We start from the raw sequence: 57671 nt of genomic DNA, 5'->3' as shown, positions 1-57671 counted from the left end.
GCTCCCCCGGCTGCATGTCTGTCTTCTAGCTCCTCCCTGGCTCGCACAAGCTAAGCAGGCAATCTGGCCGAATCATGCCGTCCAGTCGGGAGAGCAATGTGAGAGCTGCCGGAAGATCGGCTCTACGGGCCCTCGAATCTTCGTCGTCCAGGGCGGCGTCATCCGCGAGAGAAGCAGAGAGCCTTTCATGTACCTGAAGGAATGGTCTCGCCGGACCGCACCTTGATCGCAAGGCAGAACGATCTGCAAGGCGGATCTGATCGACTCCGCCTTGCAGATCGTTGGCCCGGCCCGAATTAGCAATCGCAGTCTTGCCAGATGCTGTTGTTCCAGTAGCAATAAGACGGCGCCCCGGATACCGGAGGTCTGCATTTGTCCCAGATGTTCAGGTACAATGCCTGATTGCTCCAGCCTTCGCAAGCTTGACCGCAGGTGTACGTAGCGGTGCAACCGCCTTCATTGATCCATCCGCTCGGACATGCCATTCGTCTCACCTCCTTAAATTTGATTATTTGTAGTATATAAGCCGCCGGGTAGCCTTGAAATAAACGACCGATTAACGTTCGATTAACTTCGCCTTATTCTTTCGGAGAGGAGATTGCCGATGCTACGACGCTTGATACCCGCCATTACGGCGCTGATACTCGCCGCGTCGCTCGCCTCGGGCTGCACGGAGAGCAAGAAGGAGCTCTTCGACAAGTCTGAGCACGCCACGCTGAAGGTGCTCGGCGACGGAGACGAACGAAGCTTCTACAGCACGTACGGAGACGATTTCAACCAAGAATATCCGAACGTCGAGTTCGAATTCGTCAGCTTCCAGGACATGGCTTCCGGTCAGACGACCGAGGAATTCATCAAGGCCGAGAGTCCGGATATCGTTATCGCCCAACGATACAACTACCCGGAGCTCTCCCGCAGCGGATTGCTCGCCGATCTGAGTCCCTTCGTCAAGCGCGACGAATACGATTTGTCGACCTTCTCGGCTCCCGTCCTCGACCTGCTTCGCGCGACGGACGGGGAGACACTCTACGGACTCGCGCCTTATTTCAACAGTCTTGCATTGTTCTACAACGCCGCCCTCTTCAGTCAGTTCGGTATCGATCCTCCCCGGGACGGAATCTCATGGGAGCAGCTCTTCCAGCTCGCCCAGCGGTTCCCCTCGGATGCCGGGGTCTCCGGTCTCAGCTTCGACGGCACGTCTCGGCCCTTGACATCTCTAGGCACGCTGTTCCTTCAAGTGGGCAAAACGAAAGGGCTTCGGGCGACGGCGCCCGAAAGCACCCAGCCGCTCATCAATTCCGAACCGTGGCAGGCGGCGGCAAACCTCGTCATCGACGCTTACCGGTCAGGGACATTGGCTATCGACGACAGTCGGGCGATGCTCGCTCCGGACGATGCCGTCAAGAAGAACGAATTCGCCTCCGGCCGAAGCGCGATGACGATCGGAGGCTTCGCGACGTTGCAGTTAATCGATCGCTCCTTGTTCCCGCTTGAAGGCGTCAACCCGGTCGATTACGGAATCGTGGCCATGCCGGTCGACCCGGCCCGGCCTGACGTCGGATCGACAGCCGAACTTGGGGGCGTCCTATGTCTCTATGCGGATTCGGGCAAGAAGGAAGCGGCGTGGGCGTTCATCGGCTACCTGGGCGGCGACGCTCACGCCAAGCTCAAATCCCGGTCAAGCAACCAATTGCTGTCCCGGACTTCGCATCAGAAGGAACTCGTCCCGGGCAAAAGCCTGGAGCCCTTCTACTCCTTCCGAGCCGATTCCCAAGCCGACCCCTACATGGGCGTGGACCCCCGGGTTTACAGCTCGTTCGCCAAGATTATCGACGGGAAGCTGAAGCACGCAGTCCTTGGGGAGGTGAGCGTGGAAGAGGCGCTAGACGAAGCGGTATTGGAAGGCGGCGCCATGCTCCGGGATTTCGCGAACAAGGAGGGCGGCTCATGAGACGGCGTTCCGGGCATGCGATTGTCGCCAGCCTCCTGCTCTTCAACTTCGTTGCAACGGGATGCCAGGAAGAGAAGCCGTTCGGAGAGAAGAGCCGTGCCGAGTTGAGCGTCATGTACGGAGACGAGCGCAGCTTCGAAGCCGATTACGGACGCGCCTTCAGAGCCAAGTATCCGAACGTGGAATTCCGGGTAGTGCCGATCTCTTCCGAACCGGACGATTGGCCGGATATCGTTCTGTCCGGGTTGTCCGACTACGAACGACGGGCCGCCGACGGGACGATCGCGAGCCTCGAGCCGCTTATTCGGCGGGACCGGTACGATCTAGCCAACGTAGCCCCCTCCGTGCTTCGCCTTCTGAGAGGGTACGGCGCGGGCGAACTTTACGGGCTTGCTCCCGTTTTTTCCGCGAGGGCTCTGTATTATAACGAAGATTTATTTAAGGAAAAGGGGGTCGCTCCTCCGGCAGACCGGATGACCTGGCCGGAAGTGCTTCGCCTCGCCGAACGGTTCCCCGTCCAAGGAGACGATGACGACGATATCTACGGGTTGACATTGCCCTCGTCTTCCTCCTTGGGTTCCTTGCTGACCGATATCGGGCAGTCCGAAGGGCTGACGCTTATCGATCCCGTCGGGCAGGCGCTCCTGTTCGACTCGCCGAAGTGGGGGGAGACGGCTGATTTGATGCTTAGAGCTTTCAAATCGGGGACGGTCCGTATCTCGGGCGAGCCGGTCGGACGTACGCCCGACGAGATGCTCCGCAGCCATCTCTTCGCGGCAGGCCGAAGCGCGATGGCCGTTCAGGACGAATCGCTGCTTGCTCTTCTGTCTTCGGGCGTGATCTCCGTCCCGTTCACCTATTCCATTGTCGCCGCGCCCGTCAGTTCCCAGGATCGGAACGTCGCCTTCGGGCAGAGCCTGAACGTCATCTTCAGCATTCACTCCGCTTCGCGGGCGAAGGACGCCGCTTGGGAATTCATCAAGTTCGCGGCGGGAGACGAACGGGCCCGTCGCGAGTCTCGATCCGGCAGCGCGCTTGTCGCCCGCACCCCTTATCAATACGAGCGTGAAGAGCGGTACGAAGCCTTCTACGCCTTGGACGCGAACCCGGATCTGCGCCCGCTCTCCGAACTCAATCCGGAAGCGCAAGCGGCCTTAATGCGCTTGCTCGATGAAGGACTGAATTCGGTTCTGGAGGAGCGCCAGACCTGGGAGGAAGCGGTCGCCCAAATGAAGGAGAAGGCGGAGCCAGTCTTGAAGGAGGCGTTCAGAGAAAAAACAAACTAACGGCGTCCTTGCATTCCGTCGGGACTTCAACCCTGACCTCCGGCGGGAGCTGTAACGAATCCAGGAGACGCTATTTCGCTCAAAACAGCCCATTCTCGAACTCTAACGAATCCACGCGACGCTATTTGGGGTCCATCGGGCAAAAAGAGGGGGTTCGGAACGAAATAGCGTCGCTGGAGTTCGTTAGAACGGAAAATCCCGCTTTTCTGGCCAAATAGCGCTTCTGGGGTTCGTTAGCCGCCGAGAGTTCGAACGCGTCATGTGCGGGGATACGGCGATGCAGCGGATAAATCGTTAATTAGAGCGTTCGCGCGGCTGCTTCGAGGCTTTGCAACGGATGAAACATTAGTTGGAGTGCGGGATATGTGCGAGTATGGGGATGCAGCGGATGAATCGTTAGTTAGAAGCCTGCCCGAGACGCATAGAAAAATCCCAAGGACCCTCGGGACCTTGGGATTTTTCGATCGCAGGCTTGCGCCTTATTTCATAGCGACGACGCCGAGCGTCAGAATCTCGCACGGGCCGACGGGCAGGCTCAGCGAGCCGTCCGCGTCCGCGCCCATGGCGCCGCCGTCGACGTTGCGTTCCAGCACGTCGCTCCGGTAGAACGGCTGGTACGATTCCAGCCCCCCGAGCCGAAGCTTCGACGCCTGCGGACGCAGGTTGTACCAGCGCAGCATCGCGCTGCCGTCTTCCTCGCCGATCTTGAGCGAGGAGAATGCCAAGCCTTCGCCTTCCCACTCGAAGGCGGCGCCGACGGGCGCGAGCTTGCCCCCGTGCACGCCGGTCTGCGCGACCGTCCACGGCACCTGGAACCGGTACGCCTCCGCGTAAGCGCCGTCGACGGCGCCGTCCCCGCGGTGCGGCACGATCTCGAGCTCGACGCTCTGCTCGCCGAGGCACTGCGCTTCCGGCGTCGGGAAGACGCCCCAGTCGCCCAGCTCGGCGACCGAGCGGAGCAGCGTGACGGCGATCGTGTTGCGCCCATCGCGCAGCACCTCGTACTCGTTCAAGCCGCGGTTCGCGATCGCCAGGCCATAAGCCGAGTCGGCGACGTCGACGAACGCCTGCTGGTGCTGGGCGTTGCTCGGGTTCTTCCATTCGGCGGCCGGCTCGTTGTCGCGCACGGCGACCTCGAAGATGGAGTCCGCGCGATGGACGGAAGTCTTCAGGTCGGTCGGGAACAACGCCCGCAGCCGATGGTCCTTCGCCCGGTTGTCGAACTCGGCCCGGACGCCGACGCCTCGGCCCCCGCGCTCCAGGCTGACGACCGTGCGGATCGTCAGCGGGACGGTCTCCCGCACCCGCTGCGCCTTCCGTTCCGGGAAGTAGACCGCTTCTTGCTTCTCGATCTCGAACATCTGATCGGCCGAAGCCGGAACGGCCCAGCGGTGAACGATCTCGATCGCGGCGCGGTACGGCTCGTCCTCGACGACGCGAATCTCCGCCGCGAGCCCGCGGGTCGTCAGCGGCGTCTCGCCGTTCGGCTGCTTGTACATATATTCGTTGCCGATATCGCCCGTGTCCTCGTAGATCAGCAGATCGCGGAACGTGCGGCCGGTCGCCTTGTCGGTCACCGCGAGCGTGCCGTCGTCGGCCACTTCGACGCGCAGCCGTTCATTCTCGAGCGTGCGCGCCCCCTTGACGAGCGACGGCGCCGGGCCGGATGCGGCCGGAGCTTCCGCCTTCGCCCAGGCGTAAGCCTTCCAGCCGAGCGCCGGAACGCCCGTCGCTTCGAACGTCAGCTTCGCGCGGCGCGTCCAGTACGCCTGCCGGAACTTGTCGTCCGGCAAGTCGTAGCCGAACTGCAGGCCGAGGTCCTCGACCTTGCAGGCGACGGCGTTCCCTTCCGCGTCGACGAGCGTCCGGCCGCCGAGGTCGAGATCCTTCATCCGCCGGGTCATCTCTTCCGGCGGCAGCCCGTCGCGGTAGTAAATCCGCTCGACGTCCAGCTCGATCTCGACCGTGCCGGAGCGCTCCCATCCGGTCGTGTTGAACACGACGAGCGGCAAGGCTTCCGCGCCGAAGCGCTCGAACGCGGACGTGTCGACCGCGTCCGCCGCCGCCCGCTTGCTGTCGTCGATGACCGACTCGGCTACGTGTTTGCTTTTCTCGAACCGGGTCACCATCTCGCGATGAACCTCGTCGACGCTGCACCCGCAGATGCTGTCGTGCGGATGGTTCTGCATAAGCGTCTTCCACGCGTACGTCAGCAGATGGTGCGGGTAGCTCTCGCCGACTCCGTGCGCGATCGCCGCCAGCGGCTCCGCCACCTTCTCGAGCAGCGTCTGCCCGCGCTGGTTCATCTGCTTCAGGTACACCCGCGCGGAGGCGGTGTTCACGAGCGTCGACCATCCGTCGGTGCGCTGGCTGCGCAGCTCGCCCTTCACGACGGACAGGCTTCGGCTGAGCGAACGCTTCACGGCGTCCAGATAGTCGGCGAAGTTCGAGTGAACGAAGTCCGTGTCCGGGTACAGCTTGCGGGCCACCCGCATCGCCTCCGGCAGGTCGGTCTGAATCGGCTGATGGTCGCAGCCGTTCATGTAGAGCAGCTGGCTCGTCGACGCGTACTTCTCGGCGTCCGCCAGTTTGCGGTCCCAGTACGCCTTCGCTTCCGCTTCGTCCGCGGGCACTTCGTTGCCGTTCGAGTACCAGTTGGCGAACAGAATGCCGAGCACCCGCGACCCGTCCGGCCCTTCCCAGATCAGCTCCGAGAACGAGGACTCGTATTCGGAATCGGCGACCGTGTTGTTGAACCCGGTTGGCTTGACGCCGCGGCCGAACACGGCGTTGTCGATGCCGGCCTGCTTCAGAATCTGCGGAGCCTGGCCGATGTTGCCGAACGTGTCCGGGAAGTAGCCGACCTTCGACACGGTTCCGTACCGGGCGGCATCGCGGTGCCCGATGAGCAGGTTGCGCAGGTTCGCCTCCCCGCTCGTCAGGAACGCGTCCTGCAGAATGTACCAAGGCCCGATATGAATGCGCCCTTCCCGGATCCACTTCTCCAGCCGCTCCCGGCGGTCGGGGCGCACCTGGAGGTAATCCTCTAGAATGATCGTCTGGCCGTCGAGGAAGAAGCTGCGGTACTCCTCGTCCCGCTCCAGCGTGTCCATCAACGTGTCCATAAGGCGGATCAGTCTGACGTGGTGCTTCTCGTATGGCAAATACCATTCGCGGTCCCAATGGGTGTGCGAGATGATATGGGCGGTTCTTCTCTCCATCCTTCCGGTCTCCTCTCTTTAAGCTCCGGTTATGCTTCGATTCCGTCTCCGTCCAATTCTCCGGTTCAGGTTCAGCCGGCGGCCTCCGCATCCACGTCCGTCTCTTCCGGGCGGTAGACGGCGGACAGCCGACCCTCCGGATCCGCGGCGAACAGCACCGAGCGTTCTCTCTCCAGCAGGAACGAATAGATCGCGCCGCTGGCGGGATCCTTCACCCGGATCGGCGCGTCGAAGGCGTATTCCGATACGAAAACGAACAAAGACCCCTCGGCGAACCGAAGCCGCCGTCCGTACACGCCCGGCAAATCTCCGCCTTCCAGCCATTCGAGCTCGGACCCGCAGCCCGCCGCCTCCAGCGCGTACGTATACAGCGCGGCGATCGGCTCGCTCCGCTCGTTCAATTCCACCGGCAGCGGGCACCAGATCAGCCGGCCGCCGCCGTACGGCACGTCGACGACGGCATCGGCGCCGCGCCGCGAACCTCCGGCTGCCGCAGCAGCCGGAACTTCCTTCGCGACCTCGGCGATGCGCCGGCTCCCGAAGCTGACGGCGTAGCTCCGCCCGCCGACGGCGAGCCGCTCCTCGCGAACGACGTTGCCGATCGTCCGCTTGCCGAGAGCGTCCGCGAGCCGGTCCGTGTGCCGCCAGTAGGCGTCGAGCCCCGCCGGCCCGGTCACGAGCAGCGTCGCCCCCGTCCGGTCGACGATTGCGAGCAGCTCGGCGAACGCCTCGTCGTCCACGTTGTGCGGGGACGGCAGCATAATCAGCTTCGCCGGATGCTCCTCCAGCGGCTTCAGATCGTACTCCGACACCCCGCGGAAGGGCACCTTCAGCTCGTACCCGAGCACGCGCGTCAGCTTCGTCGTGGCGTCGAACGCCAGCTTCCGGTTCGAGAAATCGTTCGAATACGGGAACACGACCGCGACGTCCTCCAGCTCTCGCTCCCGGAACAGGTCGCGCGCCTTCTCCATGAACGCGCCGAAGTCGTACGACACGTCCGCCTCCGGCTTCTCCGTGCCGTCCGCTCGCAGCGCGCCGATATGCGATTCGTTCGCGTTGTCCATGTAGAAGTTCGTGTTCCAGATCCAGTGGATCGCGCCCGCTCCCCCCGCCGCGAAGGCGTAGGCGTACTTGCGCTCCAGCATCGCCTTCAGCTCCCGCTCGGTGCGCTTGGCGAGCCCTTCCGGCGTCTCCACGTACATGATGCCGGTCTCCTGCACGACGTTCGGCTTGTCCGCCGTCTTGGCGAAGACGCCGTCCCACAGCAGCTGGTCGTTCAGCCACCACGAATGGACCGTCGTGTAGTCGGCCGCCTCGCCGTAGAAGAACGGAGACGGCCGCTGCGCGCCCAAGGCCTCGTCCTGGCCGACCGTGACGAGATGGTCCGGACAGACGTCCTTGATCGCGGCGACCAGCTGCCTGGCCCAGCGATTATGCATCTCCATCGAGAAAAGCACGTAATCCAGCCAGCGAGTGCCTTTCTTGCCCTGATGCATATCCTGCACGTCGAAGTTGATCTCCTCCGGCTCCGGGACGGCCGCCGACGCGAAGTCCGGCAGCTCGCCCGGCGTCATGCTCCAGCGCTCGCGCAGAACTTCGATCCGCCCATGGCGCTTCTCCAGCCATTCCGAGAAGGCGGCCTGCTCGAACGGGTCGCGGGAGGAACGGGGGCCATTGGAGAAGATCCGCTCCGGATCGAACATCGAAGGCTCGTTGATGAGGTCCCAATCGACGTGCTTCGTGTCGCGATGGCGGCTCACGATCGAGCGGACGAATCTCTTCTGCGCTTCCACGCTTCGCGGATCGAGATAGGGGTTGCGCCCCTCCCACGGCTCCGGCGTGAACGAGAAGAACGTGAACGTCACCTGCAGCCCGTGCCTCTTCGCCGTCAGCAGGAACGCATCGATCGAGCGCAGCGCCTCCTCCGACGCATGGCCGTCCACCTGCATGACGTTGCGGTACGCCGTCCAGATGCCCGTGCGAATCCAGTTGATGCCCGCCCGGCGCATCTGCGCCATGTCGCGGTCCCAGACCGAGACGTTCGGGAGGAAAAGAAACTTGCGGGCCACGTCGGACGTCATATATGTCATCCCGACGATGGGCAGCGGGCGGCCGTCCTTCTCGAAGTAGTCGCGGCCCGCCCGGATCGGCGTTCCTTCGGCGAGCAGAGCCGCGTCCGCTCCCCAGAAGCCTTGGCGGAGAATCCGCACTTCGCCGTCCTCCGACTCGGCGCGGCAGACGACGCGGTAATAGCCGCTTCGCAGGTCCTGCCAGACCGGGATGCGCCACAGCTTCAATTCGCCCGTCACCGTCTCCTCGAAGGGGAAGCGGACCGGATCGCCCGTGCCGTCCTCGCGTCCGACGCAGAGGTCGAACGTCCATCTCCGGGCGGCTCCCGCTTCGCCGCGGCCGAGCCCTTGCGCCTGCAGCGTCAGCATCGGGCGCTCGTTCAGCTCATACGTAGCGTAGCTCGGCTTCAGCCACAGCTCGGTCACTCCCGCCGCGCAGAAGGCCATCCACTTCCCGAGCGCCTTAAGCCCGCCTCGGGCGGCGAAGCCTTCGCCCAGCGGCTGGTTCGCGAACAGCCAGCGCCCGCCGGCGAAGTCGCCCTTCGTGTTCTCCCACAGGACGACGGGGGCGGAGACCTCGCGGCCGTCCGCCGTTACGCCCTTCAGAAGCGCGTGGATATGCGCGTCCATCGGTCCCGCCGAGCCCATCTGGTGCGGCAGATCGCTCGACTTCGTCACGTGCGGCACCAGGTTCCACGTATCCGCCGCTTCGAACAGCCCTTCGCTCCCCTGAAGCAGCGGAATATCCGCCGACGACTTGAGGGTTACGATCCGCTCGGAGCCGACTCGCAGCATCTCGTGGATGCGCAGTTTGCGGTGATAGGCGGTCTGCTCCGCCTCGACGCGCCACTCGCCTCCCTCGAGGCGAACCGGCTTGCGGAACGGGGCGCCTCCCGCGCTGATCAGCCCCCCTCCCCGCTTCAGGTAAGCGAGGATGTCTTCCCAAGCGGCGACGGGGAAGTAAGGGGCGTGCAGGGAGACGAAGCAGCCCCCGACGAGCCCGGCCAGAGTCTCCCCCAGCTCGGCCGCGCCGACCACCCAGCCCAGCTCCTTCAATTGTTCGGCCTCGGACGCGCTCAGAACGGGAGCCCCGGGGAAGGCGGGGTCGTAGAAAACGATTTTTTTATCCATCGAGCAACCCGTCCTTCATGGCCTTGTAAACCAGCTGCGAGAACAGGCTGTTCGACCAGGCGAACCACTTGCGCGTGAACTGGTTCGGATCGTCGGCGTGGAAGCCCTCGTGCATGAACCCGGTGTCCGCGTCCGTCGCCTCCAGCATCGCGATCATCTCCAGCTTCTCCTCGGCGGTCGCCGCCGTCAGCCCCTGCATGGACAGCGCCATGTGCCAGATGTAGTCCGGCGGGGTGTGCGGGCTTCCGATCCCCTTCGCGGCCTTGCCTTCGTAGTAGAACGGATTCTCCCGGCTCAGGGCGAACCGGCGCGTGTTCTTGTAGATCGGGTCGTCCGCCGTCACGTAGCCGAAATACGGAATGGACATAAGCCCCGGCGTGCCCGCGTCGTCCATGAGGCAGTAGTTGCCGTAGCCGTCCGTCTCGTACGCGTAGATCGGGCCGAACTCCGGATGCCGGTAGATGCCGTACAGCTTGATGCCGTGGTCGATCTCCTGCTCCAGCTCCTTGAGCTCCGCCAGCAGCGCCATGTCGCGGAACACCCACTCGGCGAACTCCTGCATGTGCCGCAGAGCGACGACCGCGAACATGTTGCCCGGGACGTTGTAGTGGAAGTCGCAGGCGTCGTCGCTCGAGCGGAAGCCGGACCAGACCATGCCCGTGTAGTTGACCGGCATGCCGAGCCCGCCGCCCCGCAGGGAGTCGGTCGGGATGCCGTTGTTGCGCGTGAAGCGGTACGGAGACCGCTCGAAGTGGCGCTGCTCGGTCTTGAACAGGTCGACGATCGCCCGCATCGCCAGCTTGAAGTCGGCGTCGAACACGTCCGCGCGGCCCGTCTCCTTCCAGTACAGGTACGCGAGACGCATGGAGAAGCAGAGGGAGTCGATCTCGAACTTGCGCTCCCACACCCACGGCGACATCTCGGTGACGTCGGTCGTGTTCCAGTGCCAGTCGCTCGCCGATTCGTTGAACGCGTTGGCATACGGATCGAGAAGGATGCAGGCGACGTGGCGGCGGATCAAGCCGGCGATGAGGCTCCGCAGCTCGGGATCTTCCTTGGCCAGCGGCACGTAGTGGACGACCTGTTCGACCGAATCCCGCAGCCACATCGCCGGGATGTCGCCGGTGATGACGAACGTCGTGCCGTCGTCCAGCCGCTTCGTCGTCGTCTCGAGCGTGTTCGGGAAGCAGTTCTTGAACAGCTTAAGCAGCTTCGGGCGATGCGCGAGCTTCGTCTCGGCTTCGGCCAGCACGTCCTGCACGGCCTTCGGCAGCGCGAGCTTCGGCATCTCGATCTGGGGCAATCTGAATTGTTCCATTTTTGAAGGATCTCCACCTTAGAACAGGCCCGGCGGAAGGAGCTCCGCGGCCGAGGGAGGGAATCGGCGCTTCCCGCTCCTCCCGCTCCGTCGCCGCCGGCTCCGTCGCCCAGTCGGCCTTGCGATATTTTATAACAACGGCGTTTAACGCCCTTTGATTTTAACGGTCTTAATCTCGAACGGGGCGAAAACCAGCTCGATGCGGCCGCCCTCCGGGGACAGCGGCTCCAGCTCCTCCTCCAGGGCATTCGAGACGAACGCCCCCTCGAACGGCCTCGGCCAAGTCAGGGCGGCGCGGCCCCGGCCTCCGGACGATTCGTACAGGCGAAGCACGATTCCGTCCCCGTCTTCGGCCGGCTTGACCGTGTCGAGCACGACGTGCTCGCTCTCGAACGGCAGCAGGACCCCGTCCGCCGGCAGCTCGCCCCGGCCCGGCAGCGCCTTCCGCGCGATCGCGTCCGCGTTGAGCTCGGCCGCCCGGCGAACCGTACGGGCCGCTCGCCAATCCCCTTCGTGAGGATACAGCGAATAGGTGAAGCGATGCTCGCCGAGATCGGCCGTATCGTCCGGCCACTTCGGCGCCCGCAGCAGCGACAGGCGAAGCGTCGTTCCTTGAACGTCATAGCCGTACTTGCAGTCGTTCAGGAGGCTGACGCCGTAGCCGTATTCGGAGACGTCCGCGAACCGGTGGCCGCATACCTCGAACTGCGCCTGCTCCCAACTGGTGTTCCGATGGGTGGGACGCTCCAGCGCCCCGAACGGAATCTCGAAGGTCGCCTTGCTCGCGACGACGTCGATCGGGAAGCCGACCTTGAGCAGCTTGTTGTCTTCGTTCCAGGAGACGCTCGTCCGGAAGTCGATTCTCTTGTCGTGCTTGTAGAAAAGAATGTCCTGGCGGATCTCCGAGCGGTGAAGCCGCCAGCGGAACCGCAGGACGTCCATCGTCTCGCCTCGCAAAACGACTCCCTTCTCGAGCAGCTCGGCCTCCCCGGCCCGCTGCGACTCGTAGCGGTCGTCGATGTCCCAGGCGTCCCACAGCGTCGGACGGTCGTAGTAGAAGTGGAAGCGGTTCGCCGCTTCTCCGGGCTTCACGATCTCGCGGTTCGCTTCCTTGTCGAAGAGGCTGACGATCTCGCCCCGCCCGTTGAAGCGCGCGGAGTACGCCGGCGTCTCCCAGCGGTCGCCGAGAGGCTGTCCGGCGCCCGGCAGCTCTTCGTCTCCAGCCGCGGGCAGCCCCGCGCCGTTCCCCGAATCGCCCGCCGATCTCGCCGGGCCCGCCGAGCCGTTCGAGCTCGCCGAGTCTTTCAAGTCCGCCGAACCCTTCAAGCCCGCCATGCCTTCCACGCCCGCCGATCTCGCCGCTCCCGTTCCCGCAGCCGCTGCCCCGCTTGCTGCCGCTCCGTCCTCGCCGCGAAGCCAGATCGTCCGGTAGCCGAAGGCCGGCACGCCGGGAACGAGCACCGCGAGCCCGCCTTCCTCCGTCGCGTCGCAGGGCAGCCGGCGGCCTTCCGAATCGAACGCGGCGACGGCGCCTTCCCCGACGACCCCGGCAGCGCCCTCAAGCTCCGCCAGCACGTCCCGCTTCCAGCCCAAGCCGTTAAAGACGACGTAAGGCGCGCCCTCGGCGGCCGACGCGTCGATCCGCTCGGCGAGCAGAGGCAGCACGGCGTTCAGGCTCGCGCGCCCATGCTCTTCGATCTCCCCGTACTCCTTCTCCGACGTGCGGTAGGCTTCAGAGATCGCGGAGCCCGGGATGATGTCGTGGAACTGGTTCAGCAGAATAAGCTTCCAGCCTTCATGGAGCCGTCCGCGCAGCTCCCGTTCGCTCTCCGCGCTTAGATCCGGAAGAGCCAGCGACAGCCACAGCTCGGCTTCGCGATACAGCAGCTCCGCCTTCCGGTTGCTGCGCTTGTTCCGCCCGTGCGTCGTGTACGTGCCGCGATGCAGCTCCAGGTACAGGTCGCCGTGCCAGGAAGGCAGCTTGTCGCGGCTGCCCTCGACGCCGGCGAAGAAGTCGGCGGCGGTGCCGTACCGGCTCGCCGGCTGGCCGACCATCAGCTCGGAACGGCCGATGGATTCGAGCATCTCGCGCGTCACCCCGCCGCCTCCGTCGCCGTGGCCGTAGAGCAGCATCTGCTCGGGATGGACCGACTTCTGGCGGTACGACTGCCAATGGTCGTGGACATCCTTCGGCAGCGTATGCTCGTTGACGCCGTGGTTCAGATAGGACAGAATCGGCGTGCCGTCGATGCCGACCCAGTGGAACAGGTCGTACGGGAAGACGTTCGTGTCGTTCCAGCCCAGCTTCGTCGTCATGAAGCAGGAGATGCCGCCGTGCTTCAGAATCTGGGGCAGCGACGCGCAGTAGCCGAACGTGTCGGGCAGCCATTCGATCCGGGAGACGAGCCCGAACTCCTCTCGGTAGAACCGCTGGCCGTACAGCATCTGGCGCATGAGCGACTCCCCGCTCGGAATGTTCAGGTCGGGCTCCACCCACATGCCGCCGACCAGCTCCCACCGGCCTTCGGCGATTCTCGCCTTCACCCGGCCGTACAGCTCGGGATCGTTGTTCTTCAGGAACTCGAAGAGAATCGGCTGGCTCTGCGCGTATTTGAAGTCCGGGTACTCGCGCATCAGCGCGTCGACGGTCGAGAACGTCCGGCTCGTCTTGCGCACCGTCTCGCGAACCGGCCACAGCCACGCGATGTCGATATGGGATTGGCCGACCATGCGGATCGTGCCTTCCGCGTTGCCGCCGACGGCCCCGACGTCCGCCGCGAGCCTTTCCTCGATCCGCGATAGGACGCTCCCTTCGCGGATCTCCTCCCGAGTCAGGCCGACGAACGCGTCCATCGCCCGATAGAGCGCCTCGAACAGCCGCTGGCGGCGGAAGTCCGTCTCCGGCAGCAGCGCGGCCGAATCGCGGACGATCGTCGCCGCGTACAGCAGGCTCTGCGCCGCGCCGTTCGCCTGTGCGAGCTCGCTGCGGACTCCGGAGATCGGCGGCTGGATGACCGCCTGGCGATTGAGCGGATCGTTCGGCTCCGGAATCGGGTCGAACAGCTCGATCTCAAGCTCCGGCGAGAACCCGACCTGCGACGCGTCCAGCGCGGCGAACGTATGGTTCCGGTCCAGTCCCTGCCAGGACGCTCCGTTCACCCGGAGCAGCCCTTCGCCCCCGGATTCGAACAGCAGCCCGATCGCTCCGCGGGCAGGGTCCCATTCCGCGGGAATGTCCAGCTTCGTCCGGAAGAAGTACGTCGTCCCTTGCTTGCTGGGGAACGGGACGGTCCCGAGCTCCCGAACGTCTCCCTCATCGGTGAGTCCTCGTACCTCATAGCGCCCAAGCTCCTCGTATCGGCCCGGCAGGACGTACGTCTTCCGGTCGATCGTCCAACCGCGCACCGCTTGCCGTTCCAGCCACTGCGCCTCCGACAGCTCGCGCAGGAAGCGGTTCACTCTCTCCAGCACGCCGTTCATGCGCGGCCCTCCTCCTTCACGGCAAGCTCCGCCGCCAACGTCGCTTCCGAGCTGCCGCCGACGAGAATCCGGAACGCCCCCGGCTCGACGACTCTCCTGTAGCCTTCGCCGACGTATTCCAGCTCGGCGGGGCCGACCTTGAACGAGACGGTCCTCGTCTCGCCCGGGGCCAGCTCGACCTTGCGGAAGCCCTTCAGCTCCCGCTCCGGCCGGGTGTACGCGCTGGCCTTATCGGAGACGTACAGCTGCACGACTTCGGCTCCCGCGACCCCGCCTTCGTTCGTCACGTCCACCGTCACCGTCGCTTCTCCGTTCGGCGGGATGATTCCCGGCGACACGGTCAGATTGTCGTAGCGGTAGCTCGTATAGCTCAGCCCGAAGCCGAACGGGTACCGGGGGCGCGAATCGTCCTCCAGGTACCTCTTGCCTCTCGAACGCTTCCCGTTGTAATACACCGGAAGCTGGCCGACGCGCTTCGGGATCGAGAGGCTCAGCCGCCCCGAAGGGTTCGCGTCCCCGAACAGCAGATCGGCGACGGCATGGCCGCCTTCCTGCCCCGGGTACCAGGCTTCCAGAATCGCGTCCGCGTGCTCGTCGATCCACGGCTCCGCGATCGGCCGGCCGTTGATGTAGACGACGATCAGCTTCTTGCCCAGCTTGCGCACCTCTTGGATCAGCTCCAGCTGCACGCCCGCCAGGCGAAGCGACAGGCGGTCGATCCCTTCGCCGCAGTCCATGTCGTTCCAGGAATCTCCCGTCACGAGAGAAGCCCCGGTGCGCAGGTCGATCGTCCCTTCGCCGAAATCCCGGGCGCTCGAGCCCCCGACGACCATGACGACGGTGTCCGCCTGTTCCGCCGCGGCCAGGGCGGCGGGGAAGCCTTCCCGGTCGTCGCCGCGAATGCGGCAGCCCGGCGCGTAAAGCACGCGGTCCGGCTCGTCCGCGAACTTGGCGCGGATGCCCGCCAGCACCGTCGCGACCCTTCCGGCCGGCTGGGGAGACGTGTAATCGCCCAGCTGGTTATAGCCGTTGTCCGCGTTCGGCCCGATGACGGCGATCCGCCCGCAGCTATCCTTCGCGAGAGGGAGCGCGGCCGCTTCGTTCTTCAGCAGCACGGCGCCTTCCGCGGCAAGCCTTCTTGCGAGCTTGCGGTGCTCCTCGCTGCCGATGACTTCCCGGGCGCGCTTCGCGTCCGCGTAAGGCTTCTCGAACAGCCCGAGCCGGAACTTCAGCTTCAGAACGCGAAGCACGGCCCTGTCGAGCGCCTCCTCGTTCAGCTTCCCGGCCTTCAGCGCTCCTAATAAATACTTGCCGAACATCACGCCCGACATCTCCATGTCGATGCCGGCTTCGAGCGACCGCACGGCCGCTTCCATGCCGTCCTCGGCCACGTCGTGTCCGGCCGCGAGCATGTCGATCGCGCCGCAGTCGGTGACGATCATGCCGTCGAAGCCCCACTCGCCGACGAGGATGTCGTCCAGCAGCTTCTTGTTCACTGTGCACGGAACGCCATCGATCTCGTTGTAAGCCGGCATGACCGAAGCCGCTCCCGCTTCCACCGCCAACCGGAACGGGTGCAGGTCGACCTCGAGCAGCTCCCGCCAGCCCATATGAACGGGACCGGCATTGCGGCCGCCTTCCGAGCTGCCGTAGCCGACGTAGTGCTTCAGCGTCACGGCGACGCTGTCCTCGGAGTCCAGCCGCTCTCCCTGCATGCCCTCGACGGCCGCGACCGCCATCCGCCCGATCAGATAAGGATCCTCGCCGAAGCATTCCTCCGTCCGCCCCCATCTCGGGTCGCGCACGACGTCGAGCACCGGCGAATACGTGACGGCGCCTCCTTGGGCGCGGGTCTCGATCGCGACGGCGCGGCACATCTCCCGGTACAGCTCCGCGTTCCACGAGCTGCCGATCAGGAGCGGTACGGGGAACACCGTGCCCCCGATCGCCATATGCCCGTGCGAGCATTCCTCGCCGATCAGAAGCGGAATGCCCAGGCGGGAATTCTCGATCGCGTAACGCTGAATCTCGTTCACCGCTTCCGCGCCCTCCTCGGGCGAGAGCCCGGTGTCGAGGGTGACGCCCGTCCACGGATCCGCGCGAAGCGTTCCGTACAGAGCGCCGACTCCCCCGCGCGCGACCTGCTCCTTGAACGAGTCGGCCAGCTTTATTTTCCCATCTCTATGCTCATAAGCCTGCCAGCCGAACGGCTGAATCAGCTGGCCGACCTTCTCTTCCGCCGTCATCTGCCTAAGCAGCAGCTCCGCCCGTTCCTCGGCGGATCGGGTAGCGTCTCTGTAACTCATCTCTCACCCTTCTCTCGCGCTTTTGTCGCCCTTCTCTGCCCTTCTGTCGCGCGACTCCGCGCTTCTCTCCACCCTTGGCCATGCCGGCCCCCCGGACTCGCGCCCGGGGCCGCCGCTTATTCCTTGACCGAGCCGACGGTCAGGCCTTGCACGAAGTAACGCTGGAAGAACGGATAGGCGAAGATGATCGGCAGCGTCGCCAGCACGACCATCGCCATCCGGGCCGTATCCTGCGGCATCGAGGAGAGAGCCTCGAGGCTGACCGCGCTGTTGAGCGAATTCTGCTGAATGAACTGCATGCTCGATTCGATCCGCATAAGCATCGATTGAAGCGGAACCTTGCTCGGGGTGTCGATGTACAGCAGGGCGTTAAACCAGTCGTTCCAGTAGCCCAGCGTGCTGAACAAGCCGATCGTCGCCAGGCCCGGAAGCGACAGCGGAAGCACGAGGCGGATGAAGATCTTGAACTCGCCCGCGCCGTCGATCTTGCCCGATTCGATGATCGCGTCGGGAACGCCGGTGATGTAGAAGGTGCGCAGAATCATGATGTAGAAGGCATTCATCGCGAGCGGCAGGATCAGCGCCCAGATGTTGTCCTTCAGATGGAGCAGTTGAGTGACGACGATATAGGTCGGGATCATCCCGCCGTTGAACAGCATCGTGAACACGGCGAACAGGGAGAAGAATCTCCGGTAGGCGAAGCTCTTGCGGGAGACGGCGTAGGCGTACAGCGCGATCATCAGCAGGCTGACGACCGTGCCGACGACCGTCACCAGAATCGTGACCCCGTAGGAACGGAGCAGCGTATCGCCGGTCTCGAAAATATATTCGTAAGCCTTGAAGCTCCACTTCTCGGGGATAATGCGATACCCGTTGGCGGCGAGCGACTTCTCGTCGGTGAACGAGATGATCGCCACGAAGACGAACGGGAACACGCAGAGGAACGAGAAGAGAGCGGCTATGACGTTGAAGACGACGTTCCAGCCTTTCGTTATCTGGTGGAAGTTGCGCTTCTTAAGAGTACGGGGCGTTGCGGACATGCGGGCTTCCTCCTTTCTAGGCTCGGGCGAATTAGAACAGCGCGCTGTCTTTGTCGAGCTTGCGCACGACGTAGTTGGAGATCATGACGAGGACGAAGCCGACGATCGATTGATACAGGCCGGCCGCGGTGCTCATGCCGATCTCGCCCGTCGTCTTGAGGCCGCGATAGACGTACGTATCGATAACGTTCGTCACCGAGTAGAGCGTGCCGGAATCCCGGGGCACTTGATAGAAGAGACCGAAGTCCGCGTAGAAAATTTTGCCGACCGCCAGCAGCGTCATGATGATAATGATCGGCTTGAGAAGGGGAAGCGTGATGTTGCGGACCTGCTGCAGCTTGCTCGCCCCGTCGATCATCGCCGCTTCGTAGAGCGACTTGTCGATGCCCAGGATGGAGGCCAGATAGACGACGCTGCTGTAGCCGATCGACTTCCAGAGGTACACGAAGATCAGAATATACGGCCAATAGGTCGGATCCGAATACCATTGCATCGAATCGACCCCGAAATAACCCAATATGTGATTCAGCAATCCGCGGTCCATGCTCAGGAAGCTGAACGCGAAGTAGCCGACGATGACCCAAGACAGGAAATACGGCAGGAACATGCTCGTCTGATACAGCTTCGCCAGCTTCTTGTTCACCAGCTCCGAGAGGAGGATGGCCAAGGCGACGGAGAAGACGAGCCCGAGGAAAATAAACGCGATATTATACAGCAGAGTGTTGCGGGTAATGGTATAGGCGGCGTCGGTGTTGAACAGGAACTTGAAGTTGTCCCAGCCGACGTTCTTGCTATGAATCAGGCTGTACCAGAAGCCTTGCCGGCTGAACCGATATTCCTTGAAGGCCGCGACCGTGCCGACAAGGGGCAGATAGGAGAAGCAGAGGAACCAGAGGGCTCCTGGAAGTACCATAAGCAGCAGAACCTTGTTGCGATTGAAGCTGCGGAAAAATGAGCCTGCCATCGTGTCATTATCCCTCCCATAAGTAAAAAAAGATCGGGCGCAAGCTGCCCGCCCGATCTTCTTCTTTGTCTCGCCGAACTTACTTGTTCGCGGCCGCCCAAGCGTCCAGCTGGCTTTGCGCTTCGGCGATGACCTTGTCCAGTCCGGCCTTCTTGAACTCGTCGATCGCCTTCGGCAGGAACGTGGCCGGGTCGACGGTACCGGTCATCAGCGATGCCCAGAACTGCTCCTTCACGTTCTGAACGGCCGTCATCTCGGTCGCAACCTTCGTGCTGTCGAAGTTGAAGCCCAGGATCGGGGAAGGCTTGCCTTCCGCGTTGAACTTCTTGAACTGGTCCCACTTGTCGTCCGGGTCGCCTTCGTTCAGGTACAGAAGCATGTTGTTGCCCAGCGAGTAGGACGGCATGTTGTAGTTCTGGGAAGCGTCCAGGTTCTTCATGTGCTTGTCGTCGATCTTCTCGTAGTGAGTGCCTTCGGTGCCGGAGTCGACCATGTTGCGGAGCACCGGATCGGTGTTCAGCAGGTTCAGGAACTCCATCGCCTTCTCCGGATGCTCGGAGTTGGCGGAGATCGCCATGATCGAGCCTTGCACCGACGTGTTCGTGATGATCGCGTCGCTGGCCGGCTTCGTGGTGACCGGGTAGCCGTAGGAAGCGGACCAGAGGTTCTCCGCGAGCGGCTGCGTCTGAGCGCGGTCCAGCAGCCACTTGCCGGAGGTCGTCAGGTCGCTCGTCGAGCCCGTCGTCGCGGCTTCCGGAGCGACATAACCCGCCTTGTAGTACTTATGCATCGTCTCGAGCGCGGCCTTCATCTCGCTCGTCTCGAGGATGTTGACGACCTTCATGTCCGACCCGTCCAGCTTGACGGCCATCGGCATGTTCGTCACGAGATAGTCGTACGGAACGTAAGGAACGTAGGTTTTGTCCATCGCGAACGGAGTCACTTCCGGCTCCTTCTCCTTGATGGTCTTCAGGAGCGGCTCGAGGCTCTCCAGGGTGCGGACCCCGGACGTATCGAGCTTGTACTTGTCCACGAGATTCTGGTTGAAGCGCCACACTTCAAGCTGCGGAAGCTCCTTGTTGGCCGGAATGCCGTAGTTGTGGCCGTCGACCTTGGAGCCGCTCAGGAAGCCCGGATCGATCGTGTTCTTGATGCCTTGGCCGTATTTGTCCAGCAGCTCGTCGAGCTCGAGGAACGCGCCCTTGCGCACGTTCTGCACGTAGTCGAAGCCGCCGGCCGAGGTGAACAGAATGTCCATCGGTTCGCCCGAAGCGACCAGCACTTGCATCTTCTGCGAGTAGTCGCCCCAGTCGATCATCTTCATCTTGATCGTCGCGTTGATCTTCTCTTTGGTATACTTGCTGACTTCCGCCATGACCGTGTCGACGTCTTTCTGCGGCGTGCCGATCGTGTACCAGATCAATTCGACCGGCTTCCCGGCGTTGCCGGAGCCGCTTCCGGAGCCCGCCGCTTCCGGTTCGTTGTTGCCGTTGCTGCCGCAGGCGCTAAGGACGAGCGAGAACGCCGTCGTTGCCGCCAGGAGCAACCCTGCTCTCTTTTTGATTTTGCTCATCTGTTGCAATGCCCTCCCCGAAGTAAGTATCTCTTACATGCCATTAACTTTAAATCATGAAAGCAGTTTCAAATAGACGACAAACTTAATAAGTCCGTGTTCAAATTAAAGAAAGACTGCCCGAAGGCAGTCTTGGCAAACCGGCAGCGCTCTATCCGTCTCTTCCGGCGCGGGCCGCTTCAGTGCAGCCCCTTGAATTCGGTCGGGGAGATCCCGACGAACTTCTTGAATTGCTTGTAGAAATACCCCGTCTCCCAATAGCCCACCTGCCGCGCGATATCGTGCACCTTAAGGGCGGACGTCTTCAGCAGCCTCTTCGCCTGTTCGATCCGGTACTTGTTGATGTGCTCCGTGAAGCTCTCCCCGATCTCCTTCTGGAAGAGCTGGCCCAGGTAGACCGGATGAATGTGGAACCTCGCCCCGAGCGCCTTCAGGGACAGGTCGTCGGCGTAATGCTCTTGAATCTCGCTCAGCACTTGAAGAACGACGGGACTTCGGGCGTCCTTCGCCAGCGAATCCACGCAGCGGCCGGCCACTTGGCGGACGGCTTCGGACAGCTCGGCATAATGGGAGGCCGCGTTCGCCTGCCCGATGCCGGCCGCGAACAGCTCCGGCTCGTCCGCGTGCTTGATCGACTTGAGCTCCATCTTGAAGCGGATAATCAGCTCCAGGGCCACCTCCTGAAGCTGGGCCGGCGTCATTCCTTCCATCGCCCGCAGACGTTCGAAATCCGCGGCGATCGCTTCCGACAGCTTCTCCTTGTCCCGGGCGACCAGCAGCTTGCGATAGCCTTCCCAATCGATCGGGAAGTCGACGAGCTCCGCCTTCTTGAGGGGAAGCGTGTCCTCGTAGTCGATCCAATCCCGGTCGGGATCGATCATGAAGAACTCCTGCGCCTTCTTCGCCTCGCGATAGCTGGCCGATATGGACGAGCGAAGCGGATGGGGACCGCCGAACGACAATCTCGCGGGCGCGCCGATCCGCCTGAGCGTCCGGGCCAGCTCCGTCCGGTCCTCGTCCGGGGAGGACAGCTCCGCCAGCACGACGATATCCCCGTCCAGGTCCCGGAACGGGACGGCCTGACGGCGTCCCTCGAAGGCGGCGGCGAGCTGCGCGAGCGCTTGCTCCTGCGCGTCGATGTCGAACGGTTCGCGCCGCAGAAGGGCGACGATTCCGTACGGCGCCTCCAGCGAGAGGCCCAGCAGCTCCGCCCTCTCGGCGAGCTCGGACTCGGAGATTCGGTCGTTCATCCACCGATACAGCGTGTTGTCCCGCATGATCTGAACGTTGGACTGGAGCAGCCGCGCGTCGGACCGGGAGCTGAGAAGCTTGTCGGCCGCATTGCGGAGGGTGTCCTGCAGCTCCTTCACGTTAATCGGCTTGAGCAAGTAATTCTCGATGCCCAGCTTCAGCCCTTCCTTGAGGTAGTCGAACTCGTTGAACCCGCTCAGAATAATCGCTTTCAAGTCCGGGCGCGGCTCGCGAGCCTGACGGATCAGGTCCAAGCCGTTCAGGAACGGCATGGAAATATCGGTGATCAAGATATCCACCGGAGTGTACCGGATGCGCTCGAGCGCCTCTTGCCCGTTCTCCGCGCTTCCGACGATCTCCAGGCCGAAGGCCGCCCAGTCGATGGCATCCATCAGTCCTTCGATAATGAACGGTTCATCGTCCACGAGAAATACTTTGAACATCGCGGCTCGCTCCCCCCTTCTCTCTATTCGCCCGCTCTGTATCCGCCCGCTCTCTATCCGCCCGCTCCGTATCCGCCCGCTCCGCATCCGCCCGTTCCTTCTCGGCCCGTTCCTTTTCAGCCCGGCGGCCCGGATGAGGGAATTCGATCGCCACGATCGTCCCTTCCGCGGGATCGCTGTCGATCCGGACGCCGTATTCGGGTCCGAATGTCAGCTTCAGCCGCTCATGCACGCTGCGGAGACCGAACGAGCTTCCTTCCGCCTCCGGGTAATCCAGCTCCGACTGAATCCGTCTCAGCTTGTCGGGCGGAATCGGGCGGCCGTCGTTCCACACCCGTATCCGCACGTTCTCTCCGTTCTCCGCTTCGATCCGGATGCGATTGTCGCCGCGGTTGGATTCCATGCCGTGCATGACGTAATTCTCCACGATCGGCTGCAGCAGCAGCTTGGGAATCTTGACGGAGAGCAGCTCCGGCGGACAATCGATCTCGAACGCCATCCGGTCTTTATACCGAATACGGAAGAGCTCCAGGTACAGCCGGCACATCTCCAGCTCTTCGCCCAGCGTGCATTCCGCCGCAGCTCGAACCGAGCTGCGGAACAGCTTGGCCAGGCTGTAGATCATCTCCCCGACGTCTTCCGCCCCTTGGGACAGCGCGCGCATCCGGATAACCTCGAGTGTGTTGTAGAGAAAATGAGGGTTCACCCGGGCTTGAAGCGCGGCCAGCTCCGACTGCCGGAGCCTGATCTCGGCCTTGTATTCCCGGTCGATCATCCGGTTAAGCTCCTCCACCATATCGTTGAAGCTGCGGGAGATCTGGCCCAGCTCGTCCTCCCGAGGGTCCTGAAGCCGGGCGCTCAAGTCCCCTCCTTCCACCTTCCTCATGAACCGGACGATCTTGTTGGTGCGCTTCGAGATGCTTACGATCAGAAGAGATGGAACAATGACGGCGAACAGGATGCACAGGGCGGCGATGAGGACGATCGTATTTTTCAGGCTCTCGTAAGACTTCGCCATCTCGCTCTTGGGCATGATGCCGACGATCTGGTACCCGGCGGAAGCCGATTGCAGAGTCGAGACGTAAGAAGGCTCGTCCAGGTCGGCCGTCGGCTGGAAGGCGCCGATTCGATCCATATACGGGTAAGGATGCCCGTAATAGCGCCCGGAGGAATCGAACATGACTTGGCCTTCCGGAGTAAGCGCCAGAATCGTGCCTTTGAGCGGCTTGGAAGCGCTGAGCAGAGCCTGGCGAACCATCTCCGAATCGAAATACACGATCAGCTGCCCGATGTTCTTAAGCGTGTTCTTGTCGTTAATTCGGCTTCGCATGGAATACAGGCGGGTATCCCATTGCCCGATCAGCTTGCGAACCCATATGTTGGGGGTGGAAGCGTTTGCGCCTTCCTGAGACATCATGTCCGGGATATAGGAGCGGGCCGCGTTCGTCTGGTACAGCTTGGGCGATCCTCCGGACTTGTAGACGTACAGCATCTGCTTGTCCGCGCTGTAGACGATGATATCCCGAATATCCGAATCCGCCTCGAACTTGTCCCCGAAGTAAGTGATCGCGTTGACGGTGCTGCCGGTTCCTCCGGCGTAGCCTTCGCCCAGCCGATATTGGATGTATTGCTGATAGGAATGCTTCAGCAGATAGGAGATGTTGTCGGAGAGAAGGGTGTCCCGGTAGCTGTCCTGCACGACGGATTGCACCCACTCGTACTTCTGCTGCAGGTACAGATTGACGCGATCCATCGCTTCCCGCTGGTCGTCGAGCTGGTTGCGGACGATCGACCCGGAGATGAAGTTGAACAGAAAGTAGGAGAACCCGATAACCGTCAAAATAACGATGACCGCGAACACGAAGATCACTTTGACGAACAGGTTGTTCTTGATGTAGTTGCCGTAGATCCTTCCCAGCCTCATCGCGGGCCATCCCTCGCTGTCTGTCTTGGGGCGTGTTATTCGAATATTATAACATGAACGAGGCCGGGAACGTCCCATTTGCCTAATAACTGTCGTTCCTGGAAGAAAGGTGTGTCATTATGAAAAAAAAATCCCCAAGGCCCGCCGCCTATCCGGCGTTCCTTGGGGATTCGTTATGAGAGAATGCGTGACCCGGCGAGCTTATTTGAAGTTGCGCAGGTTGTAGAACGCGGACTTGCCGGCGTATTGAGCCGTGGAGCCCAGGCGGTCTTCGATGCGGAGCAGCTGGTTGTACTTCGCCACGCGGTCCGTACGGGACGGAGCGCCGGTCTTGATCTGGCCGGCGTTGGTAGCGACGGCGATGTCGGCGATCGTGCTGTCTTCGGATTCGCCGGAACGGTGGGAGATAACGGCCGTGTAGCCGGCGCGCTTCGCCATCTCGATCGCGTCGAACGTCTCGGTCAGCGAGCCGATCTGGTTAACCTTGACGAGAATCGAGTTGCCGATGCCCTTCTCGATGCCTTGGGACAGACGCTCGGTGTTCGTGACGAACAGGTCGTCGCCGACGAGCTGAACTTTGTCGCCGAGCTTCTCGGTGAGCAGCTTCCAGCCTTCCCAGTCGTCTTCGGAGCAGCCGTCTTCGATCGTGATCAGCGGGTATTTGTCTACCCAGCTGGCGAGCAGGTCGACGAACTCGGCGGAGGTGAAGGACTTGCCTTCGCCTTCGAGGTGGTACTTGCCGTCCTTGTAGAACTCGGTGGAAGCGACGTCCATGCCCAGGAACACGTCGACGCCCGGCTTGTAGCCGGCCTTCTCGATCGCTTCGATGATCGTGGACAGAGCTTCTTCGTTGGAGCCGAAGTTCGGAGCGAAGCCGCCTTCGTCGCCTACGGCCGTGTTCAGGCCTTTGGCCTTCAGAACGGACTTCAGGGCGTGGAAGATCTCGGCGCCCGTGCGCAGAGCTTCCTTGAAGGAAGGAGCGCCGACCGGCAGAACCATGAACTCTTGCACGTCGACGTTGTTGTCGGCGTGAGCGCCGCCGTTGACGATGTTCATCATCGGAACCGGCAGCGTCTTCGCGTTGAAGCCGCCCAGGTAAGCGGACAGCGGGATGTCCAGAGCGTCGGCAGCCGCGCGGGCGACGGCGATGGAGACGGCCAGGATCGCGTTGGCGCCCAGCTTCGCCTTGTTCGGCGTGCCGTCCAGCTCGATCATCTTGCGGTCGATCGCGACTTGGTCCAGAGCGTCGTAGCCGATGATCTCCGGCGCGATGATGGTGTTGACGTTCTCGACGGCTTTTTGAACGCCTTTGCCGAGGTAACGGTCTTTGTCGCCGTCGCGAAGCTCAACGGCTTCGTAAGCGCCGGTGGAGGCGCCGGACGGAACGATGGCGGAGCCGAAGCCGCCGGATTCGAGGGTAACTTCTACTTCAACGGTCGGATTCCCGCGGGAGTCCAGTACTTCGCGTGCGTACACGTCGGAAATGATCGTCATGAGTAAACACTCCTTCATTGGAATAGGTTGAGTTGAGGCCTTTAAGCCCGCTTATGTTTAGCCAAGCTGAATACTTATACGGTGCGAATGCGGATCCGGTCGCGCGGCTTGGCCCTGCATCCGCGAATCAGATCAGCGAGACGCCGGTCATCTCCTTCGGCTGCGGAAGCTCGAGAAGCTTCAGCAGCGTCGGGGCGACGTCCGCCAGGATGCCGCCGTCGCGCAGCGTCACGCCTTGCTTCGTCACGATGCACGGCACCGGGTTGGTGGTGTGCGCCGTGAACGGGCGGCCTTGGTCGTCGATGACCATGTCGGCGTTGCCGTGGTCGGCGATAATGACGGCGACGCCGCCCTTCGCCAGAATGGCGTCGACGACCTTGCCGAGGCACTCGTCGGTCGCCTCGACCGCCTTGATCGTCGGCTCCAGCATGCCGGAGTGGCCGACCATGTCCGGGTTGGCGAAGTTCAGGATGATCGCGTCGTGCTTGTCGGCCTCGATCTCCTTCACCGCCGCGTCGGCGACTTCGTATGCGCTCATCTCCGGCTTCAGGTCATAGGTCGCGACCTTCGGCGAATTGATGAGGATGCGAGTCTCGCCCGGAAGCTGGATGTCGCGTCCGCCGCTGAAGAAGAACGTCACGTGCGGGTACTTCTCGGTCTCGGCGATGCGCAGTTGCGTCTTGCCTTGCTGCACGAGCACCTCGCCCAGCGTGTTGTCGAGCTCCTTCGGCTTGTAGGCGACGAAGCCTCCGACGGATTCGGAGAACAGCGTCAAGCAGACGAAGTACAGGTTCTTCGGGAACTTCTCGCCGCGGTCGAAGCCGCGGAAGTCCTCGTTCGTGAACACGTTCGACAGCTGGATCGCGCGGTCCGGGCGGAAGTTGAAGAACACGACCGCGTCCTCCGCTTCCACGAGGCCGACCGGCTTGCCGTCCGCGCCGACGATGACCGTCGGCATGACGAATTCGTCCATGACCGACTTCTCGTACGATTCCTTCACCGCTTGGATCGGGTCCGTATACGTCGGGCCTTCGCCGTACACCATGGCGCGGTAAGACTTCTCGACGCGGTCCCACCGCTTGTCGCGGTCCATCGCGTAGTAGCGGCCTTGAACCGTCGCGATCTTCCCGACGCCGAGCACTTCGATCTTCGCCTGAAGCTGCTGCAGGTAGCCGACCGCGCTGTCCGGAGCGACGTCGCGCCCGTCGAGGAACGCGTGCACGTACACCTCGGTCAGCCCTTCCTTCTTCGCCAGCTCGAGCAGGGCGAAGCAGTGGGCGATGTGGCTGTGCACGCCGCCGTCGGAGAGCAGCCCGTACAGGTGAAGCTTCTTGCCGTTCTGCTTGGCGTGACGAACCGCGCCGAGCAGCGTCTCGTTCTCGAAGAAGTCGCCTTCGCGGATCGACTTCGTGATGCGGGTCAGGTCCTGGTACACGATGCGGCCTGCGCCGATGTTCAGGTGGCCGACCTCGGAGTTGCCCATCTGGCCTTCCGGCAGGCCGACCGCTTCGCCTTGCGCGGTCAGCTGCGTGTGCGGATACGTCGACCAGAAGCGGTCGAAGTTCGGCTTCTTCGCTTGGGCCACGGCGTTGCCGTGCGTCTCCTCGCGAAGGCCGAAGCCGTCCAGGATGATCAGAGCTACCGGTTTGGGTGCCGCCATCTTACTTCGCCCCCTCGACCAGAGCCACGTAGGAAGCCGGTTCCAGGCTGGCGCCGCCGACCAGGGCTCCGTCGATGTCGGATTGTCCCAGGTACTCGGCCACGTTGTTCGGCTTCACGCTGCCGCCGTATTGAATGCGGACCTTCGCCGCGACTTCCGCGCCGTACAGGCCGCTCACGACGCTGCGAATATACGAGATCGCGTCGTTGGCGTCCGTCGCCGTGGAAGACTTGCCCGTTCCGATCGCCCAGATCGGCTCGTACGCGATGACCACTTGCGCGGCTTGCTCCGCGGTCAGGCCCGCGAACGCCGCTTCCGTCTGGATGCGGTTCACTTCGTTCGTCTTGCCGGCTTCGCGCTCCTCGAGCTTCTCGCCGACGCACAGGATCGGCACGATGCCGTGCTTGAACGCCGCGTGCAGCTTCTTGTTCACGGTCTCGTCCGTCTCGTTGAAGTATTGGCGGCGCTCGGAGTGCCCGACGATGACGTAGTCGACGCCGAGGTCCTTCAGCATGACGCCGCTGATCTCGCCCGTGAACGCGCCGTTGTCTTCGAAGTGAAGGTTCTGCGCGCCGATCTTGAGCGAAGTGCCTTTGACCGCTTCGACGAGCGCCGGCAGCGCCGTGTAAGGAGCGCAGATGACGCTCTCGACGCCGGCGACTTCCGCTTTGCCCTTCACGTCGTTAACGAAGGCGACCGCTTCGGAGACGGTCTTGAACATTTTCCAGTTGCCTGCGATGATCGGAGTTCTGCTCATAGGTTGCACCTCACTTGTCGTTCAGAGCGACGACGCCCGGAAGTGCCTTGCCTTCCATGAACTCGAGCGACGCGCCGCCGCCGGTGGAGATGTGGTCCATCTTGTCGGCCAGGCGGAACTTCTCGACCGCGGCCGCGGAGTCCCCGCCGCCGATGACGGTGTAGCCGGACGTCTCCGCGCACGCCTGCGCGACCGCGCGGGTGCCGTTAGCGAAGTCGTCGACTTCGAATACGCCCATCGGTCCGTTCCATACGACGAGCTTGGAGTTCTTGATGACTTCGGCGTACAGCTCGCGGGTCTTCGGACCGATGTCGACGCCTTCCTTGTTGGCCGGAATGCCGCCTTGACCGACGATCTCCGCGTTGACAGCCGCTTTGAAGTCTTCCGATACGACGATGTCGACCGGCAGCAGGAAGTTCTTGCCGAGCTTCTTCGCCTTCTCGACGAACTCGAGCACCAGATCAAGCTTGGAGTCGTCGCACAGGGACAAGCCGATCTCGTGGCCTTGCGCTTTGAGGAAAGTATAGGAGAGGCCGCCGCCGATCAGGATGTTGTCGGCGATCTCGATCATTTTGTTGATGACGTCGATCTTGTCCTTGACCTTGGAGCCGCCGACGATCGCCGTGAACGGGCGCTCCGGGTTGTTCAGCGCCTTGCCGAGGACGTCCAGCTCCTTCTCCATGAGCAGGCCGGATACGGCCGGCAGGAAGTGGGCGATGCCTTCGGTGGACGCATGCGCGCGGTGAGCGGCGCCGAACGCGTCGTTGACGAAGATGTCCGCCAGGGACGCGAACGCCTTGGCCAGCTCCGGATCGTTCTTCTCTTCGCCTTCGTAGAAGCGCACGTTCTCGAGAAGCAGCACGTCGCCTTCGTTCAGCGCGGATGCCTTCGCTTGAACCGCTTCGCCGACCGCTTCGTCGGCCTTGGCGACCGGCTTGCCGAGCAGCTCGGACAGGCGGGCGGCGACCGGAGTCAGACGCATCTCTTCGACGACTTGTCCCTTCGGACGGCCCAGATGGCTCGCGAGGATGACCTTGGCGCCCTTCTCGATCAGGAAGCGGATCGTCGGAAGAGTCTCGCGGATCCGGGTATCGTCGGTGATCGCCCCGTTCTCGAGCGGTACGTTGAAGTCGACGCGGACGAATACTTTCTTGCCTTTCACGTCGATGTCGCGAATGCTTTTCTTATTCATGGTCAGCTCTCTCCTCCTGCGTAAGTTCTTCGGTTACAAACGGACTTAAAGAGGAGCGCGGAGACTCCTCTTTACAATGCCGCTTGCGGATATGGGCGAATCTTACAGACCTTTGCTAGCGATGTAAGCAGCCAGATCTACGACGCGGTTGGAGTAGCCCCACTCGTTGTCGTACCAGGAGACGACCTTGACCATGTTGCCTTCGACGACCATCGTGGACAGAGCGTCGATCGTGGAGGAAGCCGGATCCGTGTTGTAGTCGCTCGATACGAGCGGCTCGTCGGAGTAGTTCAGGATTCCCTTCAGCGGGCCTTCAGCCGCAGCCTTCAGAGCCGCGTTGACTTCTTCGACCGTTACGTTGACCTTCAGCTCGGCAACCAGGTCGGTGACGGATACGTTCTTCGTCGGTACGCGGAACGACATGCCGTTCAGCTTGCCCTTCAGCTCGGGCAGAACGAGGCCGATCGCCTTGGCAGCGCCCGTGGAGGACGGGATGATGTTCTCGGCAGCGGCGCGGGCGCGGCGCAGATCCTTGTGCGGGAGGTCAAGCACTTGCTGGTCGTTCGTATAGGAGTGGATCGTCGTCATCATGCCCTTGACGATGCCGAACTTGTCGTTAAGCACCTTCGTGAACGGCGCGAGGCAGTTCGTCGTACAGGAAGCGTTGGAGATGATCGTGTGGGAAGCCGCGTCGTACTTGTCTTCGTTGACGCCCAGAACGATCGTGATGTCTTCGTTCGTAGCCGGAGCGGAGATGATGACCTTCTTCGCGCCGCCCTTGAGGTGCAGCTCGGCCTTCTCCTTAGCCGTGAAGATACCCGTCGATTCGACGACGATCTCGGCGCCTACGGAAGCCCAAGGCAGGTTGCCGGGGTCGCGCTCCGCGAATACCTTGATCGTCTTGCCGTTCACGATCAGGGAGCCTTCGCCGACTTCGACGGTTGCCTTCAGGCGGCCGTGAGTCGTGTCATATTTAAGCAGGTGAGCCAGCGTGTTTACGTCCGTCAGGTCGTTGATAGCGACGACTTCTACGTTCGGGTTGTTCAAGGAAGCGCGGAATACGTTGCGACCGATCCGACCGAAGCCATTGATACCGATTTTAACACTCATGAATGGTTCCTCCTTGGAAATCTTTGTTTTATTTTGATCTATTGCAGGCGCAAAAATGCGCCAAGACCACGATTTGCCACCCGGGGGCCGCCTCAAGCGGCGGCCGTCCCGGTCTTACGAGTGGCGCAGGGCTTCCTCGGCGGCGGCTTCGTCGGTGACGAGCACGTCGTCGTGCCCGAACCTCATCACCGCCGCGATCGCCTCGCCCTTGCTGCGCCCGCCGGCCAGCCCGATGACCGTCTCGGCGGCTTCGATGTCCTCGAGCCGCAGGCCGGCGGTGGCCATCCGGTGCACCACGCGGCCGTCCCGGTCGAAGTAGTACCCGAACGCCTCGGCGAGAGCCCCGTCCTTGAGCAGCTCCGCGATCGTCTCCGGGTCGAGCTTCCGGCGGCGGGCCATCGTGACCGCTTCGCCGATGCCGTGCACGACGATGCGGGCGGAGCGGATCATGTCGACCACCTCGCGAACGTTCGGCTCCAGCATGATCGTCTGGTACGCCTCTTCGCTCAGATGGTCGGGCACGTGCAGCATCCGGTAGCGGGCGCCCGTGCGCTTGGCCAGCTCCGAGGCGATCGTGTTCGCCTGGTAGTCGACGCTCTCGCCGAGACCGCCGCGGGCCGGCACGAACCAGTTGTCCGCGAGCGGAGCGCTCACCTTGAAGTGGGCGGCCATCCGCGCCATCGTCGTGCCGCCCATGACGGCGACGACGTCGCCGGGCGACAGCGATTGGCCGAGCACGCGGCTGCCCGCCCGCCCGAGCTCCCGCTTGACGTCGTCCGACTCGTCGGAGTCGCCGGGCACGATGACGACCTTGCGCAGCCCGAACTTCGCGCGAACCGCTTCTTCAAGGTCGGACAAGCCGAACAGCTCCTTGACGAGCGGCTCCATCTCCTCCAGCAGCCGTCTTCCGGCTTCGCTGAGCGTCATCCCCGCCGATCCCGCCTCCAGCAGCCCTTGCTCCCGGAGCAGGTCCAGCTCGGCCCGCAGCGTCCTCTCCGTCAGGTCGAGGCTCGCCGCCAGGCTTCGCCGGCCCATCGTTCCGGAGATCAGGAGGCGGTGCAGAATCTCGTAACGCTTCTGCATGACCGGCAGCAGGTCCGGAATCAGTCTCTTCTGAATATGAAGGATATTCCGCAAAGTTTAGGCCTCCCCTAATGCCGGTTGGCCTCGGCACGATTGCGGGCGGCAAGCTGGACGTAAAATGTCCCGCTGCATCACTTTAAGTCCCACACCCTCATTTTAATGGAACTGCCTCCAAATCGCAAGGGACGCCGTTCAAATATTTGCCCGATATTCATTCCGTTTCCGACTTGCTTTTTGCTTCCCGATCGCCTATAATAATTTTTGCTGTCGCAATTGAACGTGCGCCCGTGGTCCAACGGATATGACGCAGGCCTCCGGAGCCTGAGATTGGGGTTCGATTCCCTACGGGCGCGCCATAACGAATTCGCGAAGCCGTCAATCGGCGCTACGCCATTGACCATCGATCCAAGCCATTGAGCATCGACTCGAGCTGTCGAACATCGAATAGAATACAGCGGAAGCGGCCGTCGCATACGGTCGCATTTTTGTTTGGTCAAACTCGTTTGACTTTCTTTGACTTTTGTTCGCCGATCCATTAGAATGAAGGAACCAACCATCCAAAGGAGGGGTCGACCCATGAGTTTCGTCCCTATGGTCATTGAACAGAGCAGAGGCGGAGAGCGCGCTTACGATATTTACTCCCGTCTTCTGAAGGATCGCATCATCTTCCTCGGCACCGGAGTGAACGACGTCGTCGCCAATTCCATCATCGCCCAGATGCTGTTTCTGGCTGCCGACGACCCGGAGAAGGACATCAGTCTCTACATCAACTCCCCCGGCGGATCGATTACGGCCGGCATGGCCATCTTCGACACGATGCAATTCATCAAGCCCGACGTCTCCACGATCTGCGTCGGCATGGCCGCTTCCATGGGAGCGTTCCTGCTCGCCGCGGGAGCCAAGGGCAAGCGCTACGCCCTGCCGAACAGCGAAGTGATGATCCACCAGCCGCTCGGCGGCGCGGAAGGGCAGGCGAGCGACATCGAGATTCGCGCCCGCCGCATCCTGAAGCTGCGCGACAAGCTCAACGGCATTCTGTCCGAGAGAACCGGCCAGCCGCTCGAGAAGATCGAGAAGGATACCGACCGCGACAACTTCATGGACGCCGAAGAAGCGAAGGCGTACGGCCTCGTGGACAAGGTCATCGAGAAGCTCTGAGCCGCCCGCATCGGCCGGCCGGCGGATGCGCCCCCTCCGTTGGGGGGCGCATTCTTTTTTACCCCTTTTTATGAAAAGACACCCTTATTACCACATCTCGATCATGCTGTCAATAGAAATTCAAAAGTATGAATCCCCCCTCTGCGAATCGGCTCTTCCGTGATATGCTACTTTAAAGAAACATTCCATAAACAACCATATCTAGCTATGCACTAGAAATACCGCGAAGGGGGGATCCCCACATGAGTCGCCCATCCCAATCGCTTCGGCTCGTCCCGCGCGCGAATTCCGCCGCATACGACGCAGTCGGCAGCCGTCACGAGTCGGACTTCCCGAATATGATCGCCGCGCGCCAGCTCAGCGACAAGGCGTCGCTGCTTCGCCCGCTGAAGGACGAGCATCTGTTGGAAGTGTACCGTGAAGCGAAGAAGATGAACCTGTCCTCCGAGTTTATCGAGCTTCTGGAGGATGCGATCGAGCTCCGTCAATTGGAGCACCGGCTAGAAGCCTAAACCAAGTCGACTTGAGCGCCTTCCCTCGGGAGGCGCTTTTTGTCATCCGGACTGCCGACAGCGTCCAGCACCCGAAGGCGCAAAGGCATAAAGGCGCAAAGCACAAAGGCCGTCCCCCGACGGGAACGGCCTGTGGTCATCGATTCGGCTTCGCTTACTTCATCCGATATTGCACCGTCACGCTGACGTTGATCTCGATCTGCCCCGCCTGCACCGAGGTGGACGCGGCCGAATCGCTCATGGCCTTCGCCATCTCGGGCATGCGCTGCACGACCGGGATCGGAGCGGCGCTGCCCTGCACGATGTTGATCACTTCCCCAAGCTGGCGCTTGGCGGATGTCGCGAGCACGCCCGCCTTGGCATCCGCGTTCGCCATCGCGTTCTTGAGCGCCTCCAGCTCGTATTGGTCCCGCTTCTCCGTCGAGAAGCCGACGCCGTTCATCTGGTTGGCTCCCGCAGCCGACAGCGCGTCCAGCAGCTTGCCGATCTCGTCCAGCTTGCGGTACGTCACCCGCACCTCGTGGTCGGCGACGTAGCCCTTCAGCACTTGTCCGTCCTTCTCCGTGTAATTGTACTCCGGCTGCACGTTGAAGCCCGTCGTCTGCACGTCCTTCTTGTCGATGCCGAACGTCTCGTACAGCGTCTTCTCCACCGCCGCGAACCGGGTCGCGTTCGCCTGCTGCGCCTCTTGCGCGGTCTTGCCGCGAGTCACCACGCCGAAGTTGAGGTAAGCGACGTCCGGCTCCACCTTGATGGATCCCTCCGCGCCGACCGTAATCGTGTTCTGCACCGTCTCCGCCGTCTCGGCCGCCACCGTCCCGATCTCCTCCTTGCCCCCGAAGCCGAACCATCCGATCAGCGTCGCCGCCAGGACGACGGCCGCGATCGGCAGCCCCTTGTTCTTGATCCCCATGCTCGCTCATGCCCCTTTCCACGGTTTGTCTTCTGGACGCCTTTACCAGTCTAAAGGTTGCGCTTTCGAAGTCGGCGTCGCAAAAAATTTCCTATTCCCATTCTCCGCCGTCGCAGGCTCTTTATAAACGCAAAAAGCCCCCTCCTGGGAGCTTTGAGCTACGGGTGCTTATTGGTTCTCGAGTTCTTCCTTGCTGACCAATTGGACTAAAGCGGTTACAGCTTGCTCTGCGTCGGAACCTTCCGCACTAATGGATACTTCCGTGCCCGAGCTGATCGCGAGGCTCATGATGCCCATGATGCTCTTCGCGTTTACCTTCTTGTCGTCCTTCTCCACGAAGACGTCGGAGGAGAATTTATTGGCTTCTTGAACGAATAAAGCCGCCGGTCTGGCGTGAAGCCCCGTTTTAAGCCGAACAACCACCGGCTGTTTCGTCATGGAACGGATACCCCCTATCTTTGTTCATCGTCCCGGTAGCCGGGACCCGCCGTGCATGGTCTGTCACCTATTATAGCATTGTTGGGAACATTTACGCCATACGCTTATGCTCCGCCGTTCCGGATTTTTTCGGCCCACTCGTCGATCTTGCGCAGCCGATGGTTCACCCCGGACTTGCTCACTTGCCCCTTCAGCATATCGCCGACTTCCTTCAGATTCAAGTCGGGATGCTTGAGCCGAACCTCCGCCACTTCGCGCAGCTTGTCCGGCAAGTTCTCCAGGCCGACTTCCTTCTCCAGCAGCTTGATGTTGTCGATCTGCCGGACCGCGGCGCCGATCGTCTTGTTCAGGTTCGCCGTCTCGCAATTGACGATCCGGTTGACGGAATTGCGCATGTCGCGCATGATCCGCACGTCCTCGAACTTGAACAACGCCTGATGGGCGCCGATGATGCTGAGGAACTCGATGATTTTCTCGCCTTCCTTGATGTAGAGGATGAACCCCTTCTTCCGCTCGATGAACCGGGCGTTCAGATGGAACTTGTTCGCCAGCTCGACGAGCGCCTGGCAGTGCTCCTCGTACATCGAAGCGATCTCGAGGTGGTACGAGGAGCCTTCCGGGTTGTTGACCGAGCCTCCGGCCAGGAAGGCGCCTCGCAAGTACGCGCGCTTGCAGCAGGGCTTGCGGACGAGCTCCTTGTCGATCGACGGGTGGAACTGGAACCCCGAGCTCGCGATCGCCAAGTCGTTCAGCAGCTGCTCGACGCCGGCCGGGACGCGCACGATATAGACGTTATTCTTCTTCAGGCGCATCTTCTTGCGGACGAGCAGCTCGGTCGGCACGTCGAAATGCCGCTTCAGAAGCGTGTACATCCGCCGGGCGATCGCGGCGTTCTCCGTCGAGATATCGAGAACGATCCGCTTGTTGGTCAGCTGCACCGCCCCGTTCATGCGAATGAGCGCGGACAGCTCCGCCCGCTCGCAGCACGGCTCCGCCTCGACCAGCGTAAGCTCTTTCTTGGTTTGCGCCGCGAAAGACACGGCCGCTCACCCCTTTCTCTGCATCCAATCGACGACCAGCTGGTAAATGTGCTGACTAAGCTTAGAAGCGTCATGACGAAGATAAGTCCGGAACAGCACCAGCGTGTCGGCGATGACCTTGTAGCCGCGGCGGGTGACTTCCTCCATGTCCACGTGCACGGCCTTGGAGCCTTGCTCGGCGTACATATCGTGAACCTGCGGAGGAATCTCCCCGTCGTTGACGATGACGTAATCGAATAATTGATGCCCGATATGGGCCTGGATCGCGTCCAGATGATTGCTGACGGTATAATTGTCGGTCTCTCCGGGCTGGGTCATCACGTTGCATACGAAAATCTTGACGGCGCGGCTCTTCACGATCGCCTCCGCGAGCTTGGGCACGAGCAGGTTCGGAATGATGCTCGTGTACAGGCTGCCGGGCCCCATCAGAATCGCGTCCGCGTGCTCGATGGCTTCCACCGCCTCCGGCAGCGGCTCGACTTCCGGCGGTTCGATGAACACCCGCTTGATGGAGCCTTTGGCCTTCGGGATGGACGATTCGCCCACGACGATGCTGCCGTCGGCCATCTCGGCCTTCAGCACGATCGCCTGGTTGGCGGCGGGCAGCACCCTTCCCCGGACGGCCAGTACCCGGCTCAGCTCCCGGATCCCGGTCACGAAGTCCCCGGAGATGTCCGTCATGGCCGCTAGAATCAGGTTGCCCAAACTATGGCCGGCCAGTCCTTTGCCATTGTTGAACCGGTATGACAGCATGTCGGCGAGCAGCGGCTCGGCGTCCGCCAGAGCGGCCAAAACGCTGCGGATATCCCCGGGCGGCGGCATCTGCATCTCTTCCCGCAGAATGCCGGAGCTCCCCCCGTCGTCCGCGACCGTCACGATGGCGGTAATGTCGAGCGGCTTCTGCTTGAGGCCGCGCAGCATGACGGACAGGCCGGTGCCGCCGCCGATCACGACGATGCGGGGCAGCCTTCCCGAAGGGACGGGCGACGTCGGATTCATCTCTTCACCTCACCCATGGCGGTCACGTTCGGCGTCGCGGTGGTTCACCTTGACCACTTCCGTCTCGCTCGTTCCGAGCATGCGCCCCAGATATTCGGCCAGAGCGACCGAGCGGTGCTTCCCTCCCGTGCAGCCGATGCCGATGATGACTTGGCTCTTGCCTTCCTTGTGGTAGAGAGGGATCAAGTATTGCAGCATGTCGAGAAGCTTGCCGAGGAACGTCTGCGTCTCCTGCCACTTCATGACGTAGTCGTACACTTCCTGGTCCTGCCCCGTCTTCGGCCGCAGATTCTCCACGTAGTGCGGATTCGGAAGGAAGCGGACGTCGAAGATGAGGTCGGCGTCGATCGGAACCCCGTACTTGAAGCCGAAGGACGTGACGTTGATCGAGATCGTGCTGCGGTCCAGATTGGAGAAGCGGGACACGATCCGCTCCTTAAGCTGGGCGGGCTTCAGGCTGCTCGTGTCGATGACCTGCGTCGCCCAGCCCTTCAGATCCTCCAGCAGCTTGCGCTCCGACTGAATCCCCTCCAGGAGATTGCCCTCGGGCGCGAGCGGGTGGCGGCGCCGGCTCTCCTTGTATCGCTGCACCAGCACGCTGTCCGTCGCGTCCAGGAACAGAATCTCGTTATGAATGGTATAGTGCTCCCGGATATAGGCGAGCGATTCGGACAGCGCGGTGAAGAACTCCCGTCCGCGAAGGTCGATGACGAGCGCGACCTTGCCGATCCGTCCTTGCGACTGGTCGATCAGCTCCGCGAACTTCGGAATGAGCACCGGCGGCAGATTGTCGACGCAGAAGTAGCCCAAGTCCTCCATGCTCTGGACGGCGATCGTCTTGCCCGCACCCGACATCCCCGTGATGATGACCAGAGTCGGTTTGGCCGTCGTTGTCGTCGTCTCCATGCCATTCCCTCCTCTCAGGCTCGGTCCATGTAACCAAATCGATAATATCCCGCGCCGTATCGCCGCAGGTTCCCGTACCCAGCCAAACTTGGCGCCTTGGCGGCGCGGGGCAACGAGGTCTCTCTAGCGTCGGACAAGACCGCTAACGGAACGGGAGGACGTGATTCGGCCTCGGAAGCTTCTCTGGAAAAACAAACGGAACGAAGAGCCCGTATTCGGAGCTCATCTAGCGAAAACGGACATTCGACACGAAATAACGTCTCTCCGTTCCGTCAGCATTCAAATTCCGCCTCTTCGACAAAATCGCGTCCTCAGCTTCCGTTAGCGTCCTGGATTGCCCGGCAACCGGTCCTGCAAATCCACGCAGGCCTCCGGTACCGCCGCCGACAGCGCGGCGCCGGAGATCGGCCGGTTCCGCCCCTCTAGACAGGCGCAAGCGCCTGACCGCCGGTGGTCCGGCGGAGCAGGCGCCCGTGCGCTACGCTCGAAGGAACAGTCCCGCCGCGCCGACGACTCCCGCGTTGTTGCCGAGCTGGGCCGCGACGATGTCGACGCCGGCATGCGCCCGCTCGGGAGTCAGCTTGACGAACACCTCGCGGATCTGCTCGAACAGGAACTCCCCGGCCTTGCTCACGCCGCCCCCGATGATGAAGCGGCGCGGGTTGACGATGACCGCCACCGCCGCCATCGACTTGCCGAGGTAGAACGCGGCGCGGCTGACGATGCGGGAAGCGACTTCGTCGCCGGCCTTCGCCGCGTCGAACACTTCCTTGGCCATGATGTTCTCGACAAGCGACAGGGATGTCCGATCCCCGCGCTCGACCGCGTCCTTCGCCATCCGGATAATCCCGGTAGCCGAGGATACCGTCTCCAGGCAGCCCATCTGGCCGCAACCGCACTGGATCGCCTCCAGGTCCGGAACGACCGACATATGGCCGAGCTCGCCGGCCATGCCGCTGAACCCTTCGATCAAGCGATCGTTCACGATAATGCCGCCGCCGACCCCGGTGCCGAGCGTGTAGCAGACGCAATCCGCCACGCCCTTGCCGGCGCCGCCCCAAGCTTCGCCGAGAGCGGCCACATTGGCGTCGTTGTTGATCTTGATCGGCTTGCCGAGCTTCTCCTCCATGAGCTGCTTCACCGGGACGTTCCGGAAGGGGAGATTCGCGCTGAACTCGATAATGCCGTTCGGAATGTCCAGGAAGCCGGCGATTCCGATTCCGACTCCTTGGACTCGATCCCATTCCGGCGTTCCGGGAGGAACGAGCTCCTTCACGTAGGCCGCGATGTTGTTCAGAATCGCTTCGGTTCCCAGTTCCGTCTGGGTCGGCCCTTCGTGGATGCGGATCAACTCGCCGTCGGCACTGCACAAGCCGGTCTTGATGGCGGTACCGCCCAGATCGACGCCAATGTATAAAGCTTGAGACATAATGATGGACACCTCGAAATGTAGATTAGTACCGATTGAATCATGCCGATCGGCTCCTCCGTCCGCAAGGACGCGAGGGGCCGATCCGGGCCTCCGCGCCCGATGCGGCTCCCAAGCCGATGCGCTATAAAGTCCGCCCTGCCGACGTTATCTTATTAGCCCAGGGAGACACTCCAGTCCTGCGTGATCGCGCCTTCCAGGAACTTCTCGCAATCGAGCGCCGCCATGCAGCCGCTGCCCGCCGCCGTAATCGCCTGGCGGTACTTCGTATCCTGCACGTCGCCGCAGGCGAACACGCCCGGCACGTTCGTCTCGGTCGATCCCGGCTTCGTGATGATGTAGCCGTGCTCGTCCGTCTCGACTTGGCCGCCGAGGAACTTCGTGTTCGGCGTATGGCCGATCGCGACGAACACCCCGTTCGTCTCGAGGATCTCCTCTTCTCCGGTCTCGTTGTTCCGGACCTTCAGCCCCGTGACGCCGTTCTCGTTGGCCAGCACTTCAAGCGGAGTGCGGTTGAGGCCCCAGCTGATCTTCGGGTTCTCCTTCGCGCGGTCCTGCATGATCTTCGAAGCCCGAAGCTCCTCGCGGCGATGGACGAGCGTCAGCTCGGACGCGAAGCGCGTCAGGAAGTTCGCTTCCTCCATCGCGGAGTCCCCGCCGCCGACGACGATGATCTTCTTCCCGCGGAAGAAGAAGCCGTCGCAGGTCGCGCAGGTGCTGACGCCGCGGCCGACGTTGTCCTTCTCGCCGGGAATGCCCAGATACTTGGCGGAAGCGCCCGTCGAGATGATCAACGTCTCGGATTCCAGCGTCTCGCCGCCTTCAAGGGACAAGGTGAACGGACGCTTGGACAGGTCGACGGAGTTGATCCAGCCGGTGCGGAATTGCGCGCCGAAGCGCTCCGCCTGCTTGCGCATATTGGTCATGAGCTCCGGTCCCATGATGCCTTCCGGGAAGCCCGGGAAGTTCTCCACTTCGGTCGTGGTCGTCAATTGGCCGCCCGGCTCCGGCCCTTCGATCACGAGCGGGCTCAGGTTGGCCCGCGCCAGGTAGATGGCCGCCGTCAATCCGGCAGGCCCCGTTCCGATTACGATGCTCTTGTACATCTGTCTCTCTCCTCCTTAGCGTATGCTTACGTAAATGGGATGGCGGCTAACCTAACTGTAATTAAAATTGTAACAGTCGGCCGCGCGATCCGCAAGGAGTCCGTCCGGGCGCCGCGCGCGACAAGCCGGGCGAACGATGGACAAGCTACGCTTATCTATTCTCCTTGAACGCGGATAACGTCATCGACAGCTTCAGCTTCTCCCGGATCCCGCACGCTTCGTCGATCCGGTTGGCATAGCGGCTGATGCTGGCCTGCGAAGCCTGGTAGCGATCCACCAGCTCGGCGTAAGTAACGGACTGCCGGTGCATCTTGGCCGTCCAATATTCGAGCGCCGCCGCCCAAGCGGCGGAATTGTGCAGCTTCGGCACCTGCGGGTAGACGCGGGACAAGTAGTCGACCCACAGCGTCATCATGTCGTGCTGCTGCACGACGTCGTAGCGTCCCGACATCTGCTCCATCGCCTGCTCGAGCACCGTCTGCCAGGCGCTGTCCCAGACCGGAAGCCTGGCCGACTTCCGGCGGGGCTCCAAGGTCAGCGTCTTCCCGCCGAACATGACGCTCAGCGAATCTTGGACGCCGATCGAACGCAGCACCAGCACGGCGACCCGCTTCAGTTCGTCTTCCTCCTCCGGGTCGACGAGGAACGCCTTGAGCGCGTCGATGACCTCCTCGTCGGCGACGAGGCCGAGCGCCTGGATGACCTGCACCTTCGTGCGGCGGTCGCCGTGCCTGAGCGCCCAGAAGAAGGAGGAGCGGACGAGCGGGTCCTGCTTGAGGGCGCCAGGCACCAGCTCCGGCGCCTGCTCCCACTTGCGGAACTGCTCGTCGAAGGGAAGATGGTAATGATAATGCGTCGGAGGCGCCGCCTCCCCGCTCTTCATTCTCTCCAGCTTCTTCAGATAGAACGGCGGAACCTCGGATTGGGGATCCAGCCTCTCCGCCTGCTGCCAATATCTCTCGGCGTCGTCGAAGCGCCCGATGTTGGCGGCCGCGACGGCGGCGAAGTGGTGCAGGCTCGGCTCGCCGGCCAGCTCTCCCGAGCGCAGCAGCCGGCGGAAGTGGCGGTACGCCTCCTGATGCTCGCCGACGATGCCGAGCGTCGTCGCCAGCTTGAACACGTGCTCCGGATGGAAGGGAATCGTCTTGCGAAGCAGCGCCAGCAGCTCCGCCAGCTCCTTGGCCTGGTTGGAGTGCTGATAGAAGATCGCCAGATTGCACAGCGCGTGCAGGTTCCCGGGCTCCGCTTCGAGCACCTCCGATATGGTCTGGATCGACTTGTCGAACAGCCCCATATAGTAGTATGCCAATCCCAGGTTGTTGCGCGCGGCCAGGAAATCCGGCTGCCTGCCGATAATTTCTTCCAGAATGCGGACCGCCTCCGCGAACCGGCCGGCCTCGAGCAGCTCTCGGGCCTTGTCGTGCGCGTACACGTTCTCCTTCGACTTGATCGTCGACAGCTTCGTCGGCCGGTTCAGCTCGTAATGGAGCAGGTCCAGCAGCTCGTCGGCCTCGTCGAGGAACTGCCCTTCCGCGTCCGTCTCCAGGTAGCGGACGAGGGCGTCCTCCGCGTCCTCGTACTTCTCCATGTTGGCGTAGTTGTTCGCCAGATAGTAGTAGCATTCCGTCATCGCCGGATCGATCTTATCCAGCACGGAACGAAGAATGTCGTTCGACTCCTCGTAACGTCCCATCTCCGACAGGATGCCGGCCATGTTGCAATGGTTGACCGGATTGTCCGGCTCGTACTCGACCGCCCGGCGGAAATACTTCAGTGCCTTGTCGTAGTGGAATCGGTCCAGCGACTGTACGGCCCTCTCGAAGAAGAAGGTGGCGTCGAGCGAGAACGGGATGATCTTCGGGCGGCGATCGTTCACCGCCTGCTTGCGCTTACGCTGATTCATAGGCAAGGCACCTCCCCGGTTGTGTCTTCTTCCTGTTCCGATCCTGCCCATCCGGCCCCGCCGGATACGTCAACCCGATTATAACACAGCGCGCGCCATCCTTAAAATAAAAACGCCGCTTCCCGGCGGAAGCGGCGAATAGGCGCGAATAAGGCAATTCCGGGCGTTCCGGACTGTTGACGGTTCAGACTCCCGCGTTCTTGAACAGCGTGCTGATCGAGCCGCCTTCCATGATGATGCGGATCGCCTCCGCGAGCATCGGGGCGACCGACAGCGCCTTGAATCGGGGCGAACGCTCCGTCGGCAGCAGGATCGAATCGGTGACGACGACCTCCCGGATGTTCGGATGATCCAGCTTCTTCAGGGCGTCTCCGGAGAACAGCGGATGCGTCGCGCAGACGAACACGTCCTCGGCTCCCCGCTCCTTCAAGCCTTCGACGACGTTCACGATCGTCGTGCCCGTGTCGATCAAGTCCTCGATAATGATCGGAGTCTGGCCTTGAACGTCCCCGATGACGTGGGTGATGACCGACTCGTTGTGCGCCGGGCGCTTCTTGATCATGATCGCGAACGGGGAATCGAGCTGGTTCGCCAGCTTCTCCGCGGTCGAGGCGCGGCCGGCGTCCGGCGAGACGACGACGGGATTGGGAATGTTCTTCGCCTTGAGATAATCGCTGAGGAGGTCGAGCGCGGTCAGGTGGTCCACCGGGATGTTGAAGAATCCCTGGATGGCCGCCGCGTGCAGATCGATCGTGACGATCCGGTTCGCTCCGACCGTCGTCAGGACGTCGGCGACCATCTTCGCCGAGATCGGCTCGCGCGGCGCCGCCTTGCGCTCTTGGCGCGCATAGCCGTAGTACGGCAGCACGACGTTGATCGTACGCGCGGACGCTCTCTTCGCCGCGTCGATCATGACCAGCAATTCGACGAAAAATTCGTTGATCGGATGAGACAAGGATTGGACGAGGAACACGTCGCAGTTGCGGATCGTCTCCTCATAGTGAACGTACACTTCTCCGCTCTTGAAGCGGGAAAGTTTGATCTTCCCAAGAGGCAACCCGAGCTGATCGGCGATGTTCTCGGCCAATAGCGGGTTGGACGACCCCGAGAAAATGCGAAGCTTGCTGCTGCTGTACATGCGCCCCTCCAAAAAAGTCAATCGAGTCACGAACCGCAATTCGACTTTATTATACATGAGTCGGGGCGTTTTTCAAAAGCTCGTTTTCCCCCGGCTTGACCCACTCACGGCCTGGAATCGGAGGATTTTCTCCCCTTTTCGATATCCCTGTCCCTCTTCCCCCGCCGCTAAAACGCGACAAAGCCCAAGCGTCGGCTTGGGCGATGCGGACTAGTTCTTCTTGACCGGCTTGCGGTGGCGGAATTCCAGCTCCTCGAGCACGTCGTCGAGCGGGATTTCCTGCTGCCGGAGCAGCACCATCAGGTGGAAAATCAGGTCGGCCGCCTCGCTGCGGATCTCCTGCTTGTCCCCGTTTTTCCCGCCGATGATGACCTCCGCCGACTCCTCCCCGATCTTCTTCAGGATCTTGTCGAGTCCCTTGTCGAACAGGTACGTCGTGTACGAGCCTTCCGGACGCTCCGCCTCCCGCTGCGCGATCGTCGTCTCGAGGCCGCTCAGCGCGGCGAAGCGGTCGGGCTTCGGCCGGCTCTCCGCCGGCAGCTCTCCGTCCGCGTCGCGGTAGAAGCAGGTGTACGCGCCCGTGTGGCAGGCGGGGCCGCTTGGCCGCACCAGCACGAGCAGCGTGTCGGCGTCGCAGTCGTAGCGCAGCGATTCGATCGCCTGCGTATGGCCGCTCGTCGCGCCTTTGTGCCACAGCTCCCCGCGGGAGCGGCTCCAGAACCACGTCTCTCCGCTGTCGAGAGACTTCTGCAGCGATTCGCGGTTCATGTAGGCGAGCATGAGCACTTCCTTGCTGGCGGCGTCCTGCACGATGGCCGGCACGAGGCCGTCGCCGTTCCATTTGATTTGATCGATGAATGCCGATTGCGTCATCGCACGTTCACTCCTTCGGTCCGCAGAGCGTCCTTGACCTCCCGGATCGTCACTTCTTTGTAGTGGAAAATAGACGCGGCCAAAGCGGCGTCCGCCTGCCCTTCGGCGAAGGCGTCGGCGAAGTGCCGCGCGTTGCCCGCTCCGCCCGACGCGATGACGGGAATGCCGACGGCGGACGAGACCGCCTTCGTCAGCGGCAGGTCGAAGCCGTCCTTCGTGCCGTCGGCGTCCATGCTCGTGAGCAGCAGCTCGCCCGCGCCCCGGCGCTCCGCTTCCTTCGCCCATTCGAGCGCCTTGATGCCGGTCGGGTTGCGCCCGCCGTGCGTGTACACTTCCCATTCGCCCCACTCGGCGTTATATTTCGCGTCGATGGCGACGACGATGCACTGCGCGCCGAACATCCGCGACCCGTCCGCGATCAGATCGGGGTTGCGGATGGCCGCCGTGTTGATGCCGATCTTGTCGGCGCCCGCCCGCAGCAGGCGCTTCATGTCGTCGGTGGACGAGATGCCCCCGCCGACGGTGAACGGGATCGTGATCTCCCCGGCCGTGCGCCGCACGACCTCGATCATCGTCGCGCGGCCTTCGACGGACGCCGAGATGTCGAGGAACACGAGCTCGTCCGCGCCCTCGCGGTCGTAGATCGCCGCGAGCTCGACCGGATCGCCGGCGTCGCGCAGATTGACGAAGTTGACGCCCTTGACGACGCGGCCGTCCTTCACGTCGAGGCACGGTATGATTCTTTTGGCCAACATGGTACCGCCTCCTTCTTCACGCCCGCCGGCAATAATCCACGACTTCCCGGTAAGGAAGCGTTCCGCCGAAGATGTCCAGCGCGCTGCCGATCGTAATGTCCAGCTTGCCGCCGGTAATCTCGCGGAACCGCTCCAGGTCGGCGAGGGAACGGGCGCCGCCGGCGTAGGTCGCCGGAATCCGGACCCATTCGGACAATTGCCGCGCCAAGCGCTCCTGCACGCCCTCCCGCTTCCCTTCCACGTCCACCGCGTGAATGAGGAATTCGTCGCAGAAGCCCTCGAGCTCCCGGATCGTCGCCTCGTTCAGCTCCACGTCGCTGAAGCGCGTCCACCGGTCCGTCACCACGTACCAGCGCCCGTCGCGCTCCTTGCAGCTGAGGTCCAGCACGAGCTTCTCCCGGCCGATCTCCGAGACGATCTTGTCGAGATTGTCCCAGTGAAGCCGGCCGTCGCGGAACACGTACGAGGTGACGATGACGTGCGAGGCCCCCTCGTCCAGATACTCCGCCGCGTTCTCGGCCGTGATGCCGCCGCCGATCTGCATCCCTTGGGGATACGCCCGCAGCGCCTGGACGGCCGCCTCCCGGTTGCCCTCGCCCAGCATGATGATATGCCCGCCGGTCAGCCCGTCTTCCTTATACATGGAAGCGTAATAGCCGGGGTCCCGCTCGGACACGAAGTTCTCCACGACCCGCGCGGCGTCGTCCTGCAGCGTCTCCCCGACGATCTGCTTCACCTTGCCTTGGTGGATGTCGATACAAGGTCTGAATCGCAACGCAGCTCAATCCTTTGGTTTATAAAGTCTCGGACGTCCCGGACGGGACCAATCCGACGAAGTTGCGGAGCAGCGCCATGCCGAGGTCCCCGCTTTTCTCCGGGTGGAACTGCATGCCGTACAGCGAGCCGCGGCCGACGATGGCCGTCACCGGCCGATGGTAGTCCGTCGTCGCGAGCAGGTCCTCCCGGCGCTCCGGGAGCGCGTGGTACGAGTGCACGAAGTAGACGTGACCCGGCGCCAAGCCCTCGAACAGCGGGCTCTCCCGCTCGAACGTCAGCTCGTTCCAGCCCATGTGCGGCACCTTGTAGTCCCCGCGGAACCGCACGACCCGGCCCGGCAGAAGCCCGAGCCCTTCGTGCTTCCCGTGCTCCTCGCTCTCGTCGAACAGCAGCTGCATGCCGAGGCAGATGCCGAGCAGCGGCTTGCCCGATGCCGCGTACCGCTTCGTCACCGCGTCCAGCCCGGTCTCGCGCAGGTTGCTCATCGCGTCGCCGAACGCCCCGACGCCCGGCAGAATCGCCCCGTCCGCCGCCAGAATCTCCTCCGGCGACGACGTGACGACCGCCTGGCGGCCGAGCCGCTCCACCGCCTTGCTCACGCTGTGCAGATTGCCCATGCCGTAATCGATGATCGCGATCATCTTACAGCACTCCCTTCGTGGAAGGCACGCCTTTCACGCGGGGGTCGATGGAGGTCGCCTCGTCGATGGCGCGTCCGAGCGCCTTGAACACCGCTTCGATCATATGGTGCGTGTTGCGTCCGTAGTGGACGATAACGTGCAGCGTGATGCGCGACTCCAGCGCCAGCTTCCAGAGGAATTCGTGCACCAGCTCCACGCTGAAGCTGCCGACCGTCGCCGACGGGTACTCCGCCCGGTACTCGAAGTGCGGACGGTTGCTCACGTCGATGATGACTTGCGCCAGCGCCTCGTCCATCGGCACGAACACGCTCGCGTACCGCTTGATGCCGGCCTTGTCGCCGAGCGCCTCGCGCAGCGTCTGCCCGAGGCAGATGCCGATGTCCTCGACCGTGTGGTGATCGTCGATGTCGACGTCTCCCCGCGCCTCCACGTTCAGGTCGAACTGTCCGTGCTTCGCGAACAGATCGAGCATATGGTTGAGAAAAGGCACGTCCGTCTCGATGTTCACCGAGCCCGTGCCGTCCAGCCCGAAGCTCAGCTTGATGTCCGTCTCGTTCGTCTTGCGGGCGACTTCGGCTCTCCGGCCCGCCGCCGCTCCCGTTCCTGCCGCATGCGTCATATCAGCCATCTCCACCTTCCAATCGGATCTCTACCGCTCTCGCGTGGGCTTCCAGCCCTTCATGCCGGGCCAGCGTCGCGATGCCCGCGGCGTCGCGGCGCAGCGCTTCCCGGCTGTATCGGATCAAGCTCGATTTCTTCACGAAGTCGTCCACATTCAGCGGAGAAGAGAACCGGGCGGTTCCGTTCGTCGGCAAAATGTGGTTGGGGCCGGCGTAATAATCGCCGACCGGCTCGGAGCTGTACGGCCCGAGGAAGATCGCTCCCGCGTTCTCGATGCCGCCGAGCAGGGAGAGCGGGTCCTCCGTGATGACCTCCAGATGCTCCGGCGCGAGCTTGTTGACGACCGCGACGCCCTCGGCGAGGTCGGCCACCGTCAGAATCGCGCCGTACCGCTCGAGCGACGCTTCCGCGATCTCGCGCCGCGGCAGCGTCGCGACCTGGCGGCGCAGCTCGGCCGCCACCTCCTGCGCAAGCCGCTCCGACGGCGTTACGAGCACCGCCGACGCCATCTCGTCGTGCTCCGCCTGCGACAGCATATCCGCGGCCACGTACCGCGGATCGGCCGCGTCGTCGGCCAGCACGGCGATCTCGCTCGGCCCGGCGATGCTGTCGATGTCCACCGCGCCGAAGACGGCGCGCTTGGCCAGCGCCACGTAGATGTTGCCGGGCCCGCAGATCTTGTCGACGGCGGGGATGCTCGCCGTCCCGTACGCGAGCGCGGCGATCGCCTGCGCGCCGCCGACCCGGTACATCTCGGTCACGCCCGCTTCCGCGGCCGCGACGAGGATGTACGGGTCGATCCCTTCCTTCCCGCCGGTCGCCGGCGGCGTGACGAGCGCGATCTCCGGCACGCCGGCGACCTTGGCCGGCAGCACGTTCATGAGCACCGACGACGGGTACGCCGCCTTGCCTCCGGGCACGTACAGGCCGACCCGCCGCAGCGGCCTCACGACCATGCCGAGCATCGTCCCGTCCGGCTGCGCCTCCATCCACGACGTCCGCTTCTGCTTCTCGTGGAACGCCGTCACGTTCGCGGCCGCCTGGCGCAGCGCCGCCAGGAACTCCGGCTCCACCCGCTCGTACGCCGCCGCGATCTCCTCCGGCGTCACCCGCAGCCGCTCCGGCGTCAGCTTCGCCTTGTCGAAGCGCTCCGTATAGCGCAGCAGCGCTTCGTCGCCTTCGCGGCGGACCGCTTCGACGATCTCCTCGACCGCCGCGTTCTGCTCCGGCGAACCGTATTCGCTCTCCCGCTCCAGGCGGAAGCCTTGAGCCGAACCGATGTACATCCGCTTCAAACCTCCCTGGCCGAACCTTCTTCTATCGCAATCCCTATCCCTATCGCAATCCCTATCCTTATCCCTGCACGGCCGCGATCTTCCGCCCGAGCCGATCGCACAGCTCCTGGATCGCGCCGTTCTTCAGCCGGTAGCTGACCCGGTTCGCGATCAGGCGGCTCGTCACCGAGAACAGCGTCTCCATCTCGACGAGCCCGTTCTCCTTCAGCGTCTGGCCCGTCTCGACCATGTCGACGATCCGGTCGGCGAGGCCGATAAGCGGCGCCAACTCGATCGAGCCGTTCAGCTTGATTACTTCCACCTGCTGGCCGCGCTCGCGGAAATATTGCGAAGCCACGTTCGGGTACTTCGTCGCCACGCGCGGATGGATGACCGGCTTCCAGCCGGGCAGCCCGATGACGGACATCCGGCACTTCGCGATGGCCAGATCCAGCAGCTCGTAGACGTCCTTGTTCTCCTCCATCAAGACGTCCTTGCCGACGATGCCGATGTCGGCGACGCCGTATTCCACGTACGTCGGCACGTCGACCGGCTTCGCCATGATGAATTCCATGTTCGCTTCCGGAACCGGAATGATGAGCCGGCGCGAATCGTCGAAGTCCTCGGGAATCGGCAGGCCGGCTTCCCGGAACAGCTTGCTCGCCTGCTTGTAGATGCGCCCCTTGGGCATCGCCACCTTCAAGGCTCCGCTCTCCGTCATGCCCGCTCCCCCTCTCCGATTCCGTATACGAGCAGGCTGTCGTACTCCCTGCCCCGATGCGCGAACGTCTCGACGCGGGCCGCCCGGGCCCGGAGCGCCGCCCATTCCGGCGATGCCGGATCGAGCGCCTCCGTCACGACCTGCAGGCCTTCCGCGCGAAGCCGTTCCGCTTCGACGAGCGCTTCCCGCCTCTGATCGTGCGCGTAGACGATCAGCGTGCGCCCGCCTTCCTCGTCCGCCTCGCTCTCGGCCACCTCGAGAATCCGCGTCGTCTTGAGCGCGAAGCCCGTCGCCGGCGCGGGCCGGCCGAATTGGCTGAGCAAGTTGTCGTAGCGGCCGCCGCTGCATACCGGGAACCCGAGATGCGACGCGTAGCCTTCGAACGTGATGCCCGTGTAATAGGAGAAATCCCCGATCATCGTCAGGTCGATCAGGACGTGCTCCTGCACGCCGTACGCGGCCAGGACGTCCCACACCTCGCACAGCTGGCGGATCGCGCTCTTCGCGTCCTCGCTGGAGCCGAGCCGCAGCGCCTGCCGGCACACCTCCTCGCCGCCGCGCAGCCGGAGAATGCCTTCCAGCTCCTCGCGCACGGAGTCGTCCAGCGTCAGCCGGCGCAGAGCGTCGCGGTAGCCGACGTGGTCCCGCTGCAGCAGGAAGGACTTCAAGCTCTCCTGCTCCTCGGTCCGTCCCGGCAGCGCCTCCTGGAACAGCCCGTTCAGGAAGCCGACGTGTCCGACGGCCACCTTGAAGGACGGCACGCCGGCCGCCCGCAGCGAAGCGATCGCGAGCGCGATGACCTCGGCGTCGGCTTCCGGGGACGGTTCCCCGACGAGCTCGACTCCGGTCTGGAAAAACTCCGCGTCCCGGCCCGCTTCCTCTTCGAAGGCGCGGAACACGTTCGCGTGGTAGCTCAGCCGCAGAGGGAGCGGCTGGTCCTTGAGCAGCGAGGAGACGACCCGGGCGATCGGGGACGTCATCTCGGAACGCAGCACGATCGTCGTGCCGCGATGGTTCAGCAGCTTGAACAGCTTCTGGTCGGACGTGGCGCTGGCCACCCCGACCGTATCGTAATATTCCAGCGTCGGCGTCAGAATCTGCTCGTACCCCCAGCGCCGCATGCACTCCAGCACGTCGCGTTCGATGCGCCGGAGCTTCGCGACCGCGTGCGGCAGATAATCCTTGACGCCGGTCGGCTTCTCGAATACCTTTGGCTTGGACACAGCGATAACCCCGTTTCTCGTGAATCGCACGGTCAATCACTTTATCACTTTAAAGTGCTACCATGTTACCATACTGCCAAAATAAAGGCTTTTCTGTACTTTATCACGAATGAAAAGAGCCGTCAACCGAAGCGCCGCGCGCGAAGCCGGGTTCGGAGCCCCGCCGTCCGGACTCGGCTAACGCCATTCGCCGAGCGCCTCCGCGGCCGAGTCCGCCGCCTCGATCGCCTCTCGCGTTGCGCTCCTCGCCCGCCGCCAAGGCGCAAAGAAGCCGAGAGGCGCGGCAACCGTCATGACCGCCCCTCTCCTACGGAGCGTGCCGTCATCGCGATTGCCGAGCTTCTCGGCTTACTTTTCCCTATTCGGACCTTCCCGCCTCATTCGGTCTCGTCCCCGGCCGCCGCGTTCGGGCTCAGCTCCCGGATCGGGTTGCCGCCGACGCGCGCGTTCGCGGGCACGTCCTTGTGGACGACGGAGCCCGCCGCCACGACGGCCCCGTCGCCGATCGTCACGCCCGGCAGAATCGTCACGTTCGCCCCGATCATGACGTTGGAGCCGATCCGGATGTCGCCGAGCCGGTATTCCTTGATCAAATACTCGTGCGTGAGAAGGGTCGAATTGTACCCGATGATGCAGTTGTCGCCGATCGTGATTCTCTCGGGGAAGAACACGTCCACCATGACCATAAGCGCGAACGAGGTCTGCTTGCCCACCTTCATGCCGAGCACCCGGCGATAGATCCAGTTCTTCACCGACAGCTCCGGACAATATCGGGCCAGCTGAATGAAGACGAAGTTGCGGACCGCCTTCCAGCGCGATACCGTCCGGTACACCTGCCATAGCGCGTTCGGACCTTCCACCGGATAGCGTTCCACTCGCCTCAACTATACCGTCTCCAATCCGCTAAGGGTGAGTAAGTCCCGCATCTCCTGAATGACGTGGACCGCCCCGGCTTCCTTGAGCAGCGCTTCGCCCTTCAGCGACCAGGCGACGCCGACCGGCACCGCTCCCGCCCGCAGGGCCGACTCGATGTCGACCGCGCTGTCTCCGACCATCATCGTCCGGGCCGGCTCCGCCCCGAGCGCCTCGATCGCCTTCCGCACGGGCTCCGGGTGCGGCTTCGCGTGCTCGACGTCGTCCAAGGTGACGATGACGCCCATGTACTCGTAGATGCCGAGCAGCTTCAGCGCCCTCTCCGTCGTCGGACGCATCTTCGTCGTCACGATGCCGAGCCGGAAGCCCTCCTCGTGCAGGCGCTTCACGACTTCCGCCACGCCCGGGAACAGCGACACCATCTCGTCGTGCTTCAACAGGTTGTATTCGCGGTAGGCTAGTACGAGATCGTCCACGAGCTCCCGCCCCGAGAACTGCTGCATCTGGAGCGCCAGCGGCAGCCCCATGCTCGGAATGATGTGCTCCCGGCCGAACGATTCGGGGACGACTCCCCTCAGCGCGTGCAGGAACGACTGAATGATCAGCTCGTTCGTATCGATGATCGTGCCGTCCAGGTCGAACAGAATGGTCGTAATCTCTCCATGTCTCTCTGTGTTCATGACTAGCTCCTATCCCCGTTGCCGGTATATGCCCCTCAGGCGCGAGTGTCTTCCGCCGCCGCATCCTCCGAGCCGCGCGAAGCCGCCGCGTCCGGGCCGGAAGCGGTCGGTCCGCCCGACGCGTCCGGATGCTCGTCCTTCGTCTTCGCGGCCTCCGGCTTCTTACACACGAGCGGGTCGCCGTAGCGTTCCTTCGCCAGTCCGGTCTGACGGCGGATCGCGATGGCGATAAGGCTTCCGACGATCGCGATCAGCGCGAGCAGCTGCGAGCTGCGGACGTTGCCGTAAGCGGGATCGAGGTACCCCTGCTTGAATCCGAACCATTCCATCGGAGTCCACAGCGCGTCAAGCAGAGACGCGAGCGTATCCGAGCCCTTGAAAGCCAGGCTGTCCGTCCGCAGCGCTTCGATGAAGAAGCGTCCGATCGAATACCAGATGACGTACGCGAAGAACACTTCCCCGGCCCGCAGGAACTTCCAATAGCGGCGGATGACGAAGAGCACGATCAGCCCGACGAGGCTCCAGAGCGATTCGTACAGGAAGGTCGGATGGTGATACGTTCCTTCCACGTTCATCTGATCCACGATGAAGGACGGCAGGTGCAGCGTGTGGCGCAGAAAGGACTCCTCGACCGGTCCGCCGTACGCTTCCTGGTTCACGTAGTTGCCCCAGCGGCCGATCATCTGCCCCGCGAGCAGCGAAGGGGCGCAGATGTCGACGAGCCGCCAGAACGAGTAGCCTCTATGCCGGAAGTAGAAGAATCCGCAGATCAACGCGCCGATGAGGGCGCCATAGATGGCGATCCCGCCGTTCCAGATCTGCACGATCTCTCCCGGATGGTCCATGTAATAATCCCATTTGAAAAGAACGTAGTACAATCGCGCGCCGATAATGGCGGACGGCACCCCGAACAGCATCAGGTCCAGGAAAAAGTCGGGCGACAGCCCGAACCGCTTGCCTTCCCGGATCGCCAGCAGCAATCCGACCAGCGCCCCCGTGCCCAGAATGAGTCCGTACCAGTGCACCGACAACGGCCCCAGGTTAAACGCGATGGGGTCGAGCTTCAACGGCAACATCCGCATCCTCCGTCCTTGATCTTCCCGGGCGACGGCCGCGGGAGGGTTCGATTATTCGTAATCTTCGTCGGCGATCGCTTCCGTCAGCTTGTTCGTGAATTGCAGCGCGGCGTTGTAGCCCATCCGCTTCAGGCGGAAGTTCATCGCGGCCACCTCGAGGATGACGGCCAAGTTCCGTCCGGGCCGAACCGGGACGGTGACGAGCGGCACTTCCGCCTCGATGATCTTCGTCGTCTCTTCGTCGAGGCCGAGCCGGTCGTACTGCTTCTCCTGCTGCCAGTTCTCGAGCTTGATGACGAGGCTGATCTGCTTCTGCGTCCGGACGGCGCCGGCGCCGAACAGCGTCATGACGTTCAGAATGCCGAGGCCCCGAATCTCGAGCAGATGCTGTATGAGCTCGGGAGCGCTGCCGTACAGCAGGTTGTCGGCGGTCTGCCGGATCTCCACGGCGTCGTCCGCCACGAGGCGATGGCCGCGCTTGACGAGCTCGAGCGCCGTCTCGCTTTTGCCGATGCCGCTGCCTCCCGTGATGAGCATCCCGACCCCGTACACGTCGACGAGAACGCCGTGGATCGTGGCGGTCGGAGCCAGCTTCTTCTCGAGGAAGGTCGTAATGCGGCTGAGCAGAATCGTCGTCGCCACGGAGCTTCGCAGCACGGGGAAGTTCCGTTCGTTCGCGACCTCGATCAGCTCGGACGGCACGTCCAGGCCGCGCGTGATGATGATGCACGGCGTCTCGTCCGTGCACAGGCGCTCCATGCGCTCGCGACGCTCCGTCGAGGTGAGCGTCTCCAGGAATGCCAGCTCCGTCTTCCCGAAGATCTGCGCGCGTTCAACCGGATAGTAGGCGAAATAACCGGCCACCTCCAGCCCGGGCCGATTCAAATCATCCGTCTCGATGGTGCGGCGCATTCCGTCTCCGCCCGCCACCACTTCCAATTGAAATTGCTGCACGAGTTCGGATACTCTCACTTTTTTGGCCATCGTACAGCTCCCTTATCCCTTAGTCCTTCTCATCGTATCTAAAATAAGTCAGGAAATCAACGTAAACCCGCGCCAGGCGGCGTCCCGACGCAAAAACGCCCGGCCAACGGCCGGGCGCTTGACGAGAACGCGGATTAGTTCTCGAAGATGTTCAGTTCGGTGTCCTTGTCGAAGACATGAATCTTGTTCATGTCGATCGCCAGCTTCACGTTCTGGCCTTCTTGCAGGCCGGAGCGGCCGTCGATCCGGGCGATGACGTTGTCCTTGCCCAGTCCGTTCAGGTACAGGTACATCTCGTGGCCGAGGTTCTCGGATACTTCGATGTTGGCGTTGATGATGGACTTCGGAGAAGCCTCGATGAAGACCGGCTCTTCGTGCAGGTCTTCCGGACGAACGCCCAGGATGACTTCCTTGCCGATGTAGCCCTTGGAACGCAGAACCTTCGCTTTGCCTTCCGGAATCTCGACGTTGATGCCGGTCGCCTTGAATTGGACGGCGCCGCCGGATTCAACCAGTTGGCCCGTGATGAAGTTCATCGCCGGAGCGCCGATGAAGCCTGCTACGAACAGGTTGATCGGATGGTTGTAGAGCTCTTCCGGAGTAGCGGCTTGTTGAATGAAGCCGTCCTTCATGACGACGATGCGGTCGCCCATCGTCATAGCTTCCGTCTGGTCGTGGGTTACGTAGATGCAAGTCGTCTCGAGACGCTTCATCAGCTTGGAGATGTTAGCGCGCATCTGCGTACGCAGCTTGGCGTCCAAGTTGGACAGCGGTTCGTCCATGAGGAAGACTTGCGGTTCGCGGACGATTGCGCGGCCCAGGGCGACGCGCTGGCGCTGACCGCCGGACAGAGCCTTCGGCTTGCGGTCGAGCAGGTGCTCGATCTCGAGCGTGCGAGCCGCTTCGCGAACGCGGCGGTCGATCTCGTCCTTGCGGAATTTGCGCAGCTTCAGACCGAATGCCATGTTCTGATATACGTTCATGTGCGGGTACAGCGCGTAGGATTGGAATACCATCGCGATGTCGCGGTCCTTCGGAGCGACGTCGTTCACGACGCGGTCGCCGATGTACAGCTTGCCTTCGGAGATCTCTTCGAGGCCTGCGATCATCCGCAGAGTCGTCGACTTGCCGCAGCCGGACGGGCCTACCAGCACGAGGAATTCTTTGTCTTGAATGTCGAGGTTGAAGTCGGTTACCGATGCTTTGTCGGAACCCGGATATTTTTTATAAACATGCTCTAAACGTACGCCTGCCATTGAATGTTCCCCCTAACGCTTCGTTTAAGGTACAGCAATATCTTACCGCAGAGGGGTGTCGAATGACTATGCACAAAGCGTACAAAAAATTCATTTCCTTTTCGTGACTTTGTACAATAGGAGCAAAATTCGGACAAGAACCGCGTCGTTGAAGGACCGCACGTCGAGCCCCGTCTCCTGCTTCAGCTTGTCGAGGCGGTACAGCAGCGTGTTGCGGTGGATGAACAGCTTCTTCGCCGTCTCGCTCACGTTGCAGTCCATGGAGAAGAACGCGTCCAGCGTCGAGATCGTCTCCGGCTCGGTGAACAGGTCGGGACGTCCGGCGAGCTCCTCCGTGAACCGGGCGCGCGTCGCCTCCGGAATCCCGTTGAGCAGCCGCTCCAGGTGAACCATCCACGGAAGGTGGACCTGCATGCCCATGTGGAACTTCCGCCCCAGGTACATCGTCTCCCGCAGCGTCGCGACCGTCTGAACGAGGCTCTCCGTCGGGATGATGGGCAGGCCGACTGCGACGTGGCATTCGCCCCCCCACTCCTCGACGAACATCTGATGCAGCCCCGTCGCCAGCGACTGAAGCGCTTCCTTCGTCTCGTTGTGCTCGACCACGTCCTCCTCGTCCGAGTCGACCTCCGCCAGCAGGCGATCGGAGCCGAGCACGAGCCACTCGCGCTCCCGGATCGGGACCAGCAGCATCTCGTCGGAGATGAAGGAGCGGAACACCTTGTCGAGTTCGGCGTAGGAAGGCTCCCGGTCGTCGGCTTGCTCGTTCAGCAGGAGAAAAGGAATCATGCCGTCGAACAGCCGGTTGCGCAGCTCGACCCGGTCGGGCACCTCGGCCCGCAGATCGCCGGCCGCGATGCTCTCCTCGATCCATTCGCCGAGCCGCCTCGCCTGCCGCTCCGCGTCGGTCGCCGCCCCGCCCGTCGGGCGGGCGTTCGCCGGCTGAACCGCCCACTTGAGCAGCTCCCGCTCAAGAGGCGTCATCCGCGACCGGATATGAAGAACTTGCAGATCCGTTCCGTCTATGCGAACGAGCAACTGATAATGATCGGGATGCTGGATGCCGTCTCCCACTTCGGGATGCTTGCCGCCCCCGCTCTGCTCCCACTCCGTTCGCGCCACCGTTCGAACCTCCGCCGGAGCGCCGACCAATTGCTCAAGCCGCTGCAGCTTCGTTTTGTTCATCGCCATGCCCCTCACCCGGTATGTTATCCATATTGTAGCACACTCGGATGGAGGGGCGCGCGCCTAGCGCAGCATAAGGAGGATGACGATGGACATCAGAGAGAACACGGCGGCGATGAGGTAGAGGAACGATACGGTCTGCACCTGGGTCAGCCCCCACCTCATGAGGCTGTGATGGGTATGCAGGTTATCGGCCCGGTGAAGGCCCTTGCCTTCCAGCAGCCGCCTCGAGAATACGATGACCGTATCGAGAATCGGCACGCCGAGAGCGAGCACCGGAACGAACAACGACAGGAAGGTCGCTCCCTTCAGCGTCCCCTCGATGGCCGTCACCGCCAAGGTGTACCCGAGGAAGGTCGCCCCCGCGTCGCCCATGAAGATCCGGGCCGGGTGGAAGTTGTACGTCAGGAAGGCGAGGCACGCGCCCGCGAGGGCGATTCCGATCAGCGCCGTCACACTCTGGTTCCCGATCAGCGAAGCCGCGAACAGCGTGAACGAAGAGATCACGCAGACGCCGGACGCCAGCCCGTCGATGCCGTCGATGAAGTTCAGCATATTAATGAGGGAGAATACCCACAGGGCCGTGAAGAAGGCGGCCCAACCGGGGGAGAACAGGATCATGGCGGATCGCGACGGAGCCGAGATGCCGGCGATCGTAATGCCGAAGGCGGAGGGAATGAGCGAGACGCCTATGTAAATGAGAAGGCGGGGCCAGACGGGGAACTCCCGCCCGGACGACTTGAACGCGTCGTCGACGAGTCCGATGGCCACGAGCAGCGCGCCTCCGACGGCGATCGCGCGGAAGATGGGGCTGTCGCCGAGGAACAGGAACGTCGTGGCGATGACCCCGGCGTAGATCGCCACTCCCCCGCTGAGCGGAACGGGCTTCGTATGGACCTTGCGCCGGGCCGGACGGTCGACGAAGCCGATTCGCAGCGCGCCGGCCCGGACGATCGGAACGAGAAGCAGGACGAGGAGGAACGAGAACCCGAGCGCGTACAAATACATCATGCGGCAGCCCTCCGTTGGCGGGTTTGTTGTTAACCTGTCCCAAGCGGGGAACTTGCATGCAGACGGGAGCGCCTTTCCGGACAACAAAAAAACAGACGTTCGCACGTCTGTCGCGTTTACGCACTGGTGAGCCATGAAGGACTCGAACCTTCGACACCCTGATTAAAAGTCAGGTGCTCTACCAACTGAGCTAATGGCTCGCAATCGTTATTGCGAAGTAAAGGTGGTGGAGGGTGATGGATTTGAACCACCGAACCCGAAGGAAGAGATTTACAGTCTCCCGCGTTTGGCCACTTCGCTAACCCTCCACGACTGCTCCGATAATATACGCCGTTCGAAGCGCGTCTATTCCGGATAAAACAGATGGTGGCTCGGGACGGAATCGAACCGCCGACACGAGGATTTTCAGTCCTCTGCTCTACCAACTGAGCTACCGAGCCGAATGGCATTGTTCATTTGGGAAAATAATGGCGGAGCCGACGGGATTCGAACCCGCGGTCTCCTGCGTGACAGGCAGGCATGTTAGGCCTCTACACCACGGCTCCGCGTTGTGTGAAATGGTGGAGGCTGAGGGGATCGAACCCCCGACCCTCTGCTTGTAAGGCAGATGCTCTCCCAGCTGAGCTAAGCCTCCATGGGATATTAAGTTGGTAGCGGCGGAGGGGATCGAACCCCCGACCTTTCGGGTATGAACCGAACGCTCTAGCCAGCTGAGCTACGCCGCCATAGAACAAGTGAAGCTTGTCCTTATATGGCCGTAAAGCGGATCAAGGCTTGCCGACAACCGAATGAACGGCTGCTGCTTGCGCCTTGATAACCGGATACGAAACGTTTATGCGCTTAGAATCATCTACCTGTGTAGGCTCATTTGGATAAGCCCTCGACCGATTAGTACTCGTCAGCTGCACGCGTTGCCGCGCTTCCAC

Annotated in this window: 44 protein-coding genes and 7 tRNA genes; 5 read left to right on the top strand and 46 right to left on the bottom strand. The window is 62.6% G+C overall.

The features are described from left to right. Positions 1-604 precede the first annotated feature (604 nt). Both H7B90_RS22760 and H7B90_RS22755 read left to right on the top strand, forming a co-directional pair. Complete coding sequence (locus H7B90_RS22760) at positions 605-1951, top strand: ABC transporter substrate-binding protein (RefSeq protein WP_185138193.1); 1347 nt, start codon at positions 605-607, stop codon at positions 1949-1951. Further along, on the top strand, positions 1948-3237 hold the full coding sequence (locus tag H7B90_RS22755) for an ABC transporter substrate-binding protein (RefSeq protein WP_185138192.1): 1290 nt from the start codon (positions 1948-1950) through the stop codon (positions 3235-3237). The genes H7B90_RS22760 and H7B90_RS22755 overlap by 4 nt, the downstream gene beginning before the upstream one ends. 479 nt (positions 3238-3716) lie before the next feature. Here H7B90_RS22755 and H7B90_RS22750 read toward each other — a convergent pair whose 3' ends face one another. The 16 genes from H7B90_RS22750 to H7B90_RS22675 all read right to left on the bottom strand — a co-directional run bounded on the left by H7B90_RS22750 (position 3717) and on the right by H7B90_RS22675 (position 31307). Further along, positions 3717-6458, bottom strand: coding sequence for an alpha-mannosidase (locus tag H7B90_RS22750; RefSeq protein WP_185138191.1), 2742 nt, complete (start codon positions 6456-6458; stop codon positions 3717-3719). Between the two features lie 71 nt (positions 6459-6529). After that, complete coding sequence (locus H7B90_RS22745; RefSeq protein ID WP_185138190.1) at positions 6530-9658, bottom strand: alpha-amylase family protein; 3129 nt, start codon at positions 9656-9658, stop codon at positions 6530-6532. Continuing rightward, complete coding sequence (locus H7B90_RS22740) at positions 9651-10976, bottom strand: glycoside hydrolase family 125 protein (protein ID WP_185138189.1); 1326 nt, start codon at positions 10974-10976, stop codon at positions 9651-9653. Before H7B90_RS22740 ends, H7B90_RS22745 begins: the two co-directional genes overlap by 8 nt. A 144-nt stretch (positions 10977-11120) precedes the next feature. Beyond that, a complete protein-coding gene (locus tag H7B90_RS22735) occupies positions 11121-14444 on the bottom strand; it encodes an alpha-mannosidase (RefSeq protein WP_185138219.1) in 3324 nt (1107 codons plus the stop codon). An 8-nt stretch (positions 14445-14452) separates the two neighbouring features. Then, positions 14453-16762 (bottom strand): glycoside hydrolase family 3 N-terminal domain-containing protein, encoded by a 2310-nt coding sequence (locus H7B90_RS22730; RefSeq protein ID WP_185138188.1) that lies wholly within the window; start codon positions 16760-16762, stop codon positions 14453-14455. Between the two features lie 116 nt (positions 16763-16878). Next, positions 16879-17802, bottom strand: a complete 924-nt coding sequence (locus H7B90_RS22725; protein WP_185138187.1) for a carbohydrate ABC transporter permease — start codon at positions 17800-17802, stop codon at positions 16879-16881. A gap of 31 nt (positions 17803-17833) precedes the next feature. Then, positions 17834-18766, bottom strand: a complete 933-nt coding sequence (locus H7B90_RS22720) for an ABC transporter permease (protein ID WP_185138186.1) — start codon at positions 18764-18766, stop codon at positions 17834-17836. Positions 18767-18845: 79 nt separating this feature from the next. Next, positions 18846-20339 carry an ABC transporter substrate-binding protein gene (locus H7B90_RS22715; protein WP_185138185.1) on the bottom strand — a complete coding sequence of 498 codons (1494 nt, stop codon included), beginning with the start codon at positions 20337-20339 and terminating at the stop codon, positions 18846-18848. 179 nt (positions 20340-20518) lie between these two features. Next, the gene (locus tag H7B90_RS22710) at positions 20519-22033 is read right to left on the bottom strand and encodes a response regulator transcription factor (protein WP_185138184.1); all 1515 of its coding nucleotides are present in this window, start codon (positions 22031-22033) and stop codon (positions 20519-20521) included. Then, complete coding sequence (locus tag H7B90_RS22705) at positions 22005-23957, bottom strand: sensor histidine kinase (protein WP_260411161.1); 1953 nt, start codon at positions 23955-23957, stop codon at positions 22005-22007. The genes H7B90_RS22710 and H7B90_RS22705 overlap by 29 nt, the downstream gene beginning before the upstream one ends. 201 nt (positions 23958-24158) lie before the next feature. Further along, complete coding sequence (gene eno / locus H7B90_RS22700) at positions 24159-25451, bottom strand: phosphopyruvate hydratase (RefSeq protein ID WP_185138183.1); 1293 nt, start codon at positions 25449-25451, stop codon at positions 24159-24161. A gap of 127 nt (positions 25452-25578) precedes the next feature. Then, positions 25579-27111, bottom strand: coding sequence for a 2,3-bisphosphoglycerate-independent phosphoglycerate mutase (gene gpmI, locus H7B90_RS22695; protein ID WP_185138182.1), 1533 nt, complete (start codon positions 27109-27111; stop codon positions 25579-25581). Position 27112: 1 nt separating this feature from the next. Then, positions 27113-27868, bottom strand: coding sequence for a triose-phosphate isomerase (gene tpiA, locus H7B90_RS22690; protein ID WP_185138181.1), 756 nt, complete (start codon positions 27866-27868; stop codon positions 27113-27115). Between the two features lie 10 nt (positions 27869-27878). Continuing rightward, positions 27879-29060, bottom strand: coding sequence for a phosphoglycerate kinase (locus tag H7B90_RS22685; RefSeq protein WP_185138180.1), 1182 nt, complete (start codon positions 29058-29060; stop codon positions 27879-27881). A gap of 102 nt (positions 29061-29162) precedes the next feature. Next, positions 29163-30170, bottom strand: coding sequence for a type I glyceraldehyde-3-phosphate dehydrogenase (gene gap / locus H7B90_RS22680; RefSeq protein WP_185138179.1), 1008 nt, complete (start codon positions 30168-30170; stop codon positions 29163-29165). Between the two features lie 114 nt (positions 30171-30284). Beyond that, positions 30285-31307 carry a sugar-binding transcriptional regulator gene (locus tag H7B90_RS22675; protein WP_185138178.1) on the bottom strand — a complete coding sequence of 341 codons (1023 nt, stop codon included), beginning with the start codon at positions 31305-31307 and terminating at the stop codon, positions 30285-30287. Between the two features lie 227 nt (positions 31308-31534). Here H7B90_RS22675 and H7B90_RS22670 point away from each other — a divergent pair. The 3 genes from H7B90_RS22670 to H7B90_RS33110 all read left to right on the top strand — a co-directional run bounded on the left by H7B90_RS22670 (position 31535) and on the right by H7B90_RS33110 (position 32923). Beyond that, positions 31535-31609: transfer RNA gene (locus H7B90_RS22670), tRNA-Arg, on the top strand. Positions 31610-31829: 220 nt separating this feature from the next. Beyond that, the gene (clpP, locus tag H7B90_RS22665) at positions 31830-32411 is read left to right on the top strand and encodes an ATP-dependent Clp endopeptidase proteolytic subunit ClpP (RefSeq protein ID WP_185138177.1); all 582 of its coding nucleotides are present in this window, start codon (positions 31830-31832) and stop codon (positions 32409-32411) included. A gap of 242 nt (positions 32412-32653) precedes the next feature. Then, positions 32654-32923, top strand: a complete 270-nt coding sequence (locus tag H7B90_RS33110) for a sporulation histidine kinase inhibitor Sda (protein WP_246578756.1) — start codon at positions 32654-32656, stop codon at positions 32921-32923. A 154-nt stretch (positions 32924-33077) separates the two neighbouring features. On the opposite strand, the gene H7B90_RS22655 is transcribed toward H7B90_RS33110, so the two are convergent. The 30 genes from H7B90_RS22655 to H7B90_RS22510 all read right to left on the bottom strand — a co-directional run bounded on the left by H7B90_RS22655 (position 33078) and on the right by H7B90_RS22510 (position 57470). Beyond that, the gene (locus H7B90_RS22655) at positions 33078-33836 is read right to left on the bottom strand and encodes an SIMPL domain-containing protein (RefSeq protein WP_185138176.1); all 759 of its coding nucleotides are present in this window, start codon (positions 33834-33836) and stop codon (positions 33078-33080) included. 168 nt (positions 33837-34004) lie between these two features. Beyond that, positions 34005-34274: an HPr family phosphocarrier protein gene (locus H7B90_RS22650; RefSeq protein ID WP_027092613.1), complete on the bottom strand. Its 270-nt coding sequence runs from the start codon at positions 34272-34274 to the stop codon at positions 34005-34007. Positions 34275-34378: 104 nt separating this feature from the next. After that, positions 34379-35314, bottom strand: coding sequence for a DNA-binding protein WhiA (gene whiA / locus H7B90_RS22645; protein ID WP_185138175.1), 936 nt, complete (start codon positions 35312-35314; stop codon positions 34379-34381). A gap of 6 nt (positions 35315-35320) precedes the next feature. Further along, positions 35321-36313 carry a gluconeogenesis morphogenetic factor MgfK gene (mgfK, locus tag H7B90_RS22640; protein WP_185138174.1) on the bottom strand — a complete coding sequence of 331 codons (993 nt, stop codon included), beginning with the start codon at positions 36311-36313 and terminating at the stop codon, positions 35321-35323. 9 nt (positions 36314-36322) lie between these two features. Continuing rightward, positions 36323-37219 carry an RNase adapter RapZ gene (gene rapZ / locus H7B90_RS22635; protein WP_185138173.1) on the bottom strand — a complete coding sequence of 299 codons (897 nt, stop codon included), beginning with the start codon at positions 37217-37219 and terminating at the stop codon, positions 36323-36325. 478 nt (positions 37220-37697) lie between these two features. Next, positions 37698-38648, bottom strand: a complete 951-nt coding sequence (locus H7B90_RS22630; protein ID WP_185138172.1) for an ROK family glucokinase — start codon at positions 38646-38648, stop codon at positions 37698-37700. Positions 38649-38803: 155 nt separating this feature from the next. Beyond that, on the bottom strand, positions 38804-39754 hold the full coding sequence (gene trxB, locus H7B90_RS22625) for a thioredoxin-disulfide reductase (RefSeq protein ID WP_185138171.1): 951 nt from the start codon (positions 39752-39754) through the stop codon (positions 38804-38806). Positions 39755-39905: 151 nt separating this feature from the next. Next, positions 39906-41657 (bottom strand): tetratricopeptide repeat protein, encoded by a 1752-nt coding sequence (locus H7B90_RS22620; protein ID WP_185138170.1) that lies wholly within the window; start codon positions 41655-41657, stop codon positions 39906-39908. Between the two features lie 184 nt (positions 41658-41841). Continuing rightward, positions 41842-42795: a ribose-phosphate diphosphokinase gene (locus H7B90_RS22615; RefSeq protein ID WP_185138169.1), complete on the bottom strand. Its 954-nt coding sequence runs from the start codon at positions 42793-42795 to the stop codon at positions 41842-41844. A 210-nt stretch (positions 42796-43005) separates the two neighbouring features. Next, entirely contained in the window at positions 43006-43668 is a 663-nt protein-coding gene (gene hisIE / locus H7B90_RS22610) for a bifunctional phosphoribosyl-AMP cyclohydrolase/phosphoribosyl-ATP diphosphatase HisIE (protein ID WP_185138168.1), read from the bottom strand. Beyond that, positions 43665-44423: an imidazole glycerol phosphate synthase subunit HisF gene (hisF, locus tag H7B90_RS22605; RefSeq protein ID WP_185138167.1), complete on the bottom strand. Its 759-nt coding sequence runs from the start codon at positions 44421-44423 to the stop codon at positions 43665-43667. The genes hisIE and hisF overlap by 4 nt, the downstream gene beginning before the upstream one ends. A gap of 16 nt (positions 44424-44439) precedes the next feature. After that, a complete protein-coding gene (hisA, locus tag H7B90_RS22600; protein WP_185138166.1) occupies positions 44440-45198 on the bottom strand; it encodes a phosphoribosylformimino-5-aminoimidazole carboxamide ribotide isomerase in 759 nt (252 codons plus the stop codon). A gap of 19 nt (positions 45199-45217) precedes the next feature. Beyond that, positions 45218-45841 carry an imidazole glycerol phosphate synthase subunit HisH gene (hisH, locus tag H7B90_RS22595; protein ID WP_185138165.1) on the bottom strand — a complete coding sequence of 208 codons (624 nt, stop codon included), beginning with the start codon at positions 45839-45841 and terminating at the stop codon, positions 45218-45220. 1 nt (position 45842) lies between these two features. After that, a complete protein-coding gene (hisB, locus tag H7B90_RS22590) occupies positions 45843-46460 on the bottom strand; it encodes an imidazoleglycerol-phosphate dehydratase HisB (protein WP_185138164.1) in 618 nt (205 codons plus the stop codon). Position 46461: 1 nt separating this feature from the next. Further along, on the bottom strand, positions 46462-47748 hold the full coding sequence (gene hisD, locus H7B90_RS22585) for a histidinol dehydrogenase (RefSeq protein WP_185138163.1): 1287 nt from the start codon (positions 47746-47748) through the stop codon (positions 46462-46464). Positions 47749-47815: 67 nt separating this feature from the next. Next, on the bottom strand, positions 47816-48457 hold the full coding sequence (gene hisG, locus H7B90_RS22580) for an ATP phosphoribosyltransferase (RefSeq protein ID WP_185138162.1): 642 nt from the start codon (positions 48455-48457) through the stop codon (positions 47816-47818). Continuing rightward, a complete protein-coding gene (locus H7B90_RS22575; RefSeq protein ID WP_185138161.1) occupies positions 48454-49680 on the bottom strand; it encodes an ATP phosphoribosyltransferase regulatory subunit in 1227 nt (408 codons plus the stop codon). The genes hisG and H7B90_RS22575 overlap by 4 nt, the downstream gene beginning before the upstream one ends. Positions 49681-50057: 377 nt before the next feature. Further along, entirely contained in the window at positions 50058-50564 is a 507-nt protein-coding gene (locus tag H7B90_RS22570) for an acyltransferase (protein ID WP_185138160.1), read from the bottom strand. Continuing rightward, on the bottom strand, positions 50565-51233 hold the full coding sequence (ppaX, locus tag H7B90_RS22565; RefSeq protein WP_185138159.1) for a pyrophosphatase PpaX: 669 nt from the start codon (positions 51231-51233) through the stop codon (positions 50565-50567). 35 nt (positions 51234-51268) lie between these two features. Beyond that, the gene (gene lgt, locus H7B90_RS22560; protein WP_373315983.1) at positions 51269-52315 is read right to left on the bottom strand and encodes a prolipoprotein diacylglyceryl transferase; all 1047 of its coding nucleotides are present in this window, start codon (positions 52313-52315) and stop codon (positions 51269-51271) included. A 45-nt stretch (positions 52316-52360) separates the two neighbouring features. Further along, complete coding sequence (gene hprK, locus H7B90_RS22555) at positions 52361-53293, bottom strand: HPr(Ser) kinase/phosphatase (RefSeq protein WP_185138157.1); 933 nt, start codon at positions 53291-53293, stop codon at positions 52361-52363. A 134-nt stretch (positions 53294-53427) separates the two neighbouring features. Next, the gene (locus H7B90_RS22550; protein ID WP_185138156.1) at positions 53428-54549 is read right to left on the bottom strand and encodes an ABC transporter ATP-binding protein; all 1122 of its coding nucleotides are present in this window, start codon (positions 54547-54549) and stop codon (positions 53428-53430) included. A 90-nt stretch (positions 54550-54639) separates the two neighbouring features. Continuing rightward, the gene (locus H7B90_RS22545) at positions 54640-55734 is read right to left on the bottom strand and encodes a PucR family transcriptional regulator (RefSeq protein WP_185138155.1); all 1095 of its coding nucleotides are present in this window, start codon (positions 55732-55734) and stop codon (positions 54640-54642) included. Positions 55735-55797: 63 nt separating this feature from the next. Then, positions 55798-56745: an MraY family glycosyltransferase gene (locus tag H7B90_RS22540; protein WP_185138154.1), complete on the bottom strand. Its 948-nt coding sequence runs from the start codon at positions 56743-56745 to the stop codon at positions 55798-55800. Positions 56746-56869: 124 nt separating this feature from the next. Further along, a tRNA-Lys gene (locus tag H7B90_RS22535) sits at positions 56870-56945 on the bottom strand. Between the two features lie 24 nt (positions 56946-56969). Beyond that, a tRNA-Tyr gene (locus H7B90_RS22530) sits at positions 56970-57053 on the bottom strand. A gap of 56 nt (positions 57054-57109) precedes the next feature. Then, positions 57110-57185, bottom strand: a tRNA-Phe gene (locus H7B90_RS22525). A gap of 28 nt (positions 57186-57213) precedes the next feature. Further along, positions 57214-57290 (bottom strand) — tRNA-Asp (locus H7B90_RS22520). A gap of 13 nt (positions 57291-57303) precedes the next feature. After that, positions 57304-57379, bottom strand: a tRNA-Val gene (locus H7B90_RS22515). A gap of 14 nt (positions 57380-57393) precedes the next feature. Further along, positions 57394-57470 (bottom strand) — tRNA-Met (locus H7B90_RS22510). Positions 57471-57671 lie beyond the last annotated feature (201 nt).

This window comes from Cohnella xylanilytica (assembly GCF_014212175.1).
Lineage (GTDB): Bacteria > Bacillota > Bacilli > Paenibacillales > Paenibacillaceae > Cohnella > Cohnella xylanilytica.
This window is presented reverse-complemented; position numbering and strand designations above follow the sequence as displayed.

Excerpts from the sequence above, each read along its gene's own strand:
- H7B90_RS22760 (WP_185138193.1), top strand. The coding sequence starts at position 605 with ATGCTACGACGCTTGATACCCGCCATTACGGCGCTGATACTCGCCGCG.
- H7B90_RS22755 (WP_185138192.1), top strand. The coding sequence starts at position 1,948 with ATGAGACGGCGTTCCGGGCATGCGATTGTCGCCAGCCTCCTGCTCTTC.
- H7B90_RS22750 (WP_185138191.1), bottom strand. The coding sequence starts at position 6,458 with ATGGAGAGAAGAACCGCCCATATCATCTCGCACACCCATTGGGACCGC.
- H7B90_RS22745 (WP_185138190.1), bottom strand. The coding sequence starts at position 9,658 with ATGGATAAAAAAATCGTTTTCTACGACCCCGCCTTCCCCGGGGCTCCC.
- H7B90_RS22740 (WP_185138189.1), bottom strand. The coding sequence starts at position 10,976 with ATGGAACAATTCAGATTGCCCCAGATCGAGATGCCGAAGCTCGCGCTG.
- H7B90_RS22730 (WP_185138188.1), bottom strand. The coding sequence starts at position 16,762 with ATGAGTTACAGAGACGCTACCCGATCCGCCGAGGAACGGGCGGAGCTG.
- H7B90_RS22725 (WP_185138187.1), bottom strand. The coding sequence starts at position 17,802 with ATGTCCGCAACGCCCCGTACTCTTAAGAAGCGCAACTTCCACCAGATA.
- H7B90_RS22720 (WP_185138186.1), bottom strand. The coding sequence starts at position 18,766 with ATGGCAGGCTCATTTTTCCGCAGCTTCAATCGCAACAAGGTTCTGCTG.
- H7B90_RS22715 (WP_185138185.1), bottom strand. The coding sequence starts at position 20,339 with ATGAGCAAAATCAAAAAGAGAGCAGGGTTGCTCCTGGCGGCAACGACG.
- H7B90_RS22710 (WP_185138184.1), bottom strand. The coding sequence starts at position 22,033 with ATGTTCAAAGTATTTCTCGTGGACGATGAACCGTTCATTATCGAAGGA.
- H7B90_RS22705 (WP_260411161.1), bottom strand. The coding sequence starts at position 23,957 with ATGAGGCTGGGAAGGATCTACGGCAACTACATCAAGAACAACCTGTTC.
- eno (WP_185138183.1), bottom strand. The coding sequence starts at position 25,451 with ATGACGATCATTTCCGACGTGTACGCACGCGAAGTACTGGACTCCCGC.
- gpmI (WP_185138182.1), bottom strand. The coding sequence starts at position 27,111 with ATGGCGGCACCCAAACCGGTAGCTCTGATCATCCTGGACGGCTTCGGC.
- tpiA (WP_185138181.1), bottom strand. The coding sequence starts at position 27,868 with ATGAGCAGAACTCCGATCATCGCAGGCAACTGGAAAATGTTCAAGACC.
- H7B90_RS22685 (WP_185138180.1), bottom strand. The coding sequence starts at position 29,060 with ATGAATAAGAAAAGCATTCGCGACATCGACGTGAAAGGCAAGAAAGTA.
- gap (WP_185138179.1), bottom strand. The coding sequence starts at position 30,170 with ATGAGTGTTAAAATCGGTATCAATGGCTTCGGTCGGATCGGTCGCAAC.
- clpP (WP_185138177.1), top strand. The coding sequence starts at position 31,830 with ATGAGTTTCGTCCCTATGGTCATTGAACAGAGCAGAGGCGGAGAGCGC.
- H7B90_RS33110 (WP_246578756.1), top strand. The coding sequence starts at position 32,654 with ATGAGTCGCCCATCCCAATCGCTTCGGCTCGTCCCGCGCGCGAATTCC.
- H7B90_RS22655 (WP_185138176.1), bottom strand. The coding sequence starts at position 33,836 with ATGGGGATCAAGAACAAGGGGCTGCCGATCGCGGCCGTCGTCCTGGCG.
- H7B90_RS22650 (WP_027092613.1), bottom strand. The coding sequence starts at position 34,274 with ATGACGAAACAGCCGGTGGTTGTTCGGCTTAAAACGGGGCTTCACGCC.
- mgfK (WP_185138174.1), bottom strand. The coding sequence starts at position 36,313 with ATGAATCCGACGTCGCCCGTCCCTTCGGGAAGGCTGCCCCGCATCGTC.
- rapZ (WP_185138173.1), bottom strand. The coding sequence starts at position 37,219 with ATGGAGACGACGACAACGACGGCCAAACCGACTCTGGTCATCATCACG.
- H7B90_RS22630 (WP_185138172.1), bottom strand. The coding sequence starts at position 38,648 with ATGTCTCAAGCTTTATACATTGGCGTCGATCTGGGCGGTACCGCCATC.
- trxB (WP_185138171.1), bottom strand. The coding sequence starts at position 39,754 with ATGTACAAGAGCATCGTAATCGGAACGGGGCCTGCCGGATTGACGGCG.
- H7B90_RS22620 (WP_185138170.1), bottom strand. The coding sequence starts at position 41,657 with ATGAATCAGCGTAAGCGCAAGCAGGCGGTGAACGATCGCCGCCCGAAG.
- H7B90_RS22615 (WP_185138169.1), bottom strand. The coding sequence starts at position 42,795 with ATGTACAGCAGCAGCAAGCTTCGCATTTTCTCGGGGTCGTCCAACCCG.
- hisIE (WP_185138168.1), bottom strand. The coding sequence starts at position 43,668 with ATGACGCAATCGGCATTCATCGATCAAATCAAATGGAACGGCGACGGC.
- hisF (WP_185138167.1), bottom strand. The coding sequence starts at position 44,423 with ATGTTGGCCAAAAGAATCATACCGTGCCTCGACGTGAAGGACGGCCGC.
- hisH (WP_185138165.1), bottom strand. The coding sequence starts at position 45,841 with ATGATCGCGATCATCGATTACGGCATGGGCAATCTGCACAGCGTGAGC.
- hisB (WP_185138164.1), bottom strand. The coding sequence starts at position 46,460 with ATGACGCATGCGGCAGGAACGGGAGCGGCGGCGGGCCGGAGAGCCGAA.
- hisD (WP_185138163.1), bottom strand. The coding sequence starts at position 47,748 with ATGTACATCGGTTCGGCTCAAGGCTTCCGCCTGGAGCGGGAGAGCGAA.
- hisG (WP_185138162.1), bottom strand. The coding sequence starts at position 48,457 with ATGACGGAGAGCGGAGCCTTGAAGGTGGCGATGCCCAAGGGGCGCATC.
- ppaX (WP_185138159.1), bottom strand. The coding sequence starts at position 51,233 with ATGAACACAGAGAGACATGGAGAGATTACGACCATTCTGTTCGACCTG.
- lgt (WP_373315983.1), bottom strand. The coding sequence starts at position 52,315 with ATGCGGATGTTGCCGTTGAAGCTCGACCCCATCGCGTTTAACCTGGGG.
- hprK (WP_185138157.1), bottom strand. The coding sequence starts at position 53,293 with ATGGCCAAAAAAGTGAGAGTATCCGAACTCGTGCAGCAATTTCAATTG.
- H7B90_RS22550 (WP_185138156.1), bottom strand. The coding sequence starts at position 54,549 with ATGGCAGGCGTACGTTTAGAGCATGTTTATAAAAAATATCCGGGTTCC.
- H7B90_RS22545 (WP_185138155.1), bottom strand. The coding sequence starts at position 55,734 with ATGAACAAAACGAAGCTGCAGCGGCTTGAGCAATTGGTCGGCGCTCCG.
- H7B90_RS22540 (WP_185138154.1), bottom strand. The coding sequence starts at position 56,745 with ATGATGTATTTGTACGCGCTCGGGTTCTCGTTCCTCCTCGTCCTGCTT.